Source organism: Vibrio sp. RC2502, assembly GCF_054850435.1.
In genome coordinates this window covers 2,536,693-2,594,363 of sequence record NZ_CM141453.1, presented here as the reverse complement: position 1 = coordinate 2,594,363, position 57,671 = coordinate 2,536,693, and the positions used below count along the sequence as shown (strand labels likewise).

53 protein-coding genes (2 of these 53 only partly in view) are annotated in these 57,671 nt (G+C 45.8%); 37 read left to right on the top strand and 16 right to left on the bottom strand.

From position 1 onward, the window contains the following. Positions 1-380, top strand: partial view of a sodium-coupled multidrug efflux MATE transporter VmrA gene (gene vmrA / locus ACYJZR_RS12055; protein ID WP_017447713.1) — the 3' portion only. It extends 967 nt beyond the left edge of the window; the window shows 380 of its 1,347 coding nt (coding positions 968-1,347); its start codon lies beyond the left edge, outside the window; it ends in the stop codon at positions 378-380. A gap of 53 nt (positions 381-433) precedes the next feature. Here vmrA and ACYJZR_RS12050 read toward each other — a convergent pair whose 3' ends face one another. The 3 genes from ACYJZR_RS12050 to ACYJZR_RS12040 all read right to left on the bottom strand — a co-directional run bounded on the left by ACYJZR_RS12050 (position 434) and on the right by ACYJZR_RS12040 (position 4,536). Beyond that, positions 434-1,312, bottom strand: a complete 879-nt coding sequence (locus tag ACYJZR_RS12050) for a U32 family peptidase (protein ID WP_025546674.1) — start codon at positions 1,310-1,312, stop codon at positions 434-436. 20 nt (positions 1,313-1,332) lie between these two features. Further along, positions 1,333-2,346, bottom strand: a complete 1,014-nt coding sequence (gene ubiU, locus ACYJZR_RS12045) for a ubiquinone anaerobic biosynthesis protein UbiU (RefSeq protein ID WP_005456088.1) — start codon at positions 2,344-2,346, stop codon at positions 1,333-1,335. A 150-nt stretch (positions 2,347-2,496) separates the two neighbouring features. Continuing rightward, a complete protein-coding gene (locus tag ACYJZR_RS12040; RefSeq protein ID WP_406966155.1) occupies positions 2,497-4,536 on the bottom strand; it encodes a sensor domain-containing protein in 2,040 nt (679 codons plus the stop codon). Between the two features lie 366 nt (positions 4,537-4,902). Between ACYJZR_RS12040 and ubiT the strand changes: the two genes are divergently transcribed. Both ubiT and ACYJZR_RS12030 read left to right on the top strand, forming a co-directional pair. Further along, the gene (ubiT, locus tag ACYJZR_RS12035; protein WP_005490392.1) at positions 4,903-5,430 is read left to right on the top strand and encodes a ubiquinone anaerobic biosynthesis accessory factor UbiT; all 528 of its coding nucleotides are present in this window, start codon (positions 4,903-4,905) and stop codon (positions 5,428-5,430) included. Then, positions 5,414-5,917, top strand: coding sequence for a GNAT family N-acetyltransferase (locus ACYJZR_RS12030; protein ID WP_017447717.1), 504 nt, complete (start codon positions 5,414-5,416; stop codon positions 5,915-5,917). The genes ubiT and ACYJZR_RS12030 overlap by 17 nt, the downstream gene beginning before the upstream one ends. A 67-nt stretch (positions 5,918-5,984) precedes the next feature. Here the strand turns inward: ACYJZR_RS12030 and ACYJZR_RS12025 are convergent, their stop codons facing one another. Then, positions 5,985-6,434, bottom strand: a complete 450-nt coding sequence (locus ACYJZR_RS12025; RefSeq protein WP_005456073.1) for a hypothetical protein — start codon at positions 6,432-6,434, stop codon at positions 5,985-5,987. Between the two features lie 51 nt (positions 6,435-6,485). Here ACYJZR_RS12025 and ACYJZR_RS12020 point away from each other — a divergent pair, with 51 nt between their 5' ends. The 10 genes from ACYJZR_RS12020 (at position 6,486) to deoD (ending at position 16,578) form a co-directional block, all read left to right on the top strand. Beyond that, positions 6,486-6,884: a DNA polymerase III subunit psi gene (locus ACYJZR_RS12020; RefSeq protein WP_025441388.1), complete on the top strand. Its 399-nt coding sequence runs from the start codon at positions 6,486-6,488 to the stop codon at positions 6,882-6,884. A 65-nt stretch (positions 6,885-6,949) separates the two neighbouring features. Then, complete coding sequence (gene rimI / locus ACYJZR_RS12015) at positions 6,950-7,405, top strand: ribosomal protein S18-alanine N-acetyltransferase (RefSeq protein ID WP_005494078.1); 456 nt, start codon at positions 6,950-6,952, stop codon at positions 7,403-7,405. Between the two features lie 121 nt (positions 7,406-7,526). Then, complete coding sequence (prfC, locus tag ACYJZR_RS12010; protein WP_005456063.1) at positions 7,527-9,116, top strand: peptide chain release factor 3; 1,590 nt, start codon at positions 7,527-7,529, stop codon at positions 9,114-9,116. Positions 9,117-9,200: 84 nt separating this feature from the next. Further along, on the top strand, positions 9,201-9,398 hold the full coding sequence (locus ACYJZR_RS12005) for a DUF5363 family protein (RefSeq protein ID WP_005456108.1): 198 nt from the start codon (positions 9,201-9,203) through the stop codon (positions 9,396-9,398). Then, entirely contained in the window at positions 9,385-10,158 is a 774-nt protein-coding gene (locus tag ACYJZR_RS12000; RefSeq protein WP_023584076.1) for a TatD family hydrolase, read from the top strand. The genes ACYJZR_RS12005 and ACYJZR_RS12000 overlap by 14 nt, the downstream gene beginning before the upstream one ends. A 204-nt stretch (positions 10,159-10,362) precedes the next feature. Further along, positions 10,363-11,646: a NupC/NupG family nucleoside CNT transporter gene (locus ACYJZR_RS11995; protein WP_005456066.1), complete on the top strand. Its 1,284-nt coding sequence runs from the start codon at positions 10,363-10,365 to the stop codon at positions 11,644-11,646. Between the two features lie 581 nt (positions 11,647-12,227). Further along, positions 12,228-13,004 (top strand): deoxyribose-phosphate aldolase, encoded by a 777-nt coding sequence (gene deoC / locus ACYJZR_RS11990; RefSeq protein ID WP_406966161.1) that lies wholly within the window; start codon positions 12,228-12,230, stop codon positions 13,002-13,004. A 97-nt stretch (positions 13,005-13,101) separates the two neighbouring features. Further along, positions 13,102-14,430: a thymidine phosphorylase gene (deoA, locus tag ACYJZR_RS11985; protein WP_005494080.1), complete on the top strand. Its 1,329-nt coding sequence runs from the start codon at positions 13,102-13,104 to the stop codon at positions 14,428-14,430. 68 nt (positions 14,431-14,498) lie between these two features. Then, positions 14,499-15,719 carry a phosphopentomutase gene (locus tag ACYJZR_RS11980; RefSeq protein WP_005456086.1) on the top strand — a complete coding sequence of 407 codons (1,221 nt, stop codon included), beginning with the start codon at positions 14,499-14,501 and terminating at the stop codon, positions 15,717-15,719. 139 nt (positions 15,720-15,858) lie between these two features. Continuing rightward, positions 15,859-16,578, top strand: coding sequence for a purine-nucleoside phosphorylase (deoD, locus tag ACYJZR_RS11975; protein ID WP_005456104.1), 720 nt, complete (start codon positions 15,859-15,861; stop codon positions 16,576-16,578). Positions 16,579-16,664: 86 nt separating this feature from the next. On the opposite strand, the gene ACYJZR_RS11970 is transcribed toward deoD, so the two are convergent. Beyond that, positions 16,665-17,270 (bottom strand): YtjB family periplasmic protein, encoded by a 606-nt coding sequence (locus tag ACYJZR_RS11970; protein WP_005481596.1) that lies wholly within the window; start codon positions 17,268-17,270, stop codon positions 16,665-16,667. Positions 17,271-17,361: 91 nt separating this feature from the next. Here ACYJZR_RS11970 and serB point away from each other — a divergent pair, with 91 nt between their 5' ends. Continuing rightward, positions 17,362-18,342 carry a phosphoserine phosphatase gene (serB, locus tag ACYJZR_RS11965; RefSeq protein WP_020841223.1) on the top strand — a complete coding sequence of 327 codons (981 nt, stop codon included), beginning with the start codon at positions 17,362-17,364 and terminating at the stop codon, positions 18,340-18,342. A 42-nt stretch (positions 18,343-18,384) separates the two neighbouring features. On the opposite strand, the gene ACYJZR_RS11960 is transcribed toward serB, so the two are convergent. After that, positions 18,385-20,733, bottom strand: coding sequence for a PilZ domain-containing protein (locus ACYJZR_RS11960; protein WP_021822854.1), 2,349 nt, complete (start codon positions 20,731-20,733; stop codon positions 18,385-18,387). Between the two features lie 136 nt (positions 20,734-20,869). Between ACYJZR_RS11960 and radA the strand changes: the two genes are divergently transcribed. Both radA and fusA read left to right on the top strand, forming a co-directional pair. After that, entirely contained in the window at positions 20,870-22,249 is a 1,380-nt protein-coding gene (gene radA, locus ACYJZR_RS11955) for a DNA repair protein RadA (RefSeq protein ID WP_005456064.1), read from the top strand. Between the two features lie 216 nt (positions 22,250-22,465). Then, positions 22,466-24,556 (top strand): elongation factor G, encoded by a 2,091-nt coding sequence (gene fusA / locus ACYJZR_RS11950; RefSeq protein ID WP_005456593.1) that lies wholly within the window; start codon positions 22,466-22,468, stop codon positions 24,554-24,556. 200 nt (positions 24,557-24,756) lie between these two features. Here fusA and ACYJZR_RS11945 read toward each other — a convergent pair whose 3' ends face one another. Next, a complete protein-coding gene (locus tag ACYJZR_RS11945) occupies positions 24,757-25,683 on the bottom strand; it encodes a LysR substrate-binding domain-containing protein (RefSeq protein WP_024699390.1) in 927 nt (308 codons plus the stop codon). 98 nt (positions 25,684-25,781) lie between these two features. Between ACYJZR_RS11945 and ACYJZR_RS11940 the strand changes: the two genes are divergently transcribed. Continuing rightward, positions 25,782-25,991 (top strand): DUF1127 domain-containing protein, encoded by a 210-nt coding sequence (locus ACYJZR_RS11940; protein ID WP_005456575.1) that lies wholly within the window; start codon positions 25,782-25,784, stop codon positions 25,989-25,991. Positions 25,992-26,046: 55 nt separating this feature from the next. On the opposite strand, the gene ACYJZR_RS11935 is transcribed toward ACYJZR_RS11940, so the two are convergent. Further along, positions 26,047-27,738, bottom strand: a complete 1,692-nt coding sequence (locus ACYJZR_RS11935) for an AMP-binding protein (protein ID WP_029854321.1) — start codon at positions 27,736-27,738, stop codon at positions 26,047-26,049. Positions 27,739-27,886: 148 nt separating this feature from the next. Next, the gene (locus tag ACYJZR_RS11930; RefSeq protein WP_005456623.1) at positions 27,887-28,612 is read right to left on the bottom strand and encodes a helix-turn-helix domain-containing protein; all 726 of its coding nucleotides are present in this window, start codon (positions 28,610-28,612) and stop codon (positions 27,887-27,889) included. A gap of 329 nt (positions 28,613-28,941) precedes the next feature. Between ACYJZR_RS11930 and ACYJZR_RS11925 the strand changes: the two genes are divergently transcribed. From ACYJZR_RS11925 to ACYJZR_RS11855, 15 genes are all read left to right on the top strand, one after another. Then, positions 28,942-29,115 carry a Flp family type IVb pilin gene (locus ACYJZR_RS11925; protein ID WP_024699388.1) on the top strand — a complete coding sequence of 58 codons (174 nt, stop codon included), beginning with the start codon at positions 28,942-28,944 and terminating at the stop codon, positions 29,113-29,115. After that, complete coding sequence (locus tag ACYJZR_RS11920) at positions 29,115-29,603, top strand: A24 family peptidase (RefSeq protein ID WP_070225523.1); 489 nt, start codon at positions 29,115-29,117, stop codon at positions 29,601-29,603. Before ACYJZR_RS11925 ends, ACYJZR_RS11920 begins: the two co-directional genes overlap by 1 nt. Before the next feature lie 62 nt (positions 29,604-29,665). After that, a complete protein-coding gene (locus ACYJZR_RS11915; RefSeq protein WP_005456587.1) occupies positions 29,666-30,979 on the top strand; it encodes a hypothetical protein in 1,314 nt (437 codons plus the stop codon). 13 nt (positions 30,980-30,992) lie between these two features. Beyond that, positions 30,993-31,748 carry a Flp pilus assembly protein CpaB gene (gene cpaB / locus ACYJZR_RS11910; RefSeq protein WP_005456561.1) on the top strand — a complete coding sequence of 252 codons (756 nt, stop codon included), beginning with the start codon at positions 30,993-30,995 and terminating at the stop codon, positions 31,746-31,748. 7 nt (positions 31,749-31,755) lie between these two features. After that, positions 31,756-33,219, top strand: coding sequence for a type II and III secretion system protein family protein (locus ACYJZR_RS11905; RefSeq protein WP_005456668.1), 1,464 nt, complete (start codon positions 31,756-31,758; stop codon positions 33,217-33,219). A 12-nt stretch (positions 33,220-33,231) separates the two neighbouring features. Beyond that, entirely contained in the window at positions 33,232-33,456 is a 225-nt protein-coding gene (locus ACYJZR_RS11900; protein WP_005482341.1) for a hypothetical protein, read from the top strand. Between the two features lie 27 nt (positions 33,457-33,483). Beyond that, positions 33,484-34,752, top strand: a complete 1,269-nt coding sequence (locus ACYJZR_RS11895) for a TadE/TadG family type IV pilus assembly protein (RefSeq protein WP_021451008.1) — start codon at positions 33,484-33,486, stop codon at positions 34,750-34,752. 28 nt (positions 34,753-34,780) lie between these two features. Beyond that, positions 34,781-35,218 carry a TadE/TadG family type IV pilus assembly protein gene (locus tag ACYJZR_RS11890; RefSeq protein ID WP_086027876.1) on the top strand — a complete coding sequence of 146 codons (438 nt, stop codon included), beginning with the start codon at positions 34,781-34,783 and terminating at the stop codon, positions 35,216-35,218. Further along, complete coding sequence (locus ACYJZR_RS11885; protein ID WP_005494108.1) at positions 35,215-35,733, top strand: TadE/TadG family type IV pilus assembly protein; 519 nt, start codon at positions 35,215-35,217, stop codon at positions 35,731-35,733. The genes ACYJZR_RS11890 and ACYJZR_RS11885 overlap by 4 nt, the downstream gene beginning before the upstream one ends. Positions 35,734-35,745: 12 nt before the next feature. Next, entirely contained in the window at positions 35,746-36,954 is a 1,209-nt protein-coding gene (locus ACYJZR_RS11880; protein ID WP_005494112.1) for an AAA family ATPase, read from the top strand. Positions 36,955-36,966: 12 nt separating this feature from the next. Continuing rightward, a complete protein-coding gene (locus ACYJZR_RS11875) occupies positions 36,967-38,418 on the top strand; it encodes a CpaF family protein (RefSeq protein ID WP_005456652.1) in 1,452 nt (483 codons plus the stop codon). Positions 38,419-38,429: 11 nt separating this feature from the next. Continuing rightward, positions 38,430-39,398: a type II secretion system F family protein gene (locus ACYJZR_RS11870; protein WP_005456615.1), complete on the top strand. Its 969-nt coding sequence runs from the start codon at positions 38,430-38,432 to the stop codon at positions 39,396-39,398. Between the two features lie 2 nt (positions 39,399-39,400). Further along, positions 39,401-40,342: a type II secretion system F family protein gene (locus tag ACYJZR_RS11865; protein WP_005456630.1), complete on the top strand. Its 942-nt coding sequence runs from the start codon at positions 39,401-39,403 to the stop codon at positions 40,340-40,342. Between the two features lie 21 nt (positions 40,343-40,363). Continuing rightward, entirely contained in the window at positions 40,364-41,377 is a 1,014-nt protein-coding gene (locus ACYJZR_RS11860; RefSeq protein WP_025532663.1) for a tetratricopeptide repeat protein, read from the top strand. A 20-nt stretch (positions 41,378-41,397) separates the two neighbouring features. Then, the gene (locus tag ACYJZR_RS11855; RefSeq protein ID WP_406966174.1) at positions 41,398-42,501 is read left to right on the top strand and encodes a phosphatase PAP2 family protein; all 1,104 of its coding nucleotides are present in this window, start codon (positions 41,398-41,400) and stop codon (positions 42,499-42,501) included. 1 nt (position 42,502) lies between these two features. On the opposite strand, the gene ACYJZR_RS11850 is transcribed toward ACYJZR_RS11855, so the two are convergent. Together ACYJZR_RS11850 and chrA are read right to left on the bottom strand one after the other, a co-directional pair. Then, a complete protein-coding gene (locus ACYJZR_RS11850; RefSeq protein ID WP_406966176.1) occupies positions 42,503-43,603 on the bottom strand; it encodes a phosphatase PAP2 family protein in 1,101 nt (366 codons plus the stop codon). 113 nt (positions 43,604-43,716) lie between these two features. Continuing rightward, positions 43,717-44,856 (bottom strand): chromate efflux transporter, encoded by a 1,140-nt coding sequence (chrA, locus tag ACYJZR_RS11845; RefSeq protein WP_406966178.1) that lies wholly within the window; start codon positions 44,854-44,856, stop codon positions 43,717-43,719. A gap of 112 nt (positions 44,857-44,968) precedes the next feature. Between chrA and ACYJZR_RS11840 the strand changes: the two genes are divergently transcribed. Next, positions 44,969-45,889, top strand: a complete 921-nt coding sequence (locus ACYJZR_RS11840) for a LysR family transcriptional regulator (RefSeq protein ID WP_079853822.1) — start codon at positions 44,969-44,971, stop codon at positions 45,887-45,889. Positions 45,890-45,937: 48 nt separating this feature from the next. Here the strand turns inward: ACYJZR_RS11840 and ACYJZR_RS11835 are convergent, their stop codons facing one another. From ACYJZR_RS11835 to ebgR, 4 genes are all read right to left on the bottom strand, one after another. Further along, a complete protein-coding gene (locus tag ACYJZR_RS11835; RefSeq protein WP_005456559.1) occupies positions 45,938-47,371 on the bottom strand; it encodes an amino acid permease in 1,434 nt (477 codons plus the stop codon). 78 nt (positions 47,372-47,449) lie between these two features. Next, the gene (locus tag ACYJZR_RS11830) at positions 47,450-47,902 is read right to left on the bottom strand and encodes a beta-galactosidase subunit beta (RefSeq protein WP_020835434.1); all 453 of its coding nucleotides are present in this window, start codon (positions 47,900-47,902) and stop codon (positions 47,450-47,452) included. Between the two features lie 3 nt (positions 47,903-47,905). Next, positions 47,906-51,004 (bottom strand): beta-galactosidase subunit alpha, encoded by a 3,099-nt coding sequence (gene ebgA, locus ACYJZR_RS11825; RefSeq protein WP_406966181.1) that lies wholly within the window; start codon positions 51,002-51,004, stop codon positions 47,906-47,908. Between the two features lie 347 nt (positions 51,005-51,351). Then, positions 51,352-52,338, bottom strand: coding sequence for a transcriptional regulator EbgR (ebgR, locus tag ACYJZR_RS11820; protein WP_025591165.1), 987 nt, complete (start codon positions 52,336-52,338; stop codon positions 51,352-51,354). Positions 52,339-52,717: 379 nt separating this feature from the next. Between ebgR and galE the strand changes: the two genes are divergently transcribed. The 4 genes from galE to galM all read left to right on the top strand — a co-directional run bounded on the left by galE (position 52,718) and on the right by galM (position 57,218). Next, the gene (gene galE, locus ACYJZR_RS11815) at positions 52,718-53,737 is read left to right on the top strand and encodes a UDP-glucose 4-epimerase GalE (RefSeq protein ID WP_406966183.1); all 1,020 of its coding nucleotides are present in this window, start codon (positions 52,718-52,720) and stop codon (positions 53,735-53,737) included. Positions 53,738-53,821: 84 nt separating this feature from the next. After that, positions 53,822-54,874, top strand: coding sequence for a UDP-glucose--hexose-1-phosphate uridylyltransferase (locus ACYJZR_RS11810; protein ID WP_025441493.1), 1,053 nt, complete (start codon positions 53,822-53,824; stop codon positions 54,872-54,874). Between the two features lie 109 nt (positions 54,875-54,983). Beyond that, positions 54,984-56,144, top strand: a complete 1,161-nt coding sequence (gene galK, locus ACYJZR_RS11805) for a galactokinase (protein ID WP_406966185.1) — start codon at positions 54,984-54,986, stop codon at positions 56,142-56,144. 9 nt (positions 56,145-56,153) lie between these two features. Continuing rightward, positions 56,154-57,218, top strand: coding sequence for a galactose-1-epimerase (gene galM / locus ACYJZR_RS11800; protein WP_406966187.1), 1,065 nt, complete (start codon positions 56,154-56,156; stop codon positions 57,216-57,218). 73 nt (positions 57,219-57,291) lie between these two features. Here galM and ACYJZR_RS11795 read toward each other — a convergent pair whose 3' ends face one another. Beyond that, positions 57,292-57,671, bottom strand: the end of a protein-coding gene (locus ACYJZR_RS11795; protein WP_006742407.1) for a LacI family DNA-binding transcriptional regulator. It continues 646 nt past the right edge of the window; the window shows 380 of its 1,026 coding nt (coding positions 647-1,026); the start codon falls outside the window, past its right edge — the gene reads right to left on this strand; the stop codon is at positions 57,292-57,294.

The following is a 57,671-nucleotide window of genomic DNA, read 5'->3' as shown; positions in this document are numbered from 1 at the left end:
TCGTGGTATTGATGAACCTTTTCCCGTACCAGCTCGTATCCGTCTTTAATGACGCGGATCAGCAGCTTATCGAAAGTGCTGTGGTGGGAATTCGTCTCCACATGTTCGCACTGTTTCTGGATGGTTTCTTAGTGGTAGCAGGGGCTTACTATCAATCGGTCAACAAAGGCAGTAAGGCGATGTTTGTGACGGTGGGCAATATGCTTATCCAACTGCCGTTCTTGTTCATCATGCCAAAACTGTTGGGTGTGACAGGCATTTGGATTGCATTCCCGCTATCCAACATTGCGTTAAGTCTGGTTGTGATGAGTATGCTTTGGCGTGATATCAAAAAGTTGATGGTGGATAGCCCAGTAGAACCGAGCATCCAAGCGTCTTAAGTTGGTAGCAGAAAAGCGAGGCTAGTGCCTCGCTTTTTACTTTGTCGGAAGAGTTAAATGTTCTTCACTTCTAAACCAGCCAATTGATGCCAGTAACCGTTGCATTGGCGGCTTGATAGTTTGTCTGGGTCTGAGCCTTGCTCGTTAGAACGGAAGCGATCCAATTCTGAGAAGGTACTTACGCCTAATGGACTCAAGCGAACGACATCAACGAGTCCTTGCATGCTTGGCAGATCGTTGATCAGGTTGTAACAGTAGCCCGATTGCGTTTGGATGCCATTTAAGTTGAAGACTTCTTGTCCCTCTTGGCTGCTTACTTGGATACCGGTTGGGTATTTGATGCAGCAAGTTTCGCAATCATCCTTCGCTTTATTTTCTGCACGCGCCGTGAAGCAGCGAGCCGAGTAGGCTAATGGCAAATAGCCGTGGCTAAAGACTTCGACTTCGAATTTGTTACGAATCCCTAAGTCTTCACATTGTGTCAGAGTATCGCTTAGCCATTCACGAGATAGCTCAACCGGCATACACCAACGAGTCATCCCTTGTTTTAAAAACAGGTTCAAGGTGTGTGCGTTGTAAGTGTTAATTGCTGGGCCAACGACAAATGGGACTTTGTGTTCAGACGCCAGTTGAACTGCGGACACGTCATTTGCTTCAATCGCAAAGTCACCATTATCGATATACTTCTTCATGATATTGACTTCGCTTGGTGCTTCCAACAATGCCATGGTGGAAAGCACCACTTGCTTACCGGATGCCGATAGGTCTTTGGCAATATCGAACCAATGAGCAGGTTTCATCTCGCGACGTTTTGAACAAACGGTTTCACCCAAGTAGATAATGTCTGCCGAGCTTTCTTTTGCTTGTAAGTAAAATGCTTCGATATCTTGTTTTGGCCAGAAGTAGAGCAGTGGGCCAAGTGCGTATTTCATTGAATTTTCCATCTTAACCTCTACTGCCATTTACGGTGGTATGCACCCAGCGTGGTTTGCGTACCTTCAGAAACGTTCGCCAGGGCGGCATCCCAAGCTGCTTCGACTTGGTAAGCTTCTGGGTTTGCTTGGTAACGATCAATTGCTGCGCGCCAAGTGCGAGTAACTTGCTCTACATAGGCAGGGCTGCGTTGACGGCCTTCAATTTTTACCGACGCTACGTTTGCTGCAAACAGTTCAGGAAGCATAGAGAGAGTATTTAAACTGGTTGGTTCTTCCAGCGCGTGGTAACGTTTTTTCTCGCCTTCAATTTCAGCTTCAAAGCGCCCTTTACAAAGCGTTGGATAGCCTGCATTTTCACCCGCGCAGTAACGGTCGATCAAAATGTTGTTTAATCGAGACTCCAAGCCTTGTTCAGTTTCTTGCCAGCGCACGTATTTCGCTGGAGAGCAGGCTCCGACCGTATTTGGTGATTCACCCGTCATGTAAGACGACAAGTAACAACGACCTTCAGACATGATGCACAGACTGCCAAACGCAAATACTTCCAGCTCGACATCACTGGTGATGTTACGCGACAGTTGTTTCACCTGATGAATGGACAACACACGAGGCAATACCACACGTTTAACGTTGAAGTTTTGCTTGTAGAAATCAATTGCAGCTACGTTGGTAGCAGAAGCTTGCACGGAAAGGTGTAGCTCAAGCTCAGGGTATTTGCGAGCAGCGTACTCAAGAACAGCAATGTCAGCGACAATCAGTGCATCTACGCCCAATGCCGCTGCGTTATCGACGGCGTTCGTCCAGCGTTCAAAACCGTTTGGATGAGCAAAGGTATTGAGTGCAACGTGGATCTTTTTGTTGTGGTCATGCACATATTGCACGGCCTTTTCTAGTTTTTTACCGTTGAAGTTCAAACCAGCAAAGTGACGCGCGTTGGTATCGTCTTTGAAGCCGATGTACACGGCATCTGCACCGCAATCAATCGCGGTTTTTAGCGCAGGCAGGTTACCCGCAGGACACAAGAGTTCCATATGCTCACAATCATAGAGAAGGAAAAGGTGCCCGCATTTTATGAAGAATTATGAATAGCTAATTTGACCTAAGTTAGGTTTAGCTCAATAAACTCAATATTTACCCCTTGAGAGTAGGGGTAAAGGTTTGATTTGACGAAGTAGGGGGGATCAGTTTTTGTGGCGGCGGTTTTGCACAAACAACTCTTCGATTTCATGTTTTGGCTGAGGTCGGTAGAAATGAAAACCTTGAATCGAGTTGCATTGAAGGTTGGAAAGCAAAGTAGCTTGCTGATGCGTTTCTACGCCTTCTGCAACGACCGTTAATTCCAAAGATTTGCCCAAGTTGATGATGTTCTCGATGACGGTCACCTGTTTTGGCAGGGCATCAATGTCATTAATGAACGCACGGTCGATTTTTAGTTCATCAATCGGGAAACGAGCTAAATAAGACAGCGACGAGTACCCAGTACCAAAGTCGTCGATCGACAAAGCAAAGCCCAGCTTTTTAATCGCATTCAGCATTTGCAGCGTATGTTCGCTGTCACTCATCACCGCGCTTTCCGTTAGCTCAAACGTGATGCAACTTGGATCAAGTTCGGTTGTGCGCAGCAGCTTCTCCATAAAGTCGATCAACTGAGGGTTGCCAAACTGTTCTGGAGACAGGTTGATCGCGACGCGACCCGGCAAAATGCCTTGTTGTTTCCAGCGTTTTACGGTGTTGAATACATCACGCATCACCACGCGGCCCAGATGCTCAATCAAACCTGCTCGTTCCGCCACAGGAATAAATGATCCTGGGCTAATGTAGCCCTCAACCGGATGTTTCCAACGTACTAAAGCCTCTGCGCCATTGATACTGAAATCACGGGCGTTCACTTTGGGTTGATACCAAACTTCAAGACCATTTTGCTGCAGGGCTTTTTGCAGTTCGATTTCGAGCCACAAACGCATACGCGCTTCTTTGTTCATTTGGTCATTGAATTTGATCAGACGGTTTCGTCCGCGATCTTTGGCTTCGTACATCGCGGTATCGGCGTTTTGTAGCAAGATACGAGCATCCTGCCCATCTTCCGGATAGCGGACGCTACCAATTGAGCAGGCAAGACGTTTACTGAAGTGGTGCAGATCAAAAGGTTGGTTTATCAACGAAATAATGCGATCTGATAACACTTCTGCCATGCGCGAGTTTTCTGGCTCTGGAAGGATGATGCCGAACTCATCACCGCCAAGATGGCCGATGATCGCTTGGTTTGGCAGCAGTCGTTTTAAACGCGCAGAAACTTCTTGGATGACTTTGTCACCGATGTGATGACCCAGCGAGTCATTAATGTTCTTAAAGTTATCGATATCGAGGTAAAACACCAATAGCGGTGTTTGGCTTTTGATCAGTTGTTCTAGGCGCTTGGTGAAACCAAATCGGTTATACAGTTTGGTTAAAGAGTCGATATGAGAATCTTCACTGGAGGCTGACGACAAGTGTTTTGGTGTGTCATCCGCATCTTGGATAAGAATAATTTGAGATTCACTGCCTAGAATTGCCGTCGAGTCCGCATGCAATTGGACTTTGCGCTCAAATCCGCAACGCGCGCTAGTCAGGCAAACAAACGGTTTGTCCGAAATAAGCGTGCTGAGTCGGTGACTGAAAACTTTTTTGGTGTTTTCGTCGATGAACAAGCGAGAGAGCTCTTCACCGAGTAGCTCGTGAGGGGAGTTAAGCCCAAGCAGACGAGCCGAGGCAGGGTTTGCTGAGATGATGGTGTCATCTTCAATCAGCAGCAGGCCATCGGGCAATAGTTGGGTCAGCTTGGCAAATTTGTTTTCGGATTCTTCCAGAGAGCGGACAAGAATTTGCTTTTCGGAGGTGTCGACGGCGTGAAACACCACGAAACGTACCTCGTTACCTTCATACACTGGTGACAAACTAAAGTGAAGGCTGGTCTCTAAATCGGTTTCATCTAAGGTAATTTCAGCTTCGACATGCACACCTTTGAATGCGCGTTGGTAGTAAGGTGCCAGCTTCTTATAAAACTGTTCACCTAGCACCTGACAATCGTTTAACCCGATGATTTCTTCATGATTTAAGCCTGCAATATCGCAATAGCGGTCACTCACCATTCGATAATTGTGTTTTTTATCAAGAATGGCAAAAAAGAAAGGGCTATTTGAGGTTAGCGTGGCAAACCAATGTTGTAATTGCTGGGAAGGCATTAGGGTATTACCGATCTCCAATGAGCCAGATTAATTCGTCCGTGTAATCAAAAGCGCTACCCTGGCGAACATGCCGCCGTGCTTCTCAAGCCTGCATAGAGAGTCATTTTTAAGTGGTTGACTCGGCTTTATTCTGTGACTTGATATCACGAGGATACGCTCGGATAACTATAACTTTGAAAATACGGTTATTAAAGCGTTTATCAAGCTGTTCGCATCAATAATACACGTAAGGTCAAAAAACGACACGTTAGTGGACAATAAACCACCAACTGAAAACAAACAGTTTATTGATACATAACAGGTATCGCGGTGGTGCGATTGCGTAATATGAGCGACCTAATGACAAAGTAACGGATAATGAACGTGTTAAACAAGATTCGCAGTCAACTAGTAAAGAACGCAGCCAACATTTTGCGTTCTCCAGTCCAGTTATTACCACAAACAGTTCAACAAAAAGCCTTGCTTGAAGGGCTGAAAATGGTATTCAAAGAAGCGTTAGAAGATGGCGACTTTGAATTCCTTGAAGACAAGTGGTTAAAAGTTGCGATTAAAGACTTGAACTTAGCATGGTACATCAGCTATCAAGATGAAAAATTAGTCGTCGCTGAAAAACCAGTTCAGGAAGATGTGAGTTTTAGTGGTAATCTAAACGACCTAGTACTGATTGCTGGTCGTAAAGAAGACCCTGATACACTGTTCTTCCAACGTCGCCTTTCAATTGAAGGTGACACTGAGCTTGGCTTAGAAGTGAAAAACTTGATGGACAGTGTCGACTTAGAGCAGTTACCAAAAGCAATGCAAGTAGCGCTGAACCAACTGGCTGACTTTGTCCAAAAAGGGGTTCAAGAGCCTGCACAACAACCCGGAGTAGCGAATGCTTATTCGAACTGAAGCCCCTGCGGACATTCTGACCATTGACCGCCTATTGAAACATGCGTTTCCAACCGATGCAGAAGCCAACTTGGTGATGCGTTTACGTGAAAACGGCAAGCTGACCTTGTCGCTGGTGGCGTGTACGGATGAAGGTGAGGTAATTGGCCATGCTTTATTTAGCCCAGTTACATTAAATGGTGAAGATTTGTCGTGGCAAGGGCTTGCACCATTGGCTGTTCATGAGGACTATCGCCGTCAAGGCATTGGCGCTGAACTCATTAAAGAAGGTTTCGAATCTCTGCGTGATTTCGGTTATCCAGTCTGTGTCGTGTTGGGTGAACCTAACTACTATGCACGACAAGGTTTCAATGCTGGTGAAGAGATGGGCTTTGAATGCGCTTGGGAAGTGCCTGAAGGTGCGTTTCGAGTAGCTGAACTCGTCGAAGGCCAATGTGCAGGACGTTCTGGACGCATTGATTACGCGCCAGAGTTCTCAGAGCTTTAAATACTGAAACAGCCCGCTGAAATAGCGGGCTGTTTGCTTTTCATCATTCATTCGACAAGCATGACGTTTATTGAGCGTTTTTGGTTCTTTTTTTGCCCCAGATTTCGACTTTTGCTTTTTTGCTGACACCCAACACGTCGAGCTTCATGTTTCCCCAACTGCTGTATTTCATTTCAAGGTGCTTAAGTTTCGCGTCCTCCGCTCCTGGTAGTGTCCAAGCTCGCGTTGACATTCCGTTGGTGAGCGTGCCCATTGAAGTGAGTTTTTTCTCGCTGCCGTCGGTCATGGTGACTTTGATGTCTTTTAAATCGACGGTGCCTTGAATGCACTTTATTTTGATTTTACTGAAGTTACGGTTTTTGAGCAGACTATTTGGCGTAACGGTGTCTGTCTCCGTTTGGAAGTTGACGGTCTTGGTTGCGATCAGCTCCCAGTCATCATTATTGCTGCTCGCAAATGTGGAAAAACTGATGGTCGCTACCATCATCACAGTAAAGAGTGATTGGAAAAGCTTCATAACACATCTGACTTTTTGATAGGATTGCCTCGTTCAAACAGGTGACGAAAAATGTCAATTAACGAGAAACAGTATTTACACGAAATGGGAATCACCTCGTGGGAGTTGATTCATCCAGAAAGGTTGGCAGGCTATCAACCGCCAACTATAGATTTGCCAAGTTCTTGCAAACTTCTGCTGGTCTCACCCATCTGTCCTACGAATGAGACAGCGATACTGTTCGAGAAGATACTTAAAAGTATGAAATTAACGCTTGAACAAGCCATGCATATAGAGCCTGAGCGCCTTGCAATGCTTGGTGAACATCAGTTGGAGTGGGTATGGTTTGCAGGCTGTGAAAGTAACAGCATGGAAAATGCTAAGCAGCTAACCTCGCTGTTATTGCAAGACATAGATGGCAACAATGAACAAAAACGCGCACTTTGGCAGCAAATTTGTTCTTACTCGTAACGTTTGTAAAAGATCGAATACCAAGCTCTATTGTGGCGCGGTATTTCGACCTAATAGGTTAAATCATGACGATTGAAATTCTCCCAATGTGCAGTGAGCATGTGGAGCAAGTTTGGCAAATTGAACAGCAAGCGCATTCTCACCCATGGGCAGAGTCGTTAGTGCGCGATTTGTCGAGTCGCGGTGCGTGCCATCACGTGATGGTTGAAGACGGCTCGGTAGTTGGCTACTTTTATGCACAAAATATTGTGGGTGAAGTGACGTTACTCAATATTGCGGTTGCCCCTGCGCTACAAGGAAAAGGCTACGGTCAAAAGTTATTGGATGCCTTTCTGAATCACTGTGAGCAAGCCAAAGCAGACAGCGCGTGGCTAGAAGTAAGAGAAAGTAACCATCCTGCGATTCATATTTATGAGCAAGCTGGTTTTAACGAAGTGGATCGTCGTTATGATTATTATCCAGCTAAAACAGGCAATGGAAAAGAAGACGCGATCATCATGAGTTATCTCTTCTTTAACTAGACGTACTACTCGGGAAGTTGCCCCTAAAGCAATAATAGGCGAGAATACCGCGCAAAATTGAATCTACAAAAAGCGTGTTTGCTTTTCAGCAGGCATTCAGACATCAAAGAAGACCAGTTTCATGTCAAATACACCTTTTCTAAGCGAAGTTTCTAAACGTAGAACGTTCGCTATTATTTCTCACCCGGATGCGGGTAAAACAACCATTACCGAAAAAGTACTTTTATTCGGAAACGCGATCCAAAAAGCAGGTACTGTAAAAGGTCGTGGTAATGCACAGCACGCAAAATCTGACTGGATGGAAATGGAAAAGGAACGTGGTATCTCGGTAACCACTTCTGTGATGCAGTTCCCGTACAACGATTGCTTAGTAAACCTGCTTGATACTCCAGGACACGAAGACTTCTCAGAAGATACTTACCGTACTCTAACGGCAGTTGACTCGTGTTTGATGGTTATCGATGCGGCGAAAGGTGTCGAGGATCGTACTCGTAAGCTAATGGAAGTAACACGTCTGCGTGATACGCCAATCGTAACTTTCATGAACAAACTTGACCGTGACGTTCGTGATCCAATGGAAGTATTGGATGAAGTAGAAAACGAGTTGGGTATGATGTGTGCACCGATCACTTGGCCAATTGGCTGTGGTAAAGAATTTAAAGGTGTTTACCACATTCACCGTGACGAAACGATCCTTTATGAATCTGGCCACGGTCATGAAATTCAAGAAGTTCGCATCATCAAAGGTCTGGATAACCCAGAACTTGATGAAAAAGTTGGTGAAAGCCTAGCGGCAAGCGTTCGTGAAGAGCTTGAGCTAGTAATGGGTGCATGTCCTGAGTTTGATAAAGAACTGTTCCTAACGGGTGAATTGACACCAGTTTATTTCGGTACTGCACTGGGTAACTTTGGTGTTGACCATATGCTAGACGGTCTGACTGAATGGGCGCCAGCGCCGAAAACGCGTCAAGCGGTTGAGCGTGATGTTGAAGCGACAGAAGACAAGTTCTCTGGCTTCGTATTCAAGATCCAAGCAAACATGGATCCTAAACACCGTGACCGTATCGCATTTATGCGTATCGTATCGGGTACTTACACTCAAGGTATGAAGATGAACCACGTTCGTCTAGGCAAGCAAGTAAGTATCTCTGATGCGGTAACCTTCATGGCTGGTGACCGTTCACGTGCAGAACACGCTTACGCGGGTGACATCATTGGTCTGCATAACCACGGCACTATTCAAATTGGTGATACTTTCACGCAAGGTGAGTCACTGAAGTTCTCTGGTATTCCAAACTTTGCGCCTGAATTGTTCCGTCGTATTCGTTTGAAAGATCCATTGAAGCAGAAGCAGCTACTAAAAGGCTTGGTTCAGCTTTCTGAAGAAGGTGCGGTACAGGTATTCCGTCCACTGCAAAACAACGATCTGATCGTTGGTGCGGTAGGTGTGCTTCAGTTTGACGTGGTTGTGGCTCGCTTGAAGTCAGAATACAACGTTGAAGCAATCTACGAAGGCGTTAACGTAGCGACAGCTCGTTGGGTTGAGTGTGGCGATGCGAAGAAACTGGATGAGTTCCAGCGTAAGAACCAAGCGAACTTAGCATTGGATGGTGGTGACAACCTAACGTACATTGCCCCAACTATGGTTAACTTGAACCTTGCAAAAGAACGCTTCCCAGACGTTGAATTCCGTGCGACTCGCGAGCACTAATCAACCGCCGCGTTAAAGCAACTAGATTTTAAAACGCCCTTGGCTATAGACTTAGTCAAGGGCGTTTTTATATAAGGAAGAAAAATGAACTGGTTCAAACGTGGGTTAAAGCGTTACGACGATTGGTGTAAACAAATGGGATTAACGCCAGATCAAAAACGCAGCTGCGTCCCTTATCGAAAAGATCCTGCCCATCAAAACGAAGAGAAGGGCGAAGCTCTGTCTTTTTCTGACTCTCCGTCTGCTGGCGTCGATAAAAAGTCTCAAGATGAAGTTCTTTGATACGCACTGCCACTTTGATTTTGATGTGTTTCAAGATGACTTTGCGCATCAACTTGAGCTTGCTCAAACGCAAGGCGTCGCAAGAATTCTGATTCCTTCCGTCGGCCCGCAAAATTGGGCTCGTATTCAAACGTTGGCAGAGCAACACGCCAATTTGTATTACGCGCTCGGTTTTCATCCGTATTTTCTAGAAGATAACGTTGAGCAGCACCTTTCAGAACTAGAACGCTATCTCAACCAAAAATCGCCACAGTGTGTGGCAATCGGAGAGTGCGGACTAGACTTTGCAGTTAACGTAGATCCTGAGCTACAAGAAAGGGCGCTTGAAACTCAATTTGAGCTGGCAAGGCGTTTCAATCTTCCTGTCATTTTGCACAGCCGGAAAGCACACAATCGACTCATTCAAATGGTCAAAGCGGCGAAGTTACCTCGTGGTGGCGTTTTGCACGCGTTTGCTGGTAGTTATCAGCAGGGGATGGAGTGGGTCAGATTAGGTTTTTTCATCGGTGTTGGTGGAACCATTACCTATCCGAGAGCCCATAAAACTCGCGACGCGATTCAAAGATTACCACTCGAAAATCTAGTTATAGAAACAGATGCTCCAGATATGCCTATACTTGGTTATCAAGGGGAGCCGAATCACCCTGCCAAACTCATTCATGTATTCAATGAGCTCGCAGAGTTGCATAGTGTGCGAAAGCAATCGATTGCCACTCAGCTGTGGGAAAATAGCAATTTTGCTTTCTCTATCTGTGAATAAAATCTAAAGATGTAGTCTGAAATAGAAAACGTTTCCCTGCTTATTGTGAGATAACTCACAAAGGTGGGTGAATCAATGATGAATCTTATAAGAAAGTGTGAGGGTGGCATTACTTTAATTGATTCTGCGTGAGTATAATTGCCCCCGCTTTATAGCTCCATTTTGTAACACGCCAATAAATAACTTATAAGGAAGTCATAAACTATGAGCCTGTTTATGAGCCTAGTCGGTATGGTAGTGCTTCTTGCTATTGCATTTGCATTTTCTAATAACCGTAAAGCTATCAATCTAAGAACTGTGGGTGGCGCATTCGCTATCCAATTCGCATTAGGTGCATTCGTACTTTATGTACCTTGGGGCCGTGATCTACTGAACGGTTTCTCTACTGGTGTTTCTAACGTTATCAACTACGGTAACAATGGTTCATCGTTCCTATTCGGTGGTCTTGTTTCTGACAAGATGTTCGAAGTATTCGGCGGCGGCGGTTTCATCTTCGCTTTCCGTGTTCTTCCTACACTGATCTTCTTCTCAGCACTGATTTCAGTTCTTTACTACGTTGGCGTAATGCAGTGGGTTATCAAGATTCTTGGTGGTGCACTTCAAAAAGCGCTTGGTACTTCTCGTGCGGAATCAATGTCAGCAGCAGCTAACATCTTCGTAGGTCAAACTGAAGCACCTCTAGTAGTTCGTCCATTCGTTCCAAAAATGACTCAATCTGAGCTATTCGCGGTAATGTGTGGTGGTCTAGCTTCTGTAGCTGGTGGTGTACTAGCAGGTTACGCATCTATGGGTGTTCCTCTAGAGTACCTAGTAGCAGCATCATTCATGGCGGCACCAGGTGGTCTACTGTTCGCTAAGATTCTTCACCCAGAGACTGATCAGCCTCACGAAGATATCGAAGAAGCAATGGACGGTGGCGACGACAAACCAGCTAACGTAATCGACGCAGCAGCGGGCGGTGCGGCTTCTGGTCTACAACTTGCACTAAACGTAGGTGCAATGCTAATCGCATTCGTTGGTCTGATTGCTCTAGTTAACGGTATGCTAGGTGGCATTGGTGGTTGGTTCGGCATGCCTGAGCTAACTCTAGAACTAATTCTAGGTTACGCATTCTCTCCACTAGCATTCCTAATCGGTGTTCCATGGAACGAAGCAGTTGTTGCTGGTTCATTCATCGGTCAGAAACTAGTTATCAACGAATTCGTTGCTTACTTGAACTTCACACCTTACCTAGGTGACAGCGCTCAAGTAGTAGCAGCAACTGGTGAAGTAATGTCTGAGAAGACAACAGCTATCATCTCATTCGCACTATGTGGCTTCGCGAACCTTTCTTCTATCGCGATCCTACTTGGTGGTCTAGGTAGCCTTGCACCAAACCGTCGTTCAGATATCGCTCGCATGGGCATCAAAGCAGTTCTTGCAGGTACGTTGTCTAACCTTATGGCAGCGACAATTGCAGGCTTCTGCCTAAGCCTTGCAGCATTTTAATTAGAATCGGTTCTTAATATATAGACGCCGTTTTAAACCATGCCCTGTAGCAAGAGATTGCTGCGGGGCATTTTTCGTTTTTCAGGACCAAAATTTTTACGCTGAGTAAACCCAAGACATTGGTTTACGCAGCGAATGGAATAGCGGCTTGGAAATTTTGAGATACAAACCGTTTGCGCTCTATTTGGTGCTACAGTTTTGCGGTGAATATCTATAATGTAGTAATCACGAGATCATGGTTACGATAACCACTTAATCATAGAGTGAATATTACATACTCGATGGGCAAATGAATTGCCCTGCAATATCAGATCTAATAGGCGTTTCGCTGTGTGATGTGATATTAAAGACACCGCAATCATAGATTGTTGTGCCATAGGCCAAACTGGTACTGTGCGGTGACAAGGATAGCAATTGGCATATGAATTTTTCGCTGTATATGCCGAGTCTTCAGGGAACCAAGTCCGTTCATAAATAGACTGTTTAGCCAATTTCTCACACTATCTCGACTTGTTGATTATAGTTAGAGAAGTGATGTGAGGCTGAGTAGTGAATTTTTTGAATATTGATCGGAGATAGAAATGAGCGATTTAAAAGCAGCAGCGCTACGTGCACTAAAACTTATGGACCTAACTACGCTGAATGATGATGACACTGATGCAAAAGTGATCTCACTATGTCATGACGCGAAAACAGCAGTAGGCAACACAGCTGCAATCTGTATTTACCCTCGCTTTATTCCTATTGCTAAGAAGACACTTCGTGAGCAAGGTACGCCAGAAGTTCGCATTGCAACAGTAACGAACTTCCCACACGGTAACGACGATATCGACATCGCAGTTGCTGAAACAAAAGCGGCTGTTGCTTACGGTGCAGACGAAGTTGACGTAGTTTTCCCATACCGCGCGCTAATAGCGGGTGATGAGAAAGTAGGCTTCGAGCTAGTTAAGCAATGTAAAGAAGCTTGTGGTGACATTCTTCTTAAAGTGATCATCGAAACTGGTGAACTAAAAGAAGAAGCACTAATCAAGAAAGCATCTCAAATCTGTATTGAAGCAGGTGCTGACTTCATTAAAACTTCAACTGGTAAAGTGCCAGTAAACGCAACACCAGAATACGCTCGCATGATGCTTGAAGTTATTCGCGACATGGGTGTTGCAGAAACTGTTGGTTTCAAACCAGCAGGTGGTGTGCGCACTGCTGAAGACGCAGCTGCATACCTAGCAATGGCTGACGAAATCCTAGGTGACAACTGGGTTGATGCTCGTCACTACCGTTTTGGTGCGTCTAGCCTGCTAACCAACCTACTAAATACATTAGAAGTATCGGACGACGTCGCTGATCCAACAGCGTACTAATTCCAATAATACGTCTGAACGGTAGCACCTAAACGGGTGCTACCAAACCTCTTCTATCCTACTACAACCATGGCTCAAAAGAGCTTGGGAGGCACTAATGTATTTACCACAAGAAATCATTCGTAAAAAACGTGACGGCGAAGTCCTAACAGCCGACGAAATCAACTTCTTTATTCAAGGCGTAGCGAACAACACGGTATCTGAAGGTCAGATTGCGGCGTTTGCTATGACGATTTTCTTTAATGAAATGACCATGGATGAGCGCATCGCCCTAACGTGTGCAATGCGTGACTCAGGCATGGTTATCGACTGGAGCCACATGAACTTCGGTGGTCCAATTGTCGACAAACACTCAACCGGTGGTGTGGGTGACGTAACTTCTCTGATGCTTGGCCCTATGGTGGCAGCATGTGGCGGTTTCGTACCTATGATCTCTGGTCGTGGCCTTGGCCACACAGGCGGCACGCTAGATAAACTTGAAGCGATTCCTGGCTACAACATCACTCCAACGAACGAAGTTTTTGGTCAAGTAACCAAAGATGCGGGTGTGGCGATCATCGGTCAAACGGGTGATCTTGCTCCGGCAGATAAGCGCGTGTACGCGACTCGTGATATCACGGCTACCGTAGACAACATCTCACTGATCACGGCATCGATCCTGTCTAAGAAATTGGCAGCGGGTCTGGAATCTCTAGTGATGGATGTAAAAGTCGGTTCTGGCGCATTCATGCCAACTTACGAAGCGTCTGAAGAGCTAGCAAAATCTATCGTTGCAGTAGCAAATGGTGCAGGCACGAAGACTACCGCAATCCTTACGGACATGAACCAAGTACTGGCTTCTTCTGCGGGTAACGCGGTGGAAGTTCGTGAAGCGGTTCGTTTCCTAACGGGTGAATACCGCAACCCGCGTCTACTTGAAGTGACGATGGCATCATGTGCTGAAATGCTCGTGCTTGGCAAACTTGCTGAGAACACAGACGACGCACGCGCGAAACTGATGGAAGTGCTAGACAACGGTAAAGCTGCAGCTTGCTTCGGCAAAATGGTTGCGGGTCTTGGCGGTCCAGCTGACTTCGTAGAAAACTACGACAACTACCTAGAAAAAGCAGAAATCATCAAGCCAGTTTATGCGACAGAAACAGGTATTGTCTCTGCAATGGACACGCGTGCTATCGGCATGGCTGTGGTTTCTATGGGTGGCGGTCGCCGTGTTGCAACTGATGAAATCGACTACGCAGTAGGTTTTGATAACTTCATCCGATTGGGTGAAGTCGCTGATAGCGATAAACCTCTAGCAGTTATCCACGCTCGCAGTGAAGAGCAGTGGGAAGAAGCGGCAAAAGCACTGCGCAGTGCAATCAAAGTGGGTGGTGAATACACGCCAACTCCAGAGGTTTACCGTCAAATTCGTGCAGAAGACATCTAAAAGATTAAGTAATTACATAAGGCCTACTCAACCATAATAATTCGCCGAGTGGGCCTAAGGAAAGAGCAATGAAAAGAGCATTTATTTTAGTACTAGACTCATTCGGTATCGGTGCAACTGCTGATGCAAAAGAATTTGGTGATGTAGGTTCAGACACTCTAGGTCATATCGCTGACCAGTGTGAAAAAGGCTTAGCAGATAACGACAAACGTCAAGGCGCACTTCGCCTTCCAAACCTATCTAAGCTTGGTTTGGCGATGGCACATAAAGAATCAACAGGTCGCTTTGCTCCTGGCCTAGACGCTGATGCAGAAATCATCGGTGCTTACGGCCATGCTGCTGAGCTTTCTTCTGGTAAAGACACTCCGTCTGGTCACTGGGAAATTGCTGGCGTACCAGTTCTGTTTGACTGGGGCTACTTCACAGATAAAGCAAACAGCTTCCCTAAAGAGCTGACTGACCGCATTCTTGAGCGTGCAGGTCTAGATGGCTTCCTAGGTAACTGCCACGCATCTGGTACTCAAGTTCTTGATGACCTTGGTGAAGAACACATGAAGACTGGCCAACCAATCTTCTACACCTCTGCGGACTCTGTATTCCAAATCGCATGTCACGAAGAGACATTCGGTCTAGATCGTCTACTAGAGCTTTGCCAAATTGCTCGTGAAGAACTAGAAGATTACAACATCGGCCGTGTAATCGCGCGTCCATTCATCGGTCCTGGTAAAGGTCAATTTGAGCGTACGGGTAACCGTCGTGACCTATCTGTAGAGCCACCATCAGCAACGGTTCTACAAAAGTTAGTCGAAGAGAAACAAGGCAATGTGGTTTCTATCGGTAAGATTGCAGACATCTACGCAAACTGCGGTATCACCAAGAAAGTGAAAGCGACAGGTATTCCTGCATTGTTCGAAGCAACGCTAGAGCAAATCAAAGAAGCGGGTGATAACACCATCGTATTCACTAACTTTGTTGATTTCGACTCCGCTTACGGCCACCGCCGTGATGTAGCGGGTTACGCTGCGGCGCTTGAGTACTTTGATGGTCGCATCAACGAAGTGCTCGAACTGATGGGTGAAGATGACGTGCTAATCCTAACGGCTGACCACGGTTGTGACCCAACATGGCCAGGTACTGACCATACTCGTGAGCACATTCCAGTATTGGTTTACGGTCAAAAAGTGCCAGCTGGCTCTCTTGGTCGCCGCGAAACGTTCGCAGATATCGGCCAAACATTGGCGAGCTACTTCGGTACTTCTCCAATGGATTACGGTAAGAATTTCCTATAATTAGGATATTAAAAACTAGGAGCTGAATGCTCCTAGTTTTATGTTTGCAGTATGCAAGTACTGCTTGTCGGAAATGAGAATACTCTGGCTTACATCGCCTTAAGCGCGGAGCGCTAGAGAAAGGTTAAGGAAAAGAAAAATGGCAACTCCACATATCAATGCTGAAATGGGTGCATTCGCAGACGTAGTACTGATGCCAGGTGACCCGCTACGTGCAAAATACATCGCAGAAACCTTCCTTGAAGATGTTGTTCAAGTGTGTGACGTGCGCAATATGTTCGGTTACACAGGCACTTACAAAGGCCGTAAAATCTCTGTGATGGGCCACGGTATGGGTATCCCATCATGTTCGATTTACGCGACTGAGCTAATCAAAGACTTCGGTGTGAAGAAAATCATCCGTGTCGGTAGCTGTGGTGCGGTGAATGAAGACATCAAAGTACGTGATGTTGTGATCGGCATGGGCGCGTGTACGGATTCAAAAGTAAACCGCATTCGCTTTAAAGGCCATGACTTTGCGGCTATCGCAGACTACAAAATGGTTCGTGCAGCAGAAGATGCAGCAAAAGCACGTGGTATTGATGTGAAAGTCGGCAACCTATTCTCAGCGGAGCTTTTCTACACGCCAGATCCAGAAATGTTCGACGTAATGGACAAGTACGGCATTGTTGGTGTTGAAATGGAAGCGGCGGGTATTTACGGCGTGGCAGCAGAATACGGCGCAAAAGCTCTGACAATCTGTACAGTTTCTGACCACATCAAAACTGGCGAGCAAACCACATCAGACGAGCGTCAAACAACATTTAACGACATGATGCTAATCGCGTTAGATTCAGTATTGCTAGGCGATGCAGAATAAGCGACAAAGATTCATCTTCGCTTTCAAGAACTAAAAAACAGCCCGCTCAAAGCGGGCTGTTTTTTATTTGAAGTTGGCTGTTGGAATTACTTGGTCAGCAGCAAGTTTTCGGCTTTTTTACGGCGGATCGGCTGTCTACGTAAAATCATAATAAACAACATGCCACACACAAAACTCATCAAGACCATCATGTACATGTAACGATCACTCTTACGATAATGGTGATCAGAAATCGCCGTCACTCGGCCTGTCTCAAACGTCACACGTACAAAACCAATCACAGCACCATCAGCTAGGACTGGCTCGACCAATTGCTGGCGACCAATAGATGCGGTGGCCAGTGGGGTATCTAATCCTAGGACTTCACGGACAGACAGCGCCTCGTCACTCGATGCCAATCGCACACCTTGTGAGTCATAAATCGTGGCATCAAATACCAAACGGTCTTGCGCGAGCTGGTTGGTCAGCTTGAGCAATCGCTCTTGGTCTTTGGTTAATATCATTTCGCTGGCAGACAAAGATGCCTGCGAGATCAAAACCTTGGTGAGTGTTTCAAGCTGCTGCGCTTGAATCTTCTCGTTGCCCTTACTGATCACAACACTGTTTTTGATGGTGATGAATAACATCACGCACAGTAGGATTAGTGCCAGAATTCGCAGGGCATTCCTTACTGAGAACAAGGATTCACTCATGCTCTTTACTCATCCATTTAAAACAAAACAAAGACTTGCCTTTTTAGTTTGTTGAGGTAACGTTTTAGCAAAGTCATAAGGGATTATATACATGGACGCGTCAAAAAGCTTGCCTATCAGAAAACATACGACACTTTTAAACCGACTGCCCGAAACTCGATTTGCTACCCAGTTAGATAAAGCGAAAGCGAATTGGATCGTTTTTGCTGAATATCTTTCCCCTCGCCATTTTGAAGATATCGACTTCTTTACTGGTTTCTATAACCCGGTGTTAGAAACATGGAAAGTCGGTCAGTATGAAGTAGCATTGATGGCGGGCGAATTAACATCTCAACACGAAACCATCTTAAAAAGCCTCAACATTGATTATGCTTCTCTGAATGAAGTGCCGGATCTCTCTGCGCCTGGCTTAGTGGTGTTCGATATGGATTCCACAGCGATTCAAATTGAATGTATTGACGAAATTGCCAAACTGGCTGGAGTAGGGGAAGAAGTCGCCGAAGTAACTGAACGTGCGATGCAAGGTGAGTTGGACTTTGAACAAAGCTTGCGTCAACGGGTTGGTAAACTAAAAGGCGCAGATGAAGCGATTTTAGAGCAAGTGCGTTCTGAGCTTCCATTCATGCCAGACTTTGAAGCGTTGATTGCGACCTTTAAAGCGCTCGGTTGGAAAACCGCCATTGCATCTGGTGGGTTCACTTATTTCTCTGATTACATCAAAGAGAAAGTCGGTCTGGACTTCGCTCGTTCAAATCAGCTTGAGATCATTGACGGAAAGTTAACTGGGCAAGTGATTGGTGACGTGGTATCTGCGCAAACCAAGTCCGATATTTTGGTTGAACTGGCGGATGAATACGAAATTGAACAGCATAATACCGTTGCCGTTGGTGATGGTGCCAACGACTTAGTGATGATGTCCGCCGCAGGCCTTGGTATTGCCTACCACGCGAAACCTAAAGTAGAAGCGCAAGCACAAACCTCGGTGCGTTTTGCTGGGTTAGGTGGGGTGCTCTGTATTTTGTCTGGCGCGCTCGTGAAGCAGCAAAAAATCAGTTGGAAAGCGAAGCCTTAATAGAATCAGAAAGAAAAACACCGCCTATCTTGGCGGTGTTTTTTATTCCGTTAGTTCAAGTCTCACGACGACTTCTTCGGTTATGTCTTCAAACTCGCTGTAGCCAACCAAAGCCGTCAGCTCCTTTTCTAGTTTACTGGCTTGATGAACGCCAAACTGAGTAAGGTCACTCAAGTCCTGTCGTAGCAGCGACGTCATAGGATCAAAAATGGGTGCCGTGGACATTCGAAATACATAAAAATCGCCCATCATGCGCGCTTTTTTGATGAACTGAATTCGCTCTTTCACGCTATTAAATTCTTGGTGCAGTTTGGATTCGATAGCAGTGATCTTATTGCCGATTTTCGCTGCACTAATGTAGATGTCTTGGTGTCTCGCTTGTGCTCCGTCGACACGCTTAATTGGTTCTGCGATCAGCGTGCTAGAGCGGCCTTTAAAAATTGGCTCTAAAGAGAATTTTTGGTCGTGACCTAAGCGTGCAAACAACTCAATGTGTTTTGGTAACGGCAGGTTCACCCCAACCACCGGAGTTTTTAGTGCCGATGCTGTGCTTTTGCTGATAAAGATAGGTGTGCTTAACGTCCTTGATAGCAAAACGCTGTGCAGTCTTTCCAGTAATGCGTTGCTTGGTAACATCTCTTTTTGTGGGATCAGCTTATCTTGGTTGTGTTCAATGATGCTGTTGAAGAAAGCGATCACACGGATCGTTTTGCTGTTTTCATCAATAACCAATTGTACGCTGCAGCCGTCAGGGCTGACTCGAATAACGCGATATGGAACGGCCATGAGAGGCAGCTTTTTATCGTAAAGTTGTAACTCACGAAAGTTAACTTGCACTTCTTGTCCCGAGCGTAACATCGTTGGCTCATCTAAACGAATCCCCAAGCCTCGCTTAGAAATATCAACGGTTGAACCTGCTGCTTTTAACTCACCCGAACTGAGTTCAAGCGGCGTTTTGAATCGATAGCGTGGTTCTTTACGGCGCGATTGAGCATCGAAATAGATACCTTTAGGGTTGCCAGTGATTTTTCGAGGATGACGAAAGGCATTTAACGTGTTGGCTGGCAAACGCGGCTTTTCTGTTAATAGGTAATCTTGCCCCGACTTTTCGTCAGCGATTTCTTGCAAAATGCCGATATGAGTCAGTGACTGCGAGGTTTCGGCTAACTCTGGAGAGAATAGTGCGAGATCTTCTTTCTCTTGCTCAGATAACTCAAAAATAGAAATTCGAAACGCACGCCAACTTTCTCGCTTAGCCCCTAAATGCCAAAACAGCTGGCGTTGTTCGCGAGTCGCTTCGGGTCTAAGCATCGAGTAGAAGTACGTTTTGTTTTCATGTTCATGAGTAAACGAGTACAAAACGTTACTGGTGCCTTTCACGCCTTGTTTGATCAAAGAAGCGACGCGTTGCTCGTTAAACAAGGAGCCAAAGACTTGTTGATTTCTCTCATCGTGCCAGTACTGCCACAACTTTTGGTTGTTTGGTGTCAGCATCGCTAGCTTGAGTTCGTTACCATCAAAAAACAGTGGTAAGTTGCTCGTGTGTTTGAGTGCAATGTGCTCATAACCGCGTGTGCGTGCACGAATGATTTTATCTTGGTTGTCATGACGTGCGCGTTTGGCGGCACTGTTTAATGCTTCGTCGATGACGCGCGCAACGACATTGGTTTCCGTTAGACGAATGGTTCGTAGATAGCGCACTGCATCATTTTCATAGCAATCGTCTACGGCCAATACTCGATACGACAGTGGCTTTTCGATGCCCGCGACTTGCGACTTGCCTGCAAACTCGGTAAACGAAACTTGAATGATTTCACCAAGGTTGTATTTAAATGCGCTCGGGACTTTAAATTTTGCCCCAGAGCTCGACAAATCGATGCTTAATCCATGAAGGATTTGCCCTTTGGCGCGGCGAATTTCTACCTGCGACTGAACCTTCAACCGCTTTTCTTGGCGTTTTAAGTCGTAACCGAGGTGAACCGGTTCTGCGAGAAAGGGGCTTTTAGGATCGGTTAATGAATGAGACTTTTCCTGTGTGGCGAGCTTGCTCATCACACGAAAGTTATTGCGCGTGTTGACCAATGCTTCCCACATGCCTTCGGTGTAGGTGCCAAACTTTTTAATGTTCTTGTGATAAGCATTAAAAGCGACATCGTCCAACCAATGCGAAATGCCATCTAAAACATATTCACGACATTCGCCTTTGACGCGACCACGTAAATCAATGCTCTTCTTACATGGTGCCATAAGACGGTTCAGTTCCATCTTCACTAAGATTTTGGCCGACGGCGGCTCTTCCTCGGTCAATTGACCAAGGACAAAATCAAAGTCTTCAGAACCATAAACGGGAATGAGTCTTTCAGCGAGCGAGAGAATTTCAGATTGCTGCATTATTTCTGTTAGAGTATGTCGTTACTTTAATTTGTATCGACTAAGTAAAGTAAAACTTAAGTATATCAATAGTTCATTTCAGATTAGATCTGACTTGGCTGTGCTTGGTCACATTTGTAGAAAAAATCGAGGCATCATGGCGAAAGCAAAACGAGCGTATGTTTGTAATGATTGTGGCGCGGATTTTCCACGTTGGCAGGGACAATGTAATGCGTGTGGTGCATGGAATACGATCACAGAGGTGCGCATTGCTGCTTCGCCAACCGTTGCTCGCAATGAACGCTTAAGCGGTTATGCTGGTTCGGCGACAGAATCGAAAGTCCAAACCTTATCTGAAATCGATCTGCAAGAAGTGCCGAGATTCACTAGTGGTTTTAAAGAGCTCGATCGTGTGCTTGGTGGTGGTGTCGTACCTGGCGCGGCGATTCTGATAGGTGGTAACCCTGGCGCGGGTAAGTCGACGTTGCTTCTTCAAACTATGTGTACGTTATCAGGGCTGATGCCGACACTTTACGTTACGGGTGAGGAATCGCTTCAACAGGTTGCGATGCGCGCGTCTCGTCTTGGTCTGCCAAAAGAGCACCTGAAGATGCTATCAGAAACCAACGTCGATAAAATTTGCCAAATTGCAGAGAAAGAGCAGCCCAGAATTATGGTGATTGACTCGATTCAGGTTATGCATGTTTCTGATGTTCAATCGTCACCGGGCAGTGTTGCTCAGGTGCGAGAATCTGCGACGGCACTGACGCGATACGCAAAACAGAACAATGTTGCGGTATTTATTGTTGGTCACGTAACGAAAGATGGTACTCTTGCCGGCCCTAAAGTCCTTGAGCACATTATTGACTGCTCTGTCTTGCTTGATGGCGGAACGGATAGTCGTTTCCGTACACTGCGCAGCCACAAAAACCGTTTTGGTGCGGTAAATGAATTAGGTGTGTTTGCGATGACGGGGCAGGGACTGAAAGAAGTAAGTAACCCATCGGCGATTTTCCTTTCTCGTGGCGAAGAAGAGACGTCAGGATCTTCGGTCATGGTTGTGTGGGAAGGTACACGTCCTCTATTAGTAGAGATTCAAGCGCTGGTGGACTACTCGCAATTGGCAAACCCTCGTCGCGTAGCGGTTGGTTTGGAGCAGAATCGTCTCTCCTTATTATTAGCCGTACTGCATAAGCACGGTGGTCTGCAAATGGCTGATCAAGACGTGTTTGTGAATGTAGTCGGCGGCGTTAAGGTAACAGAAACCAGTGCGGATCTTGCTTTAGTGATGGCGTTACTATCAAGCTTTCGCGATCGTCCGTTGCCAAAAGATGTGGTGGTATTTGGCGAAGTTGGTTTGGCTGGCGAGATTCGTCCGGTACCTAGTGGCCAAGAGCGTTTGAACGAGGCATTTAAGCACGGCTTCAAAAAGGCAATTGTCCCGGCTGCTAATATGCCAAAAGGTGGCATTCCGGGGATGCAAATCCACGGCGTTAAGAAGTTGTCAGAGGCTATTGAGGCTTTTGACGAGCTGTAATGCTGAAAAAGAATGGTATTTGTGGGCTCACAAACTGTTCATTCCGTCCTGAATATAGAACGAATAAAGTACATAAATCGCTATGTTTGACTATCCTTTGAGGACGGAAAATTCACGTTAAAATTTTTTTTCTTCCATCTGCACGCAAGGGTATCAGTATTGACAGAATGTGATATACTCTGCGCGCACTTTATACCTTATTAACAGAGTAAGACAATGACTGATTTATCAAAATACAGAAACATTGGTATTTTTGCTCACGTAGACGCGGGTAAAACTACCTCTACAGAGCGTATCCTAAAGCTAACTGGTAAGATCCATAAGATCGGTGACACTCACGACGGTTCAACTACTACTGACTTCATGGAGCAGGAAGCTGAACGTGGTATCACTATCCAGTCTGCAGCAACAACTTGTTTCTGGAACGATCACCGTCTAAACATCATCGATACTCCTGGACACGTTGACTTCACTATCGAAGTTTACCGTTCTCTAAAAGTACTTGACGGTGGTATCGGTGTATTCTGTGGTTCTGGTGGTGTTGAGCCTCAGTCAGAAACTAACTGGCGTTACGCTGACGAATCACACGTATCTCGTCTGATCTTCGTTAACAAACTAGACCGTATGGGCGCAGACTTCTACAAAGTTGTAGACCAAGTACAAAACGTTCTAGGTGCAACTCCTCTAGTAATGACTCTACCTATCGGTATCGAAGAAGATTTCGTAGGTGTTGTAGACGTACTAAGCCAACAAGCTTACGTATGGGACGAGTCTGGCCAGCCAGAGAACTACGAAGTTCAAGAAATCCCAGCAGACATGGTAGACAAAGCAGCTGAATACCGTGAAATGCTAATCGAAACTGCTCTAGAGCAAGACGAAGATCTAATGATGGCTTACCTAGAAGAAGGCGAAGAGCCATCTGTAGAAGACATCAAACGTTGTATCCGTAAAGGTACACGTGACCTAGCATTCTTCCCAACTTACTGTGGTTCAGCGTACAAGAACAAAGGTATGCAACTTATTCTTGACGCGGTAGTAGATTACCTACCATCGCCAACAGAAGTTGATCCACAGCCTCTAACTGATCCTGACACAGGTGAAGCGACTGGTGAAGTTGCAACTGTATCTGCAGACGAGCCACTAAAAGCGCTTGCGTTCAAAATCATGGACGACCGTTTCGGTGCTCTAACCTTCATCCGTATCTACTCTGGTAAGATGAAGAAAGGCGACACAGTTCTTAACTCTGCAACTGGTAAAACAGAGCGTATCGGCCGTATGGTTGAGATGCACGCAGACGAGCGTAACGAGATCGATTCAGCACAAGCTGGTGACATCATCGCTGTAGTTGGTATGAAGAACGTTCAAACTGGTCACACTCTATGTGATCCTAAACACGAATGTACTCTAGAACCAATGATCTTCCCTGAACCAGTAATCTCTATCGCTGTTAAGCCTAAAGATAAAGGCGGTTCTGAGAAGATGGGTATCGCTATTGGTAAGATGGTTGCAGAAGATCCATCATTCCAAGTTGAGACTGACGAAGAGTCTGGCGAAACTATCCTAAAAGGTATGGGTGAACTTCACCTAGATATCAAAGTTGATATCCTAAAACGTACTTACGGCGTTGAGCTAGAAGTAGGTGCTCCTCAGGTTGCTTACCGTGAAACTATCACTCAAGCAATCGAAGACAGCTACACTCACAAGAAACAGTCTGGTGGTTCTGGTCAGTTCGCGAAAATCGACTACCGTATCAAACCAGGTGAAGTTGGTTCAGGCTTCACGTTCAAATCAACAGTTGTTGGTGGTAACGTACCTAAAGAATTCTGGCCTGCAGTTGAGAAAGGCTTCGCTGGCATGATGGAAACTGGTGTTCTAGCTGGCTTCCCTACTCTAGACGTAGAAGTTGAACTTTACGACGGTGGTTTCCACGCAGTTGACTCTTCAGCTATCGCTTACGAAATCGCTGCTAAAGGCGCATTCCGTCAGTCTATGCCTAAAGCTGGCGCGCAACTTCTTGAGCCAATCATGAAAGTTGACGTGTTCACTCCAGAAGATCACGTTGGTGACGTAATCGGTGACCTTAACCGTCGTCGTGGTATGATCAAAGACCAACAAGCTGGTACTACTGGCGTACGTATCAAGGGTGATGTACCTCTATCAGAAATGTTCGGTTACATCGGTACTCTACGTACAATGACATCTGGTCGTGGTCAGTTCTCTATGGAGTTCTCACACTACTCACCATGTCCAAACAACGTTGCTGAGCAAGTAATTGCTGACGTTAAAGAGCGTAACGCTAAGAAGTAATTCTTAAGTTAACTCTATGATTTTAAAGCCCCGCCTCGTGCGGGGCTTTTTATATCTATGGCCGAAAGTTGTTTGAAGAGTCATCAACGTTCATCTTTTAAGTTTGCTTTACTTTGATGCTGAGATGCTGGCTAACATTCATCACCGAACTTGGTCGTTCTCTTGCTGTTTAGCAAAACTCCTTTTGAAGTAAGACGTGCTTATTTATCGAGCTCGATAATTTCAAAATCTTGTGTCACTGACTTTTCAAATGTGTCTATCTCTTCTTTTAACCACTGGGCAAATAGTTGTGCTTTTGGTCGCTTCAAGTAACCCTTGGGTGCACATAGGTAGTACGCAAATCTAGGTTTTATCGCGATGTCGCCAATACGAACCAGTTTACCCGTCCGAAAATATTGATACGCCAAGCTGTGTTTGACGAGCGCTACACCTTGTAGGGATAACGCAGCTTCCAACACTAAGTGCGAGCCACTGTATTTTAAAGCGGGCTTTGCCGCAGAGTGTCCAAGTCTTGCTAACCACATGTTCCAGTCGAGATCGGGCCACACGTCTTCGATGAGCTCTGCTTTGCTTAAATCTTCGATGCTATAGATGCCATGTTCCTTCTGATACATAGGATGACATGCTGGGTAAAAGGCTTCGTCCATCAGCCACTGCGATTCTAAATTTGGGTATTTTCCTAATCCGTAGCGAACGCACAAATCTATCTGACTATCTTGAAAAGAGACAAGATCATTTGTGGGCTCTAGTAATAGGGCAATATCAGGATGACGTTGACGAAAGGCGGTGATTTTAGGCACCAACCAATGGTGGGCAAAGGAGGGCAGTGTTGATATTGAAAGATGGTTCGGGTTTGGATCCTGGTTGACAAGGCGTACGCCTTGCTGCAAATGGGCAAACCCTCTTTCTGCTTGAGTAAATAGCAGTTCCCCTTCTGGCGTCAGTACAATTTTTCTGTGTTGACGAACAAACAAGTCCGTCCCTAAAAACTCCTCAAGCTGACGAATTTGTTGGCTGATGGCTGCGGGGGTAACAAATAGATTCTTGGCTGCGGTTTTAAAACTGCCTTCCTTTGCTGCGATGAAAAAATAGTACAAGCCCTGTAATGGTGGCATTCGATCTTTCACATTAGTTTTCCTTAACTCAATGGCAGATTCTATCGTTTGAGGATATCAGCGTAGTCTCCGATTATTAACTGGTCAATATTGTAATAGGAAGCCGAAACATGGAAAACGTGACGCAAACTTGTGAACAAGTGATCCCAGTCAGTCGTCAGACTTGGTTACAGTTAATTTATTCTAAACTGGTAGTTTGGCGAAGGAACTATCGGACGCGCCGACACTTGAAGGACTTACCTGAACATTTGTGGGATGACATCGGATTAGAAGCGAATGAGATTCGTGATGAAGTCAGCAAACCATTTTGGAGAGAGTAGTTTGAAGCAAGAATAAAGAGCACTCCCCAATGGCTTTGAGGAGTGCTTTGCTTGGTTACAAGTCTTCTTCCCACAAGACTAATTCATCTTTCGGCCAGTTGTGGCCAAGCTCGTGGTATTTCTGTTCCAATACATGGCGTTTGATTTTGAGTGTTGGTGTCAACACACCATTTTCAATACTCCATGGCTCTTTGATCATCAATACGCCTTTGATCTGCTCATGAGAGGCCAATTCTTGATTCATGCGCGCAATGACTTTTCTTGTCGTACGAGCATAACGCTCTTTGTCGAAATGAGGAAAATCATGCGGCACTACGAGAAGAATAGGGCCAGGTAAACCTAAGCCGATCAGGCACATCATTTCTACACGGCTGTACTCGAAGAGTTTTTTCTCAATCGGTACTGGAGAGACAAATTTGCCCTTGGCGGTTTTGAACGTGTCTTTTTTGCGACCTTGAATGGTGAGGTAGCCATCTTTATCAATTGCGCCAATGTCGCCGGTGTGCAGCCAACCGTCTGAATCAAAAGATTCTTGAGTTGCGATGTCATTCTTGTAGTAGCCAGAGAACAATCCCTTACCGCGTACCATGATTTCGCTGTCATCGGCAATTTTTAACTCAATGCCGGGGCCTGCGTTACCCACGGTACCTATTTTATCTGCCCTAAATGGGTAGTTTATGGTGCTGTAAGCGAAGGATTCCGTCATCCCCCATGCTTCGGTGATGTTTAGGCCAACGCTGTGGTACCAATCTAATAGTGCGGGTGATACCGGAGCAGAACCACAACCCAAAACTCGCGCTTGATCTAACCCCAGCCCTTCGGCGAGCTTTTTCTTAATCAGCGAATTTACGAACGGTATTTTCAGTAAGAAATTCAATTTTTTCTGTGGAAGTTTGTCTTGAATGCGTTGCTGGAACAGAGTCCATAATCTCGGTACAGAAATGAACAAGGTTGGGCGGTGCATTTTCACGTCTTCGATAAAAGTATCGAGCGACTCTGGGAAAGCCGTTGGTACGCCACCCATGATGGATGAACCAAAAATATAAACGCGTTCAGTAATATGTGCCAATGGTAGGTAGGAAAAGAGTCGATCGTTAGCTTGAATGCCGATGTGGTTGATCAGCTGTTGTACTGACCAACTAAACGCTCCGTAAGTCAGCATTGCGCCTTTTGGCAAACCTGATGTGCCGGAGGTATACACCAATGACATCAACTTATCGTCGTAGTGTTGTGGACGCTCTTCACTTGGCACGGCATTCGCAATCAATGCTTTGAACTGGTATTGGCATTGTGGTGCCGAATCATACGGCAGCGCGATGCTGATAAGCTCTGGTATGGCATCAATGACTTGCTGAGTTGCTGCTGGGTCATCAAGCTTCCCCCCGATCAGCGCCTTACTTTCACTGTGAGTTACACAGTATTCAATCGTGTCGGCCCCTGCGGTAGGGAAAATAGGTACGCTTACGTAATCCCCTAGCATCATGGCCAAATCGCAGATAAACCACTCTGCGCAGTTTTTCGATACTAGTGCGACTTTATCGCCAGGCTGAATACCCAGCCCACGTAGTGCGCTGACGAGCTTGAGAGCCTGATCGGCGACTTCTGCGTAAGTAAACTCGACAAACTGTCGGTTAATGATTTGTTTTAGGTAGACCTCATTCGGGCGCTCCGCTGCCCATTTAAGAATCATTTCATTTGGTGGTGGGAGAGCGCAACCAGCAGTGCTATTTATTTTCGGCTGATTCATGTTTGGTGACTCCATGTCTTCTCGTTGTATTTATAATTGTTAATGCATTGTTAACTTTAGCATGTTGAATTACGACACGGGAACGCATTTTGATGAATTCTGTGGGAAAGTTAGCGTTAGATCGGCAAAAAAACGCTATGATTTGAGCTTAAAACTGTTGACGATAATTCGCCGGAGAAAGCCCCGTTTTCTTTTTAAAGATACGAGAAAAGTACGAGACATCGCGATAACCACATTGGTAAGCGATATACGCGATTTTCATGGATTCGTTCTCGATCAGCATTTTTTTGGCTAATGAAATGCGTTTCGCAGTCACATAGTCACGAAAACACATACCAACTTTGCGGTGAAACACCTTTGAGAAGTAAGTCGGAGAGTAATGGCACAGTGCTGCGGCTTCTTCTTCTCTTAGGTCTTTATGAACATTGTTGGCGATGTAATTGACGACATCTGAGAAATTGGACTTGCCATTGCGGGAAAAAATATTGTCCGCAGAAATTTGAGCGTCATCGACTTTGGCGTGTAAAAAGTATTTGAGCTTAGCTTGAGAAAGCCACACTGGTAGCGTGTTTTCATTGAGCTCATAACACTCAGCGGTGATGTGACTTGGCGGTAAGCAACACTCGGTGTTTTCTTTTGTGACAACAATCAGTTTCTTATCAAGGTTTTCACAAAGGGTAGCAATGCTTTTGGCATGGTCGGTTGGGTCATGGGTGATGTAGTAAAAGAAGTAGCAAAACTCTTTATCACTCAATACTGATATGTCGTTGCTGCAATCTAGCAAATCAAAATGCTGCTCAAACTCTGCCTTAAATTCTTCAGGCAGAGTGTGTAACGGCTCTCCAATCCAATAAGCTTTTGTCACTCTTTCCATATGACATCCTTTCAGCTTGAGTCGAAACAACGTTGTCCATGCGGTGTAAGTCGAGTCTCATTCCTTGAAATCAATAACTCACCCTTTCGTTTAAGCTTAGGTCTATTAATTCATACTGCAAGTGTGAGATATGTCGCATATGGTGTGGTTTTGTGTCTCATTTTTGATACATTTTAACGCTAAACACAAGGTGGGCAAAAAAGTACTAGTCGTTGGCAAAAAAGTCCTAACTCCCCATTTTTTCGGTGACTAAGGTTTAATCATGATTCAGGTGGATATGCACTTGCATCATTAACAAGCGAGAAAATGTTAAACAAGGGGATAAACTTATGGACAACTTTCGCAACCTAATCAAGGACTTCATGGAAGATGAAGAAGGTCTAACACTGCTTGAATACATCTTGGGCGCCGCTCTGATTGTAACTGCTTTCCTAACGTCTGGTTTCTGGACAACGCTAGCTGGCAAGTTCACATCAGTAGCATCTGAAATCAACAACTCGTAATGCTTAGTGAGTTAGTCATTTGGTCATTGTTGATTGCGATAGGTGTATCAGACGCCCAGAAGCACAGAATTCCTAATAAAGCCGTTTTGTTGCTTCTGGTCGCTGTCACTGCAAACGTATTGTACAGCCCGAGCGTGAGTCTTTTGGATCATGCGTATGGTGGACTGGTTGCGTTTGCAGTGTGCTTTGCGCTTTATCTCGTCAAAGCAATGGCTGGAGGAGACGTTAAATTACTCGCCGTCATAGGGGCATGGCTGGGACTGAGTAATCTGTGGGAAGCGTCTATCGGAATTATTCTCGCAGGGGGAATTGTTGGCATCTTTTATTTGATGCTTCACATTGCTTCAACGAGCGTTGCTCTAACTCATCAGATCAAGGGCTACTGCATTGAAAAAGTTACACCAGGCTTTAGGTCTAATAAGCCACTAGTGATTCCTTTCGCGCCTGTAATCGTAATCGGATTAGCTTATTTCTCCTACACGCACTAATACTTATAAATAGAAAAACATACGACATCAGTTGACTAGGCAACTTCAAGAGGGGAAGTATGATGGGCTCTGCGTATTGGGAAAAACTAGTGCCACAAATCAATCCACCAAAGGTGCCTTCCGCAGTGGAAGGTCTTGGGATCCCAGCTTCAGTCGTTGAAAACCTAGTTCTGAAACATCTGGCTGCTTATCCCAAATGTGATTTAGTTGAACTGACTCAACGTTTGTGTGTGGTTTCAAACATCGTTGAGCTTGCACTCGCGCAGTTGAGAAAACGTAGTTGGGTTGAGGTGTATCAGCCTGCGTCAGACAAACTAAGTCATTCGTATTCTAATGTTCGATATAGCCTTACCGAATTTGGTTTGGCTGAGGCGGATATTGCTTATCGAAAAGATCCCTACATTGGCCCAGTTCCTGTGTCGTTGGAAGATTATTGGACGGTTGTGGAAGGGCAAGATCTGCGTAAAAACCCGATCATGCGCGCTGATGTGGAGCGTGCGTTGTCCGATGTATTTGGCTCCGAGCATTTAATTCCAGTGCTTGGCCCGGCGATTAACTCAGGTCGAGCAATGCTGCTATACGGGCATGCTGGTACTGGTAAGAGTTACGTGGCTGCGCGTGTTTTGAATGCGATGAGTACGTCGGTTTTCATTCCTTACGCTATTTATGCTGATGGCAACATCATCAAAGTATTTTCCGAGCACCATCACCGTCGTTTAGACAACTCCCATTCTCAAGTATTCGTTAAGTTGGAAACGCATTACGACAAACGCTGGGTTCTGTGTGAAAGACCAAATATCCAAGTCGGTGGCGAACTTACGATGGATATGTTGGAAGTTAACCATAGCGAGCACAATAGAGTTTGGATTGCGCCGCTGCAAATGATGGCAAACAACGGCATTTTGGTTATTGACGATTTAGGACGTCAAGCCATGCCCGTTGATGCGTTGTTGAACCGCTGGATTGTGCCGATGGAGTATTTGTTCGACCATCTAGCACTGCCTAACGGCCAACAAGTTACCGTGCCATTTATGCTGACATTGGCTTTCTCATCCAACTTTGCACCGAGCAAAATTGCAGACCCTGCTTTTTTACGTCGTCTTGGTTACAAAATCGAGTTTAAACCACTGAGTTTGACTGACTATCAAGCCTTGTGGATGTCTCTCGCTAAAGACTATCAGATGACGTTAGTACCAGAGTTTTTCGAAACGTTAAGCCAACTACACCGTGACAATGATGTCGCTTACTTCCCTTGCTTACCAAAAGATTTATTGGGCATTAGCCGAGATATTTTGGTGTTCGAAGGGAAAGAGAAGATCGTCTCGTCAGACATATTAACTCGTGCCTGGGGACTGTACTTCACAGTGGATGAATAGGGAGATTTAAATTATGAGTCGGACTCAAGTCATCATGTTATTGCTGCTCTCCATTGTTTTCGGCCTTGCTGCCGTATTAATTGCCAAACAATGGATGGACGGCAGAAACCAGCCAACAGTAGAGCTCGAAGAGGTGGAACGTCACCCTGTTGTAGTCGCTACGATGGAGCTGGAGCCAGGCACCATTTTGGATGAAAAGCATTTAACCACCAAGTTAATGGAAGTGGACTGGATAGACGACGAAACACTCAAAGTGCCTGAGCAAGCTTTGGGACGTATCGTTGCAAACACCATTTACGCGGGCGAGTTAGTCAATCCTAATCGTCTTGCTCAACCTGGAGAGGGCGCAACGCTTGCGGCCTTAATTCCTGAGAACAAGCGAGCAGTCACCATTCGTGTAAATGACGTTATCGGCGTAGCGGGTTTCCTACTGCCGGGTAACAAAGTGGATGTGTTGAGCACGGTGAGCTATGGCAAAGGCAAGCAAGCGACCACACTCACGGTGTTAAAAAATATCAATGTATTAGCAGTCGACCAAACAGCAAAAACTAACGACAACAAACCCGTGATCGTTCGTGCTGTCACCTTGGAAGTTACCCCGAAAGAAGCGGAAAAACTGCTTTCTGCTAACAGCAAGGGTGAGATCCAACTGGCTTTGCGTAACCCTCATGAAGTCGATAAACCTGTTGTTGCAAAAAAATATACCCCTCGACCTAGTGTGACCATCATTAAGGGATCTCAGGCATCCAGTGTCCGAGTCAGTAATTAGGTGAATTATGAAAACAATAATATTACTCGTTAGCCAGTTACTTTTTGTTAGCTTGTCTGTTCATGCGGCAACCGCGCAGTCTGGAAGAGTTGTTTCTGTTGCGCATCATCAATCTACACAATTGGTGATTTCAGGTAAGGCCAAAAAGGTGACGTTAGGGGATCCAGAAGTATTGGATATCGTGGTTCTAAGATCGAATGAACTGTTCTTGATTGGTAAAAAACTAGGAACGACCAATGTGTCGGTTTGGGATAGTCGTGGCCGATTGATCGAACAGTTTAATGTCGAAGTCACTCACGATTTAAATACGCTTAAATCTAAGTTGTTCCAGTTCTTACCGGACGAAAGTATCGAAGTGCATAGCGCTCAAGAGAAAGTCGTTCTCAGAGGTTTGGTCAGCAGTCAGCAAAACATGGATATCGCCGTCAAAATTGCCGAAACCTTTGCTTTAGGTGATGCCGCTGATGAAGAAGATGACAACGCGAAAGATGATGAAAGCTCAGTCATTAACTTGCTTTCTATTGGTGGCGCGCAGCAGGTGACGTTAGAAGTGACGGTCGCGGAAGTGCAGCGTTCATTAGTAAGACGTTTTGACTCGAACTTCCATTTCTTCCAAAAAAGCGGTGACTTCACTTGGGGTGCGACAACCGCGGGTGGCGGTATCGACAACATTGGCCCGATTTTAAATGTGCCAACGGTGGAAGATTTCGGCTTCTTGGGATCGTTCATTGATAGCAATACTTTGTTTACGTTTGCTCTGGATGTCGCGAAGCAAAACGGTGTGGCTAAAGTGTTGGCAGAGCCAAGTCTTACTGCACTAAGTGGTACTCAAGCGGAGTTTGTTGCGGGTGGTGAATTCCCAATTCCTGTACCGAATGAAGATGGCATTACCATCGACTACAAAGAGTACGGTGTTCAACTGGACTTTGTACCTTTCATTCTCAGTGATAAGAGAATCAACCTGAAACTCAATGTCAACGTGAGTGAAATTTCTAACTCTGGTGTGCTGACGTTTAATCCGAACGAAGTCAACGCAACGTTCTTTATTCCGCCAATCACTAAGCGTAGCGCGGGAACCACAATCGAATTAGCGGACGGACAAACGATCGGTATCGCAGGCTTGTTGAGTGAAAACGCGCGTAACGTTGCAGATGGTATTCCGGGAGCCAGTGACCTTCCAGTACTTGGACGCTTGTTTAAGAGTGAAGAGTTTACATCTGGTGAAACCGAGCTGGTGATTTTGGTAACACCACGATTAGCGACGCCAATCGATAGACGCAGAGTGACTCTGCCGACCGATGGGTTCGTAGCTCCAAACGATGTGGAGTTCTATCTGTTGGGTAAAGGCGCGAAACTCGATTTCGACCGCTATCAACTCAATGACATCAGAGAAGAAGATACAAACAATAATTTTAATCAGTACGGTTCGTCAGAAGGTGGCTCTGAGGGCAAGTTTGGGCACAGTCTATAAATGGAGAGCAAGATGAAAAGCATAATGATCATGACCATTTGTTTCACATCATTCGGCTTGTTTGGCTGTGCGAATGACCCTGATCTTGGAATCTCGGTAAGCCAATTGCGTGCAGAACAAACGCTAAATCCGGAAGCATGGTATGAAAACCTCGGTTATCTACCAGAAGGAAGTGGTGAGCGTACGCAGGTCAGCTTAGAGGTATACAACAATAACGGGGTAGCCAAAGAAAAATAAGTGATTCGTTCACTTATAGGAGGGGCTATGCGAAGGAAAATGCAGACAGCAACAAGGCGAACCCAGAAAGGGATCACCTTGGTGCTCATCAGTATGGTTCTGCTGATTCTGTTAGGCGTTGCTGCGTTCGGTATTGATTTAAACCATCAAGTACTTAACAAAACACGCCTACAGAATGCGGTTGATACGGCGGCACTCGCCGGGGCTGTGGTTGCAGATAAAACGGAAGATGTTGATCAAGCTGAAGCTGCGGTTATCGCAACGCTAAGCAGCATCGCATCGGAATCAGGTAATACTGAACTATCGTTTACTGACGGCAACACATCCGTGACGTTCTCGCACGACATGCAGACATTTGTAAATGCGGCGAGCTTTACGCCACCGACAGGCGAGTACGATATTTATGTTCGCGTCGCGGTAACTGACATGGGGATTTCTCAGTATCTGAGTGCTGTATTTGGGATTGTTAAGAACGTTTCGGCCAGTGCCGTTGCGGGACGAAGTGCGGCGATTGCTTACACATGTAACTTAACGCCGATTGCGATGTGTGGCGATCCAAATGGTACGGTTGAAGACGCATGGGGGTATCGTCCACCGGGTTATGATCCGAATGTGGATATGGATCCGTCGCTTGTGCACGAGTTAAAAGTTGGCGATCAGAATAATACCGATATGGGGCCGGGTAACTTTCAATTGCTCGATTTTGGTCAAGCGACTGGCAATAGCGGTGCGGCTTTGGTTCGTGATGCATTGTCTGGTGCTTACAACGGTTGCGCAGCCGTTGGGAATACCGTGACAACCAAACCAGGTAATAGCGCTGGCCCCGTTGCGCAAGGGTTGAATGTAAGACTCAACGACTTCTCTGGCCCGATTAAAAACGACGGTACGGTTCTACCAGACAAGTATGTAAGAGAGCCTGATATTTTGGCTGAAACCGACGCTGAATATGCGGGTGACTTATATTACGCCAACTATCGTCAGGAGCTGAGTTCTTGTGAAAGTGGCGGTTCTTGTGATTACGACAGTTACACTGGTGATGGTGGTTCGAATGGACGCCGAATCTTACGTATCCCAATCGTTAATTGTACAGAATCGACAGGTAAGTCCGACTTCGATGTGTTGGGATTTGGTTGCTTCTTTTTGCTACAAAAAGTCAGTAATTCTGGTCAAGCATCTGTCTTTGGGCAGTTCCTTTACGATTGCTTGATCAATAACGGTTCAACAGGAACAGACCCAACCGATAAAGGTTTCTACCGGATCCAGCTATATAAAGATCCATTCAGCGGAGCCTCTTAATATGTTGTATTTGAAATTCAAAACTCAAATGAGAAGAGGTCGGCACCAAGAAGGGCTTGCGATTATTGAATTTATTCTCGCATTGCCAGTGTTGTTGATGCTTACGGTTCTGGTTATCGATGTCTGTCGTGCTTTTATTCAGTACACCGAGGTCAATAAAGCGCTGCAAAATGGCGCTCGCTATGCGGTGGTGGACACGTACGGCACGTTGGATTTTGAAGGTATTGCCGATGAAACCAAAATCAAAAACGTGGTGGTATACGGCTCACCAACCGCATCGACCACTCCAGTAATCGACTATATTGGCGTGGATGACATTGTGATTACTCAACCAACCGGCACAAATAAAGTGGTCACATTGTCAGCAACTTACAATTACGTGCCAATCTTTTCGACCTTACCTTTTTCGAGCACTTCTTTGCAATTTAGCATTGGAGCGACCACGTCTATGAGGACAGGTCCATGAAACGATTAATAGCGAAACAGAAAGGAGTAACTCAAATTGAGTTCTCGTTGATAGCGCTGGCGGTGATATTGGTGCTGTTTTTGATCATGGAGTTTGCGGTGTACTTTTTTTCCGTGCAAATGGTCAATGAGGTCACCAGAAGAGCTGCAAGGCTTGCGACCGTGTGTTACATCGCCGATAGGGATGACATTCCGAGCTTGCCGTCGGTGTCTAACCTTTACCCATCAGGGTTCACCGCCAGTAATTTGCAGATTGATTATCTTGATGAAGCAGGTGCAAGCGTCGATGTTTCTGGATTTTTATCCACACCACCTGCGTCAAGTGACGTATTAAACGCGCAATTTGCACAAATCAAATACGTTAGAGCAAGGGCGGTTAATTATACTTTTCAGTTTTTTGTTTTAGCTGCTTTAATTAATGCAGTAGGGAGTACTCCAGCTTTTGAAACCATATTGCCTGCCGAGAGTTTAGGAATACTAAGGCCTGAAGGTGCCAATGTTATTACGGATTGCTAATGGAGTAGCTTTATGTTGAAACCAGTAAAAATAAATGACGAAACATATAAAAGTTTAAAAACAAACTTGATTGTTTGGGTAGTCTATTCTACGTCCAATTTTAAACTTCATATAGCAGATGAATTATCTGGTTGCGTCAATGTCAATGTCGATTGGATAGAGCTGGATTTATTTAATATTGATTTGGTTAAGAGCAAATCAATACCTGATCTAATTTATATTGAAACCGGGGAAAACTGGGCGCAAAAAGTGGCTCATGTTTATTCCAGTGACAGTAGTTTACAGCACAGCCATACGGCATTAATTGTTTTCGGTGATGAAAGCGATACCGCTTCACTCAAAATGGCGTTGCGACTGGGTGCGACAGATTATTTCTCGCGTTCAGTTGAACTCGGCGAGCTATACCCATTGTTGAAATCGACGGCTGAGGAAAAAGTTTCCAATAAGCAAATGGGTGATTTGACCTTATTTATCAATACCAAAGGCGGTTCTGGGGCGACAACCTTAGCAACTAATACGGCTATTGAACTTTCAAGTTACGCCAAAAGTAAAGTATTGCTGATTGATCTCGATATGCAGTTCAGTGATGCTGCAGATTATTTAAACTGTAAGCCGAAATATAACATCAACGATGTGATTGATTCCGTAAACGATTTAGATGAATTGTCACTAGAAGGTCTCGTTTATCAACATCCTTCAGGGTTGAATTACCTCTGTTTTAATCAAAATGATCCAAGGAATAACCATAAGCATGCGGCTCAAGTGAGTAAGCTTTTACCTATTCTTCGTCAGTTTTATTCGCATATTATTGTCGATTTGTCTCATGGTGTGGATCATGTTTATCAACAGATTGTCTCCCCTGCTACGCATATATTTTTGATCATGCAGCAGAATGTGACCTCAGTAAAACATGCGGTCAGTTATATACGTTCATTAGAATTAGACTATGGTTTAAGTAATCATCAGGTTGAACTCATAGTTAATCGTTTTGAAAAGAAATCAACAATATCCTTAAAAGATATTGAAAACGCAGTTGGTGGCCATGCGATACATTTAGTTCCAAATAATTTTGCTATTGCGATAGAGAGCGCCAATTTAGGTAACCCAATTGTTCAATCTAAGAAAAATAGTGCTTTAAAAGCTTCGTTAGCGGAAATATCGCACTTATTAGAAAGCCCAACACAAGAGCACCAAAGTTGGATTAAGAAATTCTTTTCTTAGTAAGGGGGAGTTATGTTTTTCAAACGGAAAGGCGTCGGGAGTTCATTCAATTCCGTAGATGAAGAAAAAGAATCGAAAGTCGTCAAGGTCGATCTTGCTGCGAAAGCAGAAGACGAAGATTACGTCAGTGAAAACAAACCACTAACGCCGGTTGAAGCGAAACTGAAAGCGATTGAAGAGCAGAAAAAACAGCTCGAGCAAGATCTGGCTATTAAGCACTACTACCATAAGAAATTGCTGGATACTTTAGACCTTGGCTTGTTATCACATCTGCAAGAAGATCGCGCGAAAGAAGAGTTAAGGGAAGCGGTGATTCAGTTGATCGCCGAAGACCAAACGCATCCTTTAAGTTCAGAAGCGCGCAACCGTGTTATCCACCAAATCGAAGACGAAGTGTTTGGTCTTGGGCCGCTTGAGCCACTGCTTGAAGATCCAACCATTTCAGATATTTTGGTCAATGGCCCTAAAAACATTTATGTAGAGCGCTTTGGTAAGCTAGAAAAAACGCCGCATACGTTTTTGGACGAGCGCCACCTTCGCAACATCATTGACCGCATTGTAAGCCAAGTAGGTCGACGTATTGATGAGGCGTCGCCTATGGTGGATGCGCGTCTAAAAGACGGTTCTCGTTTCAATGCCATCATCCCTCCACTTGCCATTGATGGGCCATCGGTATCCATTCGTCGTTTTGCGGTCGAACGTTTGAATATGGACAACTTATTAGGGCTTGGTTCGCTTTCGCCAGAAATGGGCAAATTCTTGAATGCAGCCGTTGTCGGGGAACTGAACATTCTTATCTCGGGCGGTACAGGCTCAGGTAAAACAACCACGCTTAACATCCTGTCTGGTTTCATTCCGAGTGACCAACGTATCGTTACTATCGAAGACTCGGCCGAGTTGCAGTTGCAACAACCGCACATTATTCGTTTGGAAACACGTCCATCCAACATTGAAGGAAAGGGTGAAATATCCCAGCGTGATCTGGTGAAAAACTCACTGCGTATGCGTCCTGACCGAATTGTGATTGGTGAGGTGCGTGGCTCGGAAGCGGTCGATATGTTGTCTGCGATGAACACCGGTCACGACGGTTCACTTGCGACCATTCACGCCAATACACCAAGGGATGCACTCAGCCGTATTGAAAACATGTTCTCTATGGCGGGTTGGAACGTTTCGACAAAAAACTTAAGGGCGCAGATCGCGTCAGCCATCAATATCGTGGTGCAAATGGAGCGTCAGGAAGACGGTAAGCGCCGCATGGTCAGTTTGCAGGAAATAAACGGCATGGAAGGGGAAGTCATCACCATGTCCGAGATCTTTACCTTCCAGAGAAGAGGGGTGGATCAAGATGGCAATGTGTTAGGGGATTACATAGCAACAGGCATCGTACCAAGTTGCCATGATCAATTGATTAAACGAGGCTTAGACGTTCCATTTGAAATATTTAACGAAAAAGTCCGTTAGGAGGGTGTGCTATGGAAAGTCAATTCCCCCTATTTCTTCTTTTGCTGTTTTTGTCGGTGTTCTTTATTAGCCAAGCTTTGATCCTGCCTTCGGCGGGTAAAAAGGTGAAACACAAACAGCTCATTAAGAGAATTCACGAAAGCCACAAGCATATCGATCAAGAGAGTATCTCGCTGCTAAGAGAAAACTCTTTGAAGAATCTCTCGCCACTAGAGCGATGGTTAGTACGTTTTAGCTTGTTTGAAAGCTTTAAGAAAAAGCTCGAACTCGCGGGTATTTCGATGGGGTTTAGCCGCGTTATCTTCTTCACCTTTTTATCTGGGGTGGCGGTCGGTTTACTGCTCTATTTGTGGGGGCAAGTCTGGTACTTGTGTGCTGGGGTGGCAGTCGCTTGTTGGGTCTCTGCGTACTTTTATTTGCAAAAGAAAATTGCCGACCGTTTGATGAAATTTGAGGAGCAATTACCAGAGGCCTTAGACATCATCAAACGTGTATTGCAAGCCGGTCAGCCCATTACTCAAGCGTTTGGCGAAGTGGGCAGGGAAGTCAGCGCGCCACTTGGCCCTGAGTTCTTGAATACCTTCAACTTGCTCAATTATGGTTACGATCTGCGTTTAGCCATTATGCAAATGTCTGAGCGCACACCAACGGTTTCCATGCTTGCGTTTTCCAGTGCCGTGCTATTGCAAAAAGAGACGGGCGGTAACCTGGTGGAGAACATTGAAAAGCTATCTCATATCTTGCGTGCTCGCTTCAAACTGGCTCGAAAAATCAAAACCATTTCAGCGGAATCTCGCATGTCAGCTTGGGTGCTGGTGTTAGCGCCCTTCGCCTTATACGTGATCATTTCTCTGGTTCGGCCCGAATACATCGAGCTGCTGCACACTCATCCAATGGGGATAAAAATGGTCATTGGTGGGATGGTCGCTCTGTTTATCGGAACGTTGTGGATTCGCAAAATCGTCAATATTGAGGTGTAGCCATGGAAAGTATTCAAGGATGGTTGAACGGTTTTGCCATTAATCAAGAAACCTTACTGATGGGACTTATCTTGGTCACGACGGTACTCGTGGTGATGACGTTGGGCTCCATCATCGTCGGGGTTAATTCGCCTATCAAGCGCAAGCTTGCAGAGTTGTCAGGTGATAAGAAACCGCTTCCTACGCACAACAAAAAAATGGCCGATACGTTGGAGTCTCTTGCGCCTTTAACCTCGCCAACCAGTGAAAAAGAACGCCAAACCACACGCAACAAACTGATGCATGCGGGTTTCCATCAAAGTAACTCGTTGTCGATGTTCTACGCCATTAAGTCGATCACCACTATTTTGGGCATCATGATTGCCGTTTTGGTCTACTTGACGGTGCCAGAGTCGAAGTACCTCTACACTTACATGGCCTTGTCCGCATTTATTGGTTTGTTGATCCCAGATTTTATGCTGCGCCGTATGGTGAATAAGCGCCAACAAGCGATTCGTGCTGGTGTGCCAGATATGCTTGATTTGCTGGTGGTCTGTACGGAATCAGGGCTTGGGTTTAATGCCGCGTTACGTCGTGTTGCCGACGAGATAGTCATTTCTCACCCTGAACTTGCGGATGAAGTAGATACGGTATGTAACAAGATTCAAGCAGGTAAACCGATGCCTGAATCATTACGAGAACTGGTAGTAAGAACCGGTTTAGAAGAGTTGATGGGGCTGGTGAGTATGCTTAGCCACGCATCTCGAATTGGGGGGAGCTTAGTCAACTCCTTACGTGAATACACAGAAGATTACAGGGATAAGCGTCAACAAGCAGCGGAAGAAATTGCTGCAAAAATCCCAGTCAAGATGATGTTTCCAATGGTGATATTTATTTGGCCATGCTTTTTCATTGTGGCTATCGGACCTGCGTTAATTTCATTGGCTGAGGCATTTTCTAATTAGATAAAAATAGGGATAGTTATGTTGTGGATTAAGAAATACGTCATCATCTCGTTGTTGGTGCTCACTGCATGTGCAACAAATGAACAAGCATCCGATTTTGATTCCAGCTTGTATTCTGGCAAACCCGTTGAGTCGCTCACCAATGATGAGCCGCCCAAAACTGAGGAAGAGGCTATCTCGCGCGGTGATATTGCGCTTACCAACAAAAATGTCGATTTGGCATTGTATGAATACATTCGCTCCCTTTCTTTCCCTAACGCGGTGCACAAAGACAAAACGCTATACACCGTCGGGCGTATTCACTTAGCTCGCGAGAACTACGAACTGGCGGATAAAGCCTTCCGTGCATCGCTTGCAGAAAATCCTGACAACATTGGTTCCTTACAAGAACTTGGCACGCTGTACACCAAGCGTGGAGAAAAAGACGTCGGTAAGAGTTATTACATTCGCGCACTTAATGCCGACCAAATCCGTATGAAAGGCAACCCGAACATCACCAACGACAACATCACGGCAGAGTCTGTAGCCACTTATCGTTACGACGATAAATCGCCAGTGGCTGCGTATTCTGGTTTAGGGGTATTGTATGACGTCCGGGGCGATCACGGCGTAGCACAAGCACTGATCAGAAAAGGGTTGGATATTGACCCGAGAAACGTTAACGCATTAGTCAGTTTGGGATACTCGTACTACATGGAAAAAGAGTACTCAAAAGCGGCGCACTTTACTCAAGCGGCTTTGAGCATCAAACCGAGTGATGAAAGGGCAATCAACAACTTAGGATTGATTGCGCTTGCGAAAGACCAGCCAAGACAAGCGCTGAGCATTTTCAGCCGTCATATGACCGAGCCTGAAGCATTAAATAACGTGGGGTACTTTTTGATCCTGCAAGGCAAGCCGGATGAAGCGATTCCTTACTTGCAGCAAGCGATTGATAAGAACCCGGCCTACTATGAGTTAGCCAACAAAAACCTAGAGCGCGCTCTTGCGATAGTTCGCGAGCGACAAGATACATCATCGGTTGTCTTACAGTAGAAATACAAAGGTAATGAGCTATGTTGGAAGCGGGTTTAAATAAAGAACGTATCTTTCAAAAAGTATTTCAAGAACTTTATAAAGACGTTTTTCTTTATGTTTTCGTATTTTTTACATGTATCATTACCTTTTTTATTTATTTATATTACAAAGAGATTACATTGTATGATTATCAATTTTTAGGATATTTTAGTGGATTGGTTAATGTCATTGTTGCATTGTTTTTTTCTTGGAGTATTTATTTCTATTTTATAATGCTTTTAAAAAAACAAAATGAATTATTCAAGGCCTATTTTACAACCTTGTTGAAAATGATGTTTAAACCAGAAAAAGTTGTGGTTTTTATTTTTAGATTAATTCTAATAAATGTTTTTATATCAAACTATACATATCTAAAGCAGATTATACCGGACATTAATCTATTTTATTATGACGAAACATTCTTCGAGTTAGATAAGTTTTTGCATAGTGGTGTTTCTCCTTGGGAGTTATCGCATAGTTTTTTTTATAGCCCCTATTGGACTTTGTTATTTAATCTTTCTTATAACTTGTGGTTTGTTCTTATTTGGGGGTCTGTTTTATACTTTATGTGGTATTGCAAAAATCAATTTATAAGACAAGCATACTTATTATCATTTTTTATGTGTTGGTTTTTAATTGGGAGTATTTTAGCAATATTGATGAGTTCTTCAGGGCCTTGTTTTGTTCATCTTTTAAATCCAGAAAATACTTATTATAAGCCTCTTATGGAGCGTTTATCTTATCAAGTAGACAGTCTCTGGATTTTGAAAGTATATGGTGGAGAGGCTAGTCAGATTCAAAATTATTTGTGGCAAGCATATTCAAATAGGAGTGGTGAAGTTGGTGCAGGTATTTCTGCCATGCCGAGTATGCATGTCTCATCCTCAGTTTTACTAGCGATAGCTACATTTGAAATTAATAAAAGTATTAGTGTTGTTTTCTGGATTTTTTCTCTAATAATAATGATTTCATCAGTACATCTTGGGTGGCATTATGCAGTTGACGGTTATGTGGCAGCCATTCTCACTGTGTTAATTTGGCGTATGGCTAGGTTTATTTTAAGGAGGCAGGCATTGATACTTTTTCATGAAAAACATACATAATTCACTTGGCTTTTCTTAATTCAAAGCAATGTTTCACAAATTTCCATAGTGTGAATGTTGTGAGTGTGGATGCATATCCATCAACCGCGTAATGCCATCCCAAATGGACCGAACCTATTTGAATGATGATCGCAAAAGCGCAGGCAAAGTATCCCAATGTTTTATTGAGACGGTAAGTGCATAGCGCCATTAACACTGCAATGGATACGTGCATACTTGGCATGGCAGAGATGCCAGAACCGATGCCATTTACCTGTGTTACATAGCCTTGCCAAAGGTAATCCTGAGTTTGTAAAGCCCATAATGGAAATGCACCAACGCTTTCCAAAAACGTACTTTGCTCGTTCAATCTCTGCATTAAAGGAGCAAAAAGATTATCACCGTTCAAAAGCTCCAAATAACACGGCCCTACTGATGAAAACGCGGTCGCAAATAGGCTGCCGTTGATCATCCAAGTCAGCAGAAACGTGAGTAAAAACTGTAAGCGTAATACTCGTGCCTTCTTGTACAGTACAAAGAAAAACAGCGTCACCCACATAAAAAAGAACCAAGCATTATAGGCGGTATTGATTGCCAGAGATGCCCAAGGGCTTGAGAAAATAGCGTGAGTAATCACCCACGGGTCGTTGCCAAAATGTAGCCAGCGGTCGAGTTCAATCAAGCTCTGATCAATACCGTAAGGGTGTAGCAAGGGGATGATGGATTTTAAGAAGGTGTAATTTGAAAAGACGATGTTGAGCGCCAACAACAAAATCAGAATTGAGCAGGTTCGACTGAGTGGGAAAACGATGGTTTTGAGCTTACACAGAAACTGTTTGGTGGGGCGCTTTTCACGGCGAACGAGCAGATACAAATAGTAGTAACTGCACCACACAAGCCCTGCGCTGTAACAAGCTAAATAAAGAGTTTCGAGGTAGGTAGTAAATGAGTATTGAACTGGGAGTTTTAAGTACACTGCTAAGGCATAAAGCAGGATGGTTGTGATAAGGCAATACAGGTAAACACTTTTGTCTGCAGCTATTTCCTCTCGCAATTGATTGAAGAAAGCGACGCCCTTTTTCTGCCAGCTCAGGTTGAGCTCGTAATTGTTGTCTTGTTCCATCGATGATCCGTCATCTCAATCCTTCCAATATCATTAAGCTTAGTTGAGAAAACGGGCACTCGTATTTGAGTACCCGTGGTTTATCTGGATTCAATAGTTGGCGTATCAGCAGGCTACATCATGCCCGTGACAAGGCCTGCCGCCACAAAAAACACGATCATCCACAGCACCGATAGGTTGAGCTTTTTGTGTAGATAGCAACCCGCAACCACTAACGCCATGTCGATGGGAGCAACAACTGCGCTGCTAAATACTGGCTGGTAAAGTGCCGCGAGTAGCAACCCTACTACCGAGGCATTGACACCGTTGATAGCGCCGGAGACCAGCGGTTTGCCTGCCAGTGCTTGCCTGTTTTTAAGAACGCCAAGCAGTAAAAGAAACCCGGGGAGGAATATGCCAAGCGTTGCGATCAGCGCACCTAAAATTGGCGTATCCGAAAGCTCATAACCAATAAAAGTCGCAAAGGTGAACATTGGCCCCGGTACAGCTTGTGCAGCGGCGTAGCCTGTTAAAAATGCATCTTGGCTGAGCTGGTCGCCAACAATGTTTTGCAGAAGCGGCAGCACTACATGACCACCACCAAACACTAAGCTACCAGCTTGGAAAAAATCACTAAACAGCCCAAGCAAAGGCAATGAATGAGCTACTAATGGTAAGCCGAGTAAAAGCACCGCAAATAGAGCCAATGGCGCGATAGACGGTTTAAACGGCTCGGCTGATGGCGCGGAGTCTTTCTTCAGATATCGCGTACCGACAAAACCTGCTGCGAGCAACACGAACATTTGCGTCATGATGCTTGGTGCCACCAGCAACGCAATTGCAGTAGCGACGCACAAACCCGCGGTCAGTTTGCTTTGGCAGAAGTTTTTGTACATGCCCCAAGTCGCATCCGCCACGACGACGACTGCGAGCAGTTTTAGGCCGTGAACGATGTTTTGGAACACTGCGGTGTCGGTGATTTGGCTGCTCACCATCGCCAGCGCCAACATGATGATCACCGAAGGAAGCGTGAATCCGACAAATGCTGCGCATGCGCCACCTAAACCGCCACGTTTATAGCCTAAAGCAAAGCCAACTTGGCTTGAGCCCGGTCCCGGCAAAAACTGACTGAGCGCGACAATTTGCGCGTACTCGTTGTCATCAAGCCATTTCAGTTTCTCAACAAAGGTTTGGCGAAAATAACCAATATGAGCCGCCGGGCCGCCGAAGCTGAACCAACCCAGCCAGAAAAAAGTTTTGAAGATGGTGAACATGTTGAGCCTGTTTATCTAAAAAGCATTGTTGCTAATTTATCGGATGCTCTAAAATGACTCAAATTGATAGATTTAATTTCATTTATGAATGAAATGGGATGAAGGAGTTGAGGTGAAAGAGGACATTCAGTGGCGCAACATTGACTTGAACTTATTGGTGACGTTTTCCTACTTGTATCGACATCGAAGCGTTAGCGTCGCTGCAGAGAAAAATTACGTTAGCCAGTCGGCGATGAGTCATAGTTTGTCTCGTTTAAGGTTGTTGTTTGACGACCCGCTTTTTGAGCGAAAAGGACACAAGATGGAGCCCACCGAGCACGCTCACCACATCGCGCCAACCGTGCATCATTTGCTGGACTCTATCGCCAAAGACTTGCTCACTAAGTCTGCCTTTCAACCTGAAAATTACGCGGGTGTATGTCGCATTGGGTTAACGGATTATGCCGAGTTTATTTTTGCTCCTCGGCTTTATGACGAAATACGCCAGCGCGCACCAGAGGCGCAGATCAGTTTTATTAACGTCAATCGTAGCAACTACGTGGCATTGACTGAGCACGAAAAGCTCGACGTCATTATTGGCAGCATGCCGGTGTTGGATGACAATTTTGAGAGCTTGTACTTGTACACGGAAAAACACGTGTGTATGTGTGATAAACAGGTATTGAAAGGGGAAACACAGCTATCTCTGGAAGCGTTCGCGAACATAGAGCAAGCTCTGGTAAGTCCCGATGGGAGCTTAAAGACACAAGTAGACCAAAAGCTCGCAGAACATGGCTTGAGCCGTAAAGTCACCGTGGCGTCGCGCAACTTTCTCACTATTCGGCATTTATTGAAAAAGCGCGATCTCATTGCCATCGTGCCAGAAAAAATGGCGTTGGCGGAGGGCTTTTCGGACGATCTCATTACTATTAAGCCGCCGATCGCCGTTGCGGATTTTGATATTGCCATGCTGTGGCATTCCAGCCGAAACAATGAAGACAAAGGCATTTGGCTACGCGAGTTGGTTTCTTCGACCATCACCTCTCACATATAAAAAAGGGCACCAAAGGGTGCCCAGAATGTTTGTCATTGAAAGTCTGTGTTATACCGCTTGCGAAGCTGGTGCGGCTTCTTTTATACGCTCTTCCTGATTCAATGATTTTTCGTATTGGCTGTACTTCCACCAAGCAAAGCCAAGGAAAATCACGATACCGCCAACGTTGTAGAAAATGATGGTCATGATGTCGGCCCCAGTAGGGAAGGTCGATGCTAAGAAACCAACCGTAAAGATAGCGATCAGTACCGATACGGTAGCGATGCCCATTTTGCGTGAGCCCATTTTGAAATCACGCTCGACGTGATCCAGTTTCAAGCGCAGATTCAGGTATGCCAACATGATGAACAGTGGTGGCAGCATCGAGGCGGCTGCCGTCATGTTGATTACTGTATTCATCAGATCTTGAGCGGTGTTAGAACCTAATGTTGGGATGATCATCAATGGGATAACGATAAGGAACTGATACCAAGCTGCGCGAGCTGGTACGCCGTTTTCGTTCAGCTCTACGGTTTTCTTACCAAAAATGCCTTCTGGAATCTCAGAGAAAAAGATTTTCACTGGCGTTGCTGTCCACATCAGTAGAGAGCCAAACATAGCAGTGAAGGATACCAAGCCTACGAAGCGGTTCATCAATATTTCTGGCAAACCAAAGTACGCAGCCAAACCTTCAAATACTTGTACCGAGCCGCCCGTGTATTTTAGGGTTTCGCTAGGAACAAATACGTTAATCAAAACAGACGCGACTGAGTAAAGCACGCCGATAAAGATACCTGCGATGATGATGACTTTAACGAACGATTTCGAGCCGCCTTTTACATCGTTTACGTAAACCGCGACCGATTCCGCACCGCCTGCCGCCATAAAGATCCATGTAGTAATGCCTAAAAATGCCCAGCTGAAATCAGGGATCATCGCTTCTACGGTAATTGGATCAGCCGGTTCTACGCCGCCGATCAACGCAGCGCCAGCCAGTAAAATGTACGACATTGTCAGTAGCAGCATTAGGGAGGAGGTCACCGACGTAATTGGCCCCAACATTTTCGCGCCGTTTGTCGATACGTAGGTTGCAAACGCAAACAAAATCATACTGAGCACGGTAGTGGTGAATGGAGTCAGAATGTATTCATAGCCCAAGAACGCGTAAGACGCATAAGCGATAACACGCGGCAGCAAGGACGTGAAGAAGAATAGGTTAACGAACCAGTAAGTGTAGGCAGAGATAAACGCCCAGCGACCGCCAAGTGAGCTTTTTACCCATGCGTAGACCCCCGCTTCAGAATCTTTATTCAGAGATACGAATTCTGCGATGATCAAACAGAAAGGGATGAAATAAAAAATGGTCGCCAGAAAGAACATTGGCGCAGACGCTAGACCGATCTCGATGTTGTTATTGATTACGTTATTAAAGCTAAATACTGCAGCAAAGGTGAGGGACAACAACCCGAATTTGCCTATCGTATTACGTTTGGATTCAGACATGTTCTATCTCCGGTGAATCACGTTGGAATTGTAGGGAGGAAGGGCTTGTAATGCTGTGACCACAGCCCTTCTCTTGTTTTATTTATTTAGGAAGTAGCCATCTTCGATGGTCACTTTGAGCACCACTTTTCTTACGCGGTTGTCTCCATGGAAGCGGTACGCTTCACTGTTTTCAAAAATCGCCACTTGGCCTTCGCAAAGCTCACGTGTTTCACCCTGACCAGAAAAAAATTCGCGGTCGGTTTCATCACGATAAGCTTGTTCTAGTGTCAAAGCGGTTTTATCCGCGAACTCAACGGTTTCTCGGCCTTCGAGGTAGTAATGCACATCGAAGTAACGACGGTTACCGATGAACGTTTCGGTTTGTTTCGCGATGCCATCTTCAACCATGTAAACCAGTGAATCGCCAATCGAGTGCATCACGCCATCTTTGATGTTACCGATGTTGCCAATGGCTTCCACACAGCGGTTCCATTTACGACCGTTGCGATATACCTGTTTGAATTGCTCTAAGCTGTCTAACACGATCATGGGTTACGCCTCGTTGACTGGTTGAGTATTGGTTTGAGTGAAAAACGCGTTGTCGAAATCATGGTTTGCCATCACTTGTGCGTTGCAATCGCCTGCTTGCAGTGGCATCAGCGTCAAACCGTAACGGAACTCGTCCATGTACACGCGGTAAGAGTCGAGCACTTCGCTGCCCCATGAGTTCGAGCCTAACCCCATCACTTGATGGTCAAGGTTAAGGGTGATGTAGCCACTCTTTTCTAGCTCGATCGTATGTTGCGCTTGATGCAGGTTTTGGTTGGTGTAGAACCACGCGCTGAAGTTGATTTCTTGCTGAGGTTTCACCAATAACCCTGTGCCATGACGGTTGGTGAGTGAGGCCCATCGCACGTGTTGGCGGTTGCCATTGTTTTGCGGGAACGGGTAGTTCTCGAACATGTCCGCCACGTTGGTGTGGTACAGATCGATGATGTTGGCTTGGCGGCTGTCTTGATAGTTCTCTTCAGGGCCGCGACCGTAGTAACTCACTTGATCAAAGCTGCAGTTAATGCCTAAATCCAAGCCAATGACCGGAATCACGTGAGGGTAGTCGCCGTAGCGCTCGCCACTCAGTTCCACATTCAAATGGCCTTGAGCATTGATTTGATAGCGGTAGGTACAACGCATGCCAAAATCAAAGACCGGCGGCGCAACAATGCTGCTGGTGGTGATCAGGATGGCATCTTCGCTCGCTTCCACGCTCAGCGTGCGGAAGTGTTCCTGCATGATTTGCAGATGCGCAGGGTGCCACAACCCTTCGTACTCTTGTTTGTGGTTATCAATCATTGGTTTGAAGAAGTTCAATCTTGGTTCAGATTGAATGATCTCTTCGCCATTTACGCGCCAAGAAGTCAGCTTGCCTTTTACTTTGGAGAAAGTAAGCGTGAAGTTATGGCCTTCAATTACGAGCTCCAAACGGCTTTCGTTAATCACCAAAGGTTGTGCGTTGCGATTGATGAACGCAGGTGCAGACGCGGTCTTTTCTTTCAGTTGGAACTGATACACCGCAATTTCATGGTTGGCTTCGCTGTAAAGCGTGCGACTGTCTTTGCGTACGGTGAAGTTCACAAAGGCTTCGCGCTCATCCAATTCTGGCAAGTCGATGGTCACTTCACGTTCGCTGTTGGCGACCAAAGCTTCTACTTTGAATTGCACGCTTCGCAAGGTTTCACCTTCGGCACGCACATCAGCAGTAATGGTGTAATCATCGAGGCTGGTGAACCACAATTTGTTCTCAACGATAAAGCGGTCATGGCAACCTTCAACGGCGCGGATTTTCACTGGCGCAATCACTTGTTTGTATTCTTTCAGGCCTGGGCCTGGGGTTTGATCTGGGTAAATCAAACCATCCATACAAAAGTTGTAATTGTTTGGGTAGTCGCCATAATCGCCGCCGTATTTGTAGAACTCTTGGCCGTGCTCATCACGCGCTAGAATGCCGTGATCACACCATTCCCAAACGTAATGACCTTGAATGTGGTCGTGCGTATAGAACACGTTTTGGTATTCCGTCAGACCACCCGGCCCGTTCCCCATCGCGTGGGCGTATTCGCAGATAATGCGTGGCTTCTCGTGTGGGTGCTCGCCAAAGTAATTCATTAGTTGTGCGCGTGAGTACATCGTCGAAATCACATCGACGACTTCAGCATCGCGGTCTTCTTCGTAGTGAACCAAACGGGTGTCATCAATTGCTTTGGTCGCGGTATACATCGCACGGATGTTACAGCCATAACCCGATTCGTTACCGAGTGACCACATGATGATAGAAGGGTGGTTCTTTTGCGCATGAACATGACGCACTGCGCGATCGACAAACACTGCTTCCCAAGCAGGATCATTGGTGATACGGCTCAGGTCGCCAACGTTGGCAAAGCCGTGGGTTTCCACATCGGTTTCTGCCATCACAAACAGGCCGTAAATATCACACAAATCATAGAAGCGCGGGTCGTTCGGGTAGTGTGCGGTGCGAACCGAGTTGATGTTGTGTTGCTTCATCAAAATCAGATCTTTTTCCACGCGGTCCATGCCCACTGCGCGACCTTTTAGGTGGTCGTTGTCATGACGGTTTACACCATGCAGCATTACGTATTGATTGTTGATGTAAAACAGGCCATCGCGAACTTTGATGTCACGGAAACCCACGCGTTGTGGGATCACTTCCACTACGTTGCCTTGGTGATCTTTTAAGGTGATGAACAAGTGGTAAAGGTAAGGATTTTCTGCTGTCCAATGCGTTGGGTTCACCATATCAATCGCAAAGCTTGTTGAGTGGTGGTTTTGGATAGTCAGTGAATCGCATTGACCACTGGCTACGACAGTGCCTTTGTCATGCAGCGCGTATTCCAGCGTGTAGCCAGACGCGATAGCGGTGGAAAGGTTTTCCAATTCGACTTGAGCACTGAGCGTCGCACTTTGGTAATCGTCGGCGAAATCGGTGCGAATTGTTAGGTCTTGGACGTGAACCTGCTCTTTGCCCACAAGGTAAACATCGCGGAATATCCCCGCCGTCCACCACATGTCTTGGTCTTCAATGTAAGTGGAATCGGCCCACTGCATCACGCGTACAGAGAGCAAGTTTTCGCCTTGGTGTGCGTAGGCAGAAATGTCGAACTCCGCAGTAAGACGGCTGCCTTTGCTAAAGCCGACGTACTCGCCGTTTACGTACACTTCAAAGTAGGTTTCCACGCCGTCGAACTTGATGATGGTTTGTTGGTTATCCCACTGTGGACCAAGTGTAAATGTGCGTTGATAAGCGCCCGTTGGGTTGTCGGTTGGTACAAACGGGACGTCGATCGGGAATGGGAAGCCTTCATCGGTGTATTGCAGATCGCCGTGGCCTTCCATTTGCCACATGTTTGGGACGGTAATATGTCCCCAGTCGTTCATTGTTTGTGAGTAAAACTCATCAGGTACCAACATTGGGTTGGTGAAATAACGGAATGTCCATTGGCCGCTGAGCAACATAAAGCGGCGACTCAGTTCACGTTGAAAGGTTTGTGCGCTCTGAACAGAGTCGTAGGAGAAAAAGTACGCACGCGGTGCCATACGATTCTCGTGTAAGTGTTGGAAGTTTTCCCAATTGTTCACGTTTTGATCTCCCCTCGGCTTGGTGCGCTTATGTTGGAGTGCGGATTGGTTTCATCGCGGCTCAACATCAGTGCAAAAATAACGGCCGATGTATTGTGAAAAATGCTTATGAATAATCTGAGAAAGATATTAGTAAAAGTTTTACTAAAATAAATCAGTGAAAACGTTTTACTTTAACTTGGTCACGTTTTAAATGACCAATGTTGAGCAAGATGTGATCAGCGTAAAGGAATGAGATCTAGATTGTTTTGGAAAGTAAAAACAGTAAAAATTCGGTAGAAAATAAAAGAAGAAATAAAAAAGCACTGAAAATTCAGTGCTTTATTTGAACAGTTTTGAGGGTGTTTTTATCGAGTTGTGCCGCGTAGCTTGAGCTTGCTTGGAACGTACACTTGAAGGGGCAGTGCGCGTCCGTCACGGTATTTTTCTACTAACAAGTTCACGCCTTGAATCCCCATCATTTCAGAATGAATACGAACGGTAGATAGAGGAGGGAAGGTAAAGCGCGCGGTAGGAATGTCGTTCACGCTGATCAGCGCAATATCATCAGGAATGTTTAAACCAAACTCATGCACTGCTCGTAACACACCAATCGCAATGGAGTCCGAAGCAATGAACATCGCTTTTGGGAAATCGCCTTTGGCCAGCATCTCTTTCGCTAAGTCATAACCGGACAAGCTAGAGAAATCGCCACGATAAATGTCGTCTTCAGAAACCACACCTTTTAGACTGCCGTAGTCCACAAACGCATTTTCACGAATGTCTGCGGTGTTGGGCTCGTCTTGTCCACCAATAAAGCCGATGCGTTCGTAGCCTTGTTGTACAAAGAAATCAACCACTTGCTTGCTGATTCTTACAAGGTCGATATCAACGCAATCGTAAGGGCTAGTTGGATCTGAAAAGTCGATGTAACAGATGCTATCGGCTAGGCGTTTAGGTAACTTATTGACCACCTTTTGGTCGACTTTCCCGACTAAAAGGACACCCGTAATCTTTTGCGTTTCAACATCAACTTCGCTGTTGTAGCAATTGGTTAGCGTAATGCCGAGTTTGTCGCACTGAGTTTCAATCCCATGACGAATCGACAAGTAGTACGGGTCATTCACTTCTGCTTCTTGTTTGTAATTGTACAAGGCCAAAAAGTGATGTTTTTGCTTGGCTTCTTTGGTGGCTTTCTTCGAACTGCTGGTGCGGTACTCCAGCTTTTCTGCGATTTCTAAAATGCGGCGTTTGGTTTCTTCTTTAACGCTCAACGTCGGATCGTCATTCAAAACTCGCGATACGGTTGCAAGTGAGACGCCCGCTTCAGTGGCGATATCTTTTAGTGTTGCCATGTACATTTCCCGTTGGCATTGCTCACAGTCCAAGTGAGAACTCAATAATCTGGCTATTGTAAACAGCTACTTAGGGATGCACAAACTTTTAGTAAAATCGCGCGATCCACGAAAGAGAGCGGTATCTGCTCGACTCATCTTCATTGCTCATCATCTTCCTGGTTTAATTTAACTAAAGTCAGCATCTAAAATAAGGATTTTGTGTAATTTTGTGGAAACGTTTACACAATTTGAATTCGATCACGGATCTGGATCGAGATTGGTTGCTAGACTTTTAGCCAGTTAAGAAATGGGCGTACTGATTCGATGCAATGGCGATTGGCTTTTAGCGCATCAGAGTGAGGTATGAACAGAAAGCAGCAAACGTGGAGAAGCAAAAGTGAAAGTTCTTGTCACAGGCGGTATGGGATACATCGGTAGTCACACTTGCGTTCAGATGATTGAAGCGGGAATGGAACCTATCATCGTTGATAACTTGTGTAACGCCAAACTGGAAGTGTTAAACCGTATTGAAGCGCTGACTGGCAAACAGCCTGCGTTCCACCAAGGTGACATCCGTGACGAAGCCTTTTTGGATACGGTATTCGCGCAACACGACATCCAAGCCGTGATCCACTTTGCTGGCCTCAAAGCGGTTGGCGAATCGGTGGCAAAACCACTTGAGTACTACGACAACAACGTCAATGGCTCATTGGTGTTAGCGCGCAGCATGCGTAAAGCGGGCGTGAAAAACATCGTATTCAGTTCATCGGCAACGGTTTACGGTGACCCTGAAATAGTGCCGATCACGGAAGATTCACCAACAGGCGCAACCACCAATCCATACGGACGCAGCAAATATATGGTGGAGCAGTGTTTAAGCGATCTGTTCCATGCTGAAAACGACTGGAGCATCACCTTACTGCGTTACTTCAACCCAGTTGGCGCGCACCCATCGGGCTGCATGGGGGAAGACCCACAAGGCACTCCCAATAACCTGATGCCATTTCTCGCCCAAGTCGCTGTTGGCCGCCGAGAAAAACTCGCGGTATTCGGTAGCGACTACCCAACACCTGATGGCACTGGCGTGCGCGATTACATCCATGTGATGGATTTGGCCGACGGCCATATTGCGGCATTGAAATCGGTGGGGGAAACATCGGGTTTGCACATTTACAACTTAGGTACGGGTAAAGGCTCGAGCGTACTTGAGATGGTGGATGCGTTCGCGGCCGCTTGCGGTAAACCAGTGCCTTACGAGTTATGCCCGCGTCGTCCTGGGGATATTGCTGAATGTTGGGCAAGCACGGAAAAAGCTGAGCGTGAACTAGGCTGGAAAGCAACACGCACGGTGGCTGAAATGACCGCCGATACGTGGAACTGGCAGTCAAAAAATCCCAATGGCTATTCCCCTGCGTAGTTTACGTCGCCGCATTATTGTCTGCACTTTCCAATTCCATTGAGAAATGCAGATGAAAGAATTCTTAAAAGTTGAGTAAGTAACATGTCGAATGTCGAATTTAACCCAGTGGACCATCCACACCGCCGTTACAACCCTCTGACTGGGCAATGGATTTTGGTTTCACCTCACCGTGCAAAACGCCCTTGGAGCGGCGCAGATGAAAAGCCCGCATTGGATGAGCTACCAAGCTATGACGGTAAATGTTTCCTTTGTCCAACTAACGAACGTATCTCTGGCGATGTTAATCCAGACTACCAAGGCACCTATGTGTTCAATAACGATTTTGCTGCGCTGATGGTGGATTCACCAGATGCACCGGAGTCAAACAACCCGCTATTCAAAACGCAAGGTGTGCGTGGTTTGAGCCGAGTGATTTGCTTCTCGCCAGATCACAGCAAAACCTTACCGGAACTACCAGTGGATAAAATTCGCGGCGTGATTGATACATGGAATGAGCAAATTGAAGAGCTCGGCAAAGAGTACGTTTGGGTTCAGGCGTTCGAAAACAAAGGCGAAACCATGGGCTGTTCTCAGCCTCATCCGCACGGTCAAATCTGGGCGAACAGCTTCTTACCAAATGAAATTGAGCGTAAAGAGCACAACCTAAAAGCGTACTACCAAGAGCACGGCAGCAACTTGCTGGTGGATTACGTGCAAGCGGAACTCAAAGACGGCTCACGCATCGTGGTGGAAACTGAACACTGGCTGGCGGTGGTACCTTACTGGGCTGCTTGGCCGTTCGAAACCATGTTGTTGCCGAAAACGCACATTCGTCGCATGAGCGAACTCAGCGATGAGCAACGAGACGATTTAGCGCGAGCGATTAAGAAGCTGACCAGCCGTTACGACAATTTATTCCAATGCTCTTTCCCTTACTCGATGGGCTGGCACTACGCGCCGTTTTTTGACGAAGGCACAGACATCGACCATTGGCAGCTTCATGCACTTTTTTATCCGCCACTACTGCGCAGTGCCACGGTTCGTAAGTTCATGGTGGGCTACGAAATGCTGGCAGAAAGCCAACGTGACCTCACCGCAGAGCAAGCGGCGCAGCGTCTGCGTGATGTGAGTGATGTCCACTACAAAGAATGCTAAGTCTTTAAATTGGACTGATTACGAATAACGGGATAGCGCGACTTTACAGATAGAAAGTTAGGCTCAACGCGCTATCCCACACAAATTACTATTTTAAGAGAACGTCCCTATGTCTGAACTTATCCAAAATGTGAAAGCGTCATTTGAGCAAGTGTTGGGCTACGCACCTAGCCATATTATCCAAGCGCCTGGTCGTGTGAACTTGATTGGTGAGCACACCGATTACAACGATGGTTTTGTCCTACCGTGTGCCATTAACTACCAAACGGTCGTGGCGGCGGCAAAGCGTGAAGACAATATCGTGCGTGTGGTGTCGGTCGATTACGGTAACGTAGTGGACGAATTCGATATCACGCAAGCCATTACTTTCCAGCAAGATAAAATGTGGGCGAACTACATTCGCGGCGTGGTGAAGTGTCTTCTGGCGCGTGGCTACCAGTTTACTGGGGCGGATATTTCAGTCAGCGGCAACGTGCCTCAAGGCGCGGGTTTGAGCTCATCGGCGGCGTTGGAAGTGGTAATTGGCCAGACGTTCAAAGTGCTGTTCAATCTTGAGATCAGCCAAGCCGAAATTGCGTTAAACGGTCAGCAAGCTGAGAACGAATTCGTCGGTTGCAACTGCGGAATCATGGATCAAATGATTTCAGCGGAAGGGCGTGAAAATCATGCGATGTTATTGGACTGCCGTAGCTTAGAAACGGAATCGGTTTCCATGCCAGAAGAGATGGCCGTCGTGATCATCAACTCGAATAAAAAACGTGGTTTGGTCGACAGTGAATACAACACTCGCCGTCAGCAATGTGAAGAAGCGGCGCGCATTTTCGGTGTGAAAGCGCTGCGCGATGTGACAATTGAGCAGTTCAACGAGAAAGTCACTGAGCTAGATGAAATGGTGGCAAAACGTGCCCGTCATGTCATCACAGAAAACGATCGTACTGTGGAAGCGGCGCAAGCGCTGCGAGCACACGACATGAAGCGTATGGGTGAGCTGATGGCCGAGTCTCATGCCTCGATGCGCGATGATTTCGAAATCACGGTGAAAGAGATCGATACGCTGGTGGAGATAGTCAAAGAGGTGATCGGCGATCAAGGCGGCGTGCGCATGACTGGCGGTGGCTTTGGTGGTTGCATCGTGGCCCTTGTACCGCCAGCACTGGTTGATGACGTGAAAGCGGCAGTTGAAGCGAAGTACCAAGCAGCTACGGGCTTAAAAGAGTCGATTTATGTTTGCCAAGCCAAAAATGGTGCGGGTTTGGTTGAAGTGCTGTAAGGAATGATGATGAAAGCCTATTTTCAACAACTAGAACAAGCGATGGCGCAAACGCCGTCGTTTGATGACCAAACTGCGAATCTGATTCATTTGACCAACGCGAATGGTATGACGGCGTCGTTTATGGATATCGGTGCGACATGGTTGAGTTGCACATTACCGGTAAATGGTGAAAACCGTGAAGTGTTGTTGCGCTCACCAAATATGGCTGAACACATGAAGCAAGACGCTTACTTCGGTTCCATTGTTGGCCGCTTTGCTAACCGAATTGCGAAGGGGCAGTTTGAGATAGACGGAGAGAAGTATCAACTTGGTATCAATAACGGTGAAAACTCACTGCACGGTGGCCTAGAAGGGTTTGATAAACGCCGCTGGAAGGTTGAAGAGCAAAATGATCAACAGGTCACATTTTCACTTCGCTCCCCGGACGGTGACCAAGGTTATCCGGGAAACCTCGATGTGAAGGTGACGTACACGCTCACTGACGAGAATGAACTAGCTATCGCCTATGATGCTAAGACCGACAAAACATCACCAGTGAATTTAACCAATCACGCCTACTTTAACTTGGCTGGAGAGGCGAGCCGCGCGAAAAGTTTGGATCATACTTTACAGCTTAACGCTGGGTATTATTTGCCAACAGATGCAGGGTTAATTCCTACTGGTGAACAAAAGCCAGTTTCGGGTACCAGTTTCGACTTCACCGAGCCAAAATCGATTGGCCAAGAATTTCTTGCCGAGCAAGATCAGAAAACCGCTGGTGGCTACGATCACGCCTTTGTATTCATGCCTGAAGTGACCGATGGCGTATCTGTCGCTGCGGTTTTAATTGCACCAAAAGAAGATGTGGTGATGAAGGTGAAAACCACCAAGCCTGCCATCCAGTTTTATTCAGGTAATTTCTTAGCCGGTACGCCAGGTGCAAGTAAAACTTACGAACGCTATGACGGCCTAGCATTGGAAACGCAGTACTTTCCAGACGGGCCAAACAAACCAGAATGGGGACTCAACAATGGGGTGTTGAGCTCTGGGGATTGCTATCAGCATCAAACTACTTATCAGTTTGAATTTTAGATAGCACTTCTACCCTTTGAACTTGCAGCGGCAGCAATGCTGCAACTCCAACGACTTTGGGTGTTATGGTGGGCTACATGCCCACCTTTTTTGTTTTTGTCGAAGAGGTTCGAACGATGAGCTCACCCTCTACTTTGCGTTTGTTAGAAAGCAACGGTTGCCCTTCAATCAGTGCCATCAACGATTCGATTGCGAGTTTACCCATGTCTGAGTAGGGCAGTTCAACCGACGTTAATGCTGGGAAGCTTTCAGAGGCGATTTGCTGATTATCGTAACCGACAACGGCAACATCCTGAGGAATCTTCAACCCCAACTCCGCTATCGCTTGGTAGCACCCCATTGCCATATAGTCGCTGCCACAGAAAATCGCTTCTGGCGGCTGCTCCATATTCAGTAGTGCCAGTGTTTGCTGGTGCGCTTCTTTTAGCGACCAGTTTGCATCGACTAAATACT

What these genes read in the sequence shown, in the direction of transcription:
- ACYJZR_RS12050 (WP_025546674.1), bottom strand. Translation starts at nt 1,312, where the DNA reads ATGAAATACGCACTTGGCCCACTGCTCTACTTCTGGCCAAAACAAGAT.
- ubiU (WP_005456088.1), bottom strand. Translation starts at nt 2,346, where the DNA reads ATGGAACTCTTGTGTCCTGCGGGTAACCTGCCTGCGCTAAAAACCGCG.
- ACYJZR_RS12040 (WP_406966155.1), bottom strand. Translation starts at nt 4,536, where the DNA reads ATGCCTTCCCAGCAATTACAACATTGGTTTGCCACGCTAACCTCAAAT.
- ACYJZR_RS12030 (WP_017447717.1), top strand. Translation starts at nt 5,414, where the DNA reads ATGCTTATTCGAACTGAAGCCCCTGCGGACATTCTGACCATTGACCGC.
- ACYJZR_RS12025 (WP_005456073.1), bottom strand. Translation starts at nt 6,434, where the DNA reads ATGAAGCTTTTCCAATCACTCTTTACTGTGATGATGGTAGCGACCATC.
- ACYJZR_RS12020 (WP_025441388.1), top strand. Translation starts at nt 6,486, where the DNA reads ATGTCAATTAACGAGAAACAGTATTTACACGAAATGGGAATCACCTCG.
- rimI (WP_005494078.1), top strand. Translation starts at nt 6,950, where the DNA reads ATGACGATTGAAATTCTCCCAATGTGCAGTGAGCATGTGGAGCAAGTT.
- prfC (WP_005456063.1), top strand. Translation starts at nt 7,527, where the DNA reads ATGTCAAATACACCTTTTCTAAGCGAAGTTTCTAAACGTAGAACGTTC.
- ACYJZR_RS12005 (WP_005456108.1), top strand. Translation starts at nt 9,201, where the DNA reads ATGAACTGGTTCAAACGTGGGTTAAAGCGTTACGACGATTGGTGTAAA.
- ACYJZR_RS12000 (WP_023584076.1), top strand. Translation starts at nt 9,385, where the DNA reads ATGAAGTTCTTTGATACGCACTGCCACTTTGATTTTGATGTGTTTCAA.
- ACYJZR_RS11995 (WP_005456066.1), top strand. Translation starts at nt 10,363, where the DNA reads ATGAGCCTGTTTATGAGCCTAGTCGGTATGGTAGTGCTTCTTGCTATT.
- deoC (WP_406966161.1), top strand. Translation starts at nt 12,228, where the DNA reads ATGAGCGATTTAAAAGCAGCAGCGCTACGTGCACTAAAACTTATGGAC.
- deoA (WP_005494080.1), top strand. Translation starts at nt 13,102, where the DNA reads ATGTATTTACCACAAGAAATCATTCGTAAAAAACGTGACGGCGAAGTC.
- ACYJZR_RS11980 (WP_005456086.1), top strand. Translation starts at nt 14,499, where the DNA reads ATGAAAAGAGCATTTATTTTAGTACTAGACTCATTCGGTATCGGTGCA.
- deoD (WP_005456104.1), top strand. Translation starts at nt 15,859, where the DNA reads ATGGCAACTCCACATATCAATGCTGAAATGGGTGCATTCGCAGACGTA.
- ACYJZR_RS11970 (WP_005481596.1), bottom strand. Translation starts at nt 17,270, where the DNA reads ATGAGTGAATCCTTGTTCTCAGTAAGGAATGCCCTGCGAATTCTGGCA.
- serB (WP_020841223.1), top strand. Translation starts at nt 17,362, where the DNA reads ATGGACGCGTCAAAAAGCTTGCCTATCAGAAAACATACGACACTTTTA.
- ACYJZR_RS11960 (WP_021822854.1), bottom strand. Translation starts at nt 20,733, where the DNA reads ATGCAGCAATCTGAAATTCTCTCGCTCGCTGAAAGACTCATTCCCGTT.
- radA (WP_005456064.1), top strand. Translation starts at nt 20,870, where the DNA reads ATGGCGAAAGCAAAACGAGCGTATGTTTGTAATGATTGTGGCGCGGAT.
- fusA (WP_005456593.1), top strand. Translation starts at nt 22,466, where the DNA reads ATGACTGATTTATCAAAATACAGAAACATTGGTATTTTTGCTCACGTA.
- ACYJZR_RS11940 (WP_005456575.1), top strand. Translation starts at nt 25,782, where the DNA reads ATGGAAAACGTGACGCAAACTTGTGAACAAGTGATCCCAGTCAGTCGT.
- ACYJZR_RS11935 (WP_029854321.1), bottom strand. Translation starts at nt 27,738, where the DNA reads ATGAATCAGCCGAAAATAAATAGCACTGCTGGTTGCGCTCTCCCACCA.
- ACYJZR_RS11930 (WP_005456623.1), bottom strand. Translation starts at nt 28,612, where the DNA reads ATGGAAAGAGTGACAAAAGCTTATTGGATTGGAGAGCCGTTACACACT.
- ACYJZR_RS11925 (WP_024699388.1), top strand. Translation starts at nt 28,942, where the DNA reads ATGGACAACTTTCGCAACCTAATCAAGGACTTCATGGAAGATGAAGAA.
- ACYJZR_RS11920 (WP_070225523.1), top strand. Translation starts at nt 29,115, where the DNA reads ATGCTTAGTGAGTTAGTCATTTGGTCATTGTTGATTGCGATAGGTGTA.
- ACYJZR_RS11915 (WP_005456587.1), top strand. Translation starts at nt 29,666, where the DNA reads ATGGGCTCTGCGTATTGGGAAAAACTAGTGCCACAAATCAATCCACCA.
- cpaB (WP_005456561.1), top strand. Translation starts at nt 30,993, where the DNA reads ATGAGTCGGACTCAAGTCATCATGTTATTGCTGCTCTCCATTGTTTTC.
- ACYJZR_RS11905 (WP_005456668.1), top strand. Translation starts at nt 31,756, where the DNA reads ATGAAAACAATAATATTACTCGTTAGCCAGTTACTTTTTGTTAGCTTG.
- ACYJZR_RS11900 (WP_005482341.1), top strand. Translation starts at nt 33,232, where the DNA reads ATGAAAAGCATAATGATCATGACCATTTGTTTCACATCATTCGGCTTG.
- ACYJZR_RS11895 (WP_021451008.1), top strand. Translation starts at nt 33,484, where the DNA reads ATGCGAAGGAAAATGCAGACAGCAACAAGGCGAACCCAGAAAGGGATC.
- ACYJZR_RS11890 (WP_086027876.1), top strand. Translation starts at nt 34,781, where the DNA reads ATGAGAAGAGGTCGGCACCAAGAAGGGCTTGCGATTATTGAATTTATT.
- ACYJZR_RS11885 (WP_005494108.1), top strand. Translation starts at nt 35,215, where the DNA reads ATGAAACGATTAATAGCGAAACAGAAAGGAGTAACTCAAATTGAGTTC.
- ACYJZR_RS11880 (WP_005494112.1), top strand. Translation starts at nt 35,746, where the DNA reads ATGTTGAAACCAGTAAAAATAAATGACGAAACATATAAAAGTTTAAAA.
- ACYJZR_RS11875 (WP_005456652.1), top strand. Translation starts at nt 36,967, where the DNA reads ATGTTTTTCAAACGGAAAGGCGTCGGGAGTTCATTCAATTCCGTAGAT.
- ACYJZR_RS11870 (WP_005456615.1), top strand. Translation starts at nt 38,430, where the DNA reads ATGGAAAGTCAATTCCCCCTATTTCTTCTTTTGCTGTTTTTGTCGGTG.
- ACYJZR_RS11865 (WP_005456630.1), top strand. Translation starts at nt 39,401, where the DNA reads ATGGAAAGTATTCAAGGATGGTTGAACGGTTTTGCCATTAATCAAGAA.
- ACYJZR_RS11855 (WP_406966174.1), top strand. Translation starts at nt 41,398, where the DNA reads ATGTTGGAAGCGGGTTTAAATAAAGAACGTATCTTTCAAAAAGTATTT.
- ACYJZR_RS11850 (WP_406966176.1), bottom strand. Translation starts at nt 43,603, where the DNA reads ATGGAACAAGACAACAATTACGAGCTCAACCTGAGCTGGCAGAAAAAG.
- chrA (WP_406966178.1), bottom strand. Translation starts at nt 44,856, where the DNA reads ATGTTCACCATCTTCAAAACTTTTTTCTGGCTGGGTTGGTTCAGCTTC.
- ACYJZR_RS11835 (WP_005456559.1), bottom strand. Translation starts at nt 47,371, where the DNA reads ATGTCTGAATCCAAACGTAATACGATAGGCAAATTCGGGTTGTTGTCC.
- ACYJZR_RS11830 (WP_020835434.1), bottom strand. Translation starts at nt 47,902, where the DNA reads ATGATCGTGTTAGACAGCTTAGAGCAATTCAAACAGGTATATCGCAAC.
- ebgR (WP_025591165.1), bottom strand. Translation starts at nt 52,338, where the DNA reads ATGGCAACACTAAAAGATATCGCCACTGAAGCGGGCGTCTCACTTGCA.
- ACYJZR_RS11810 (WP_025441493.1), top strand. Translation starts at nt 53,822, where the DNA reads ATGTCGAATGTCGAATTTAACCCAGTGGACCATCCACACCGCCGTTAC.
- galK (WP_406966185.1), top strand. Translation starts at nt 54,984, where the DNA reads ATGTCTGAACTTATCCAAAATGTGAAAGCGTCATTTGAGCAAGTGTTG.
- galM (WP_406966187.1), top strand. Translation starts at nt 56,154, where the DNA reads ATGAAAGCCTATTTTCAACAACTAGAACAAGCGATGGCGCAAACGCCG.